Here is a 57,671-nt window from a genome sequence, read left to right as displayed (position 1 = left end):
CTGTGCGCGGTGACGGCGGCGCCGTAGCGCAGCCCGTTGGCGAACGAGGCGCCGAACGACGCGTACCGGCCGGTGGGGTCGACGGTGGTGGACTCGCCGTGGGTGCCGGCCAGGGAGACGGTGCCGGTGTACGTGCCGGCGCCCTGCGAGGTGAAGTGCAGGACGATGACGTCGTCCGGGCGGCTGGCGAAGACCTCCCGCCGGTAGCCCACCCCAGCGATGTCGTACGCGGTGCTGACCAGGCCCTGCGCCAGGTCGAGGGTGCGGCGGTAGGCGTCGACCGCGCCGAGGTCGTGCCCGGGGATGTCGACGGTCAGCGTGGCCAGCATGGTGAGCGAGCCGAAGTCCTCGCGCCCGTAGGGGAACTGGCCATCGCCGTCGAGCGTGTCGTTGCGGCCACCGGTCCAGAGCGTCGCATCGGTGATCGTCAGGAACTCCCGGGACGGGTCGTTGCTGGCGAGCGCCCCGAGTCGGCCGTTGCCCACCGGCAGGCCCTGCTCGATCATCGAGGTGGCGGAGCCGGGTGCCCGCCACCAGAGCTGGTTCTTCGCGGCGACGTTCGGGGCGAGCATCGGCGACGTCGTGGGCCGCCGGGGTGCGGGGGTGGCGGCGAAGGCGGGTAGGCCACCGAGCGCGGTGGCCGCGCCGGCGGCGGCGGCCAGCGTGAGGAAGCCGCGACGGCTGGGGTGGTTGTCGCGCGTGCTGGGCATCTCCATGTCGGGTTCTCCAACCTGGGTGTTCGGCGGATGCGCGCGGCTGCGCGGCCCGGCTGTTCGCGCCGGACCGCGCCGGGCACGTCAGAGGGTCTGCGGTACGGCGATCCGGTCGATGTCGGGGGAGTACCAGGTACCGCTGTCGAAGGTGATGGTGTTGGCGCCCGCCTTCAGCGCCAGCTGGACGCTGACCGTCTCGACGGTGCCCCAGTCACCAGTGGAGGGGAACTTCAGGTAGCTGCCGTTGCCGCTGTTGGAGGAGACCTGCACCGAGCGCGCGTCACCGCTGACGTAGGAGACGGCGACGGTGTAGATGCCGTCCTTGCGCACTGTCACCTCGTTGAACCGCACAGTGCCGCCGACGTAGAGGTTGCCGACCTTCTGACCGCCGGAGCAGGCGTCACAGCCGCCGACGGAGGCGGTGCCGGTCAGGGTGTTGACCGAAGCCTCGGCCTCGTAGCTGGTCGAGGTCAGAGCGGTGCCCGGCCGTACGGTGAACAGCCGTGAGCCGTGCGCGGGCAGCGCCGCGGTGATGGCGTTCCTCTGCGTTCCGAGGTCGCGGCGGTTCCACACGTCCCGGACCGAGGCGTTGCCGGTGAACCCGAACGACGCCCAGTGCGCGGTGACCGACGCGGGCGCGTCACCGAGGTTGAACAGCGCCACGGTGTAGCTGCCGTCCGGGTTCTTCGCACCCCAGACCTGCTGGTCACCGGCGGGGGTGACCGGCCGGGCGGGCGCGCCGCCGTTCTGGTCGATGGCGATGACCTCGCGGTTGGTCAGCAACGACAACCCGTAGTCGTCGAGTCGGGTGAGGTCGTCCCCGGTGTACAGCGGCGACTTCGAGATCGCCCACAGCGTCGCGTACGACTGGCGCTCGGCTCTGGTGAGGCCGTCCATCTCGCCGTTGCCCACATTGAGCGAGTCGAGGTCGTTCCACCCGCCGGGGCCGGCCTTGCGGCTCCAGGCCGGCGCGTCGTCGAACCGGTCGTCGACCGAGTTCTCCCAGCTGACCAGGGTGTTGCAGTAGCACTCGACGTCGGTGTCGATGCGCCAGCCGTTGGAGTACCGCTTCCAGTCGGCGGCGTGGTTGATGTCGAGCGACCAGGACAGTTCGAGGTGGATCGGGCGGCCGGCGGTGGCGATGGCCCGCTGCCAGGCGGCGACGTCGGCCACGTTGTCGTAGTTGTCGCCGGACTTGAACGAGCCCGGGCCGACCCCGTCGAGCTTCAGGAAGTCGTAACCCCAGTCGGCGAAGAGCTGCGCCTGCGAGTCGATGTACTTCTGCGCGCAGGGGTTGTCGAAGTTCAGCTTGTACGCGCTGTCCCAGCCGTTGGTGGTGCGCAGGTCCGGGTAGACGATGTTCGCTGTGGTGCAGCCGGGGGCGTTGAAGATCGGCGCGGTGCCGTTGGCGTACGCCTCCTTCTCCAGCCCGACGGGCAGGTAGATGCCGGCCTTCAGCCCCTTGCCGTGGATGTGCTCGGCGACGGCCTGCATGCCGCGCGGGAACCGCACCGGGTCGGGGGTCTGCCGGGCGTACTGGTCGAAGCGCGGCACCCAGGCGTTGTCCCGCCACCAGCCCGCGTCGATGTTGACGTACTCGTAGCCGTACGGCTTCAGCTTGGTGGCGAGGGCGTCGGCCTGCTTCAGGACGTTGGCCTCGGTGAGGTAGCTGTAGTCGCCGTCGGGGTTCAGGCCCGGGTACTTCGAGGACTGCATGGTCCAACTGGTCCACCCCATGAAGGGGCGCTGCGCGATGTCCGCCGCGGCCTGCGTCGGCGCGGCCTGGGCCACTGTCGTCGGGGCGGCCTGGGCCGGGGCGGCGCCCGCGGCGAGGAGCACGCCCAGCGCCGCCGCGACGAGCGGCACCCGGGTGCCGGGCTGTCTGCGCGGGGTTGTCGGTGACGGCATGGTCAACCTCCTGGTGCGGTGGGTCGAGTCGAGCGCTATGGACGGCGGGTGGCCGAGGTGACGCCGGGGTCAGGGGACGACGAGCGACTGGATGCTCACGGCCGCCGCCGCGCGGGCCCACTCCTCGAAGGGCAACGGGCGGATGAAGAGGGGGCACCGTGCGGCGGCGCCGAAGGCCTGCCGTTCGAAGCTGGCGCGGATGTGGCTGTCGAACAGGTCGTACGCGGCCAGCCCTTCACCGGACACGACGATGCGGGTGGGACCGACCAGGTTCGCGACGGCCGCGATGCCGCAACCGATCGCGCCGCCGGCCAGGGCGAAGACGGCCCGCACCTGCTCGTGGCCGTCGCGGGCCAGGGCCACCGCCTCGTCGATGGTGAGGTCGGGGCGGCCGGTGCGGTCGCGGGCCTGGGCCACGATGGCGTCGGTGCCGGCGATCGACTCGATGCAGCCGCGACCACCGCAGTGGCAGTCCGGGCCGGTGGCGTCGACGGTGAGGTGGCCGATCTCGCCGGCCACGCCGTACGACCCGGAGACCAGGCGGCCGTTGACGACGAGGCCACAGCCGATGCCGGTGCCCACGGTGACCAGGGCGAACGACTCGGCCCCCACTCCCTCGCCGAACCAGTGCTCGGCGGCGGTGAGCGCCTTGACGTCGTTCTCCACGCTGACGGTGAGACCGGTGCGCTGGGCGGCGAGTCGACCCAGCGGCACGTCCCGCCAGTGCAGGAACGGTGAGTAGCGCACCAGGCCGATGCCGCGGTCGATGTCGCCGGAGAGGGCCAGCCCGAGCCGGCGGACCCGGGCCCGGTCGCCGGGGAACGCGTCGAACAGGTCGTCGGCGAGCCGGTCGACCTCGGTGAGGACCGCGTCGACGTCGGGGTCGTCCAACGGACGGCGGGCGCTGGCATGGACCTGCGCGCGCAGGTCGCAGACCACGCCGATCACCTCGTCGGCGGTGATCTTCACGCCGAGGAAGAACTCGCGTTCGGCGCGCACCGCGAGAGGGCTGGCGGGGCGTCCGGCGCCCGGCCCGGACCGCTCGGTGGCGGCCAGTTCGTGCAGGTAACCCAGGTCGATGAGCGGCCGGGCGGCCTTGGTGACGGCGGCGGAGGAGAGCCCGAGCCGGCGGGCGAGCGCGACCCGACTCACCGGCCCCTCGGTCAGCACCGTCGTGAAGATCGCCGTCGCCGCCGGTGGCCCGGCGAACGCGCCGGCGTCGATCCCAGGAAACATGGACGAAATCTAAGGCGAATATTTAACTTCTTCAAGTATTGATTTGCCTCAGTGCTCCGTCCTAGAGTCGGCGACGCGCCCGCCACGGCAACCTCAGGTCGCCGCCGCACGTACGCCGAGGCCGACCAGGATCACGCCGGTCAACCGATCGAGCATTCGTCGCACCGATGCGGTGCGGAGCAACCGGGCCGCGGCACCGGAGACGACGGTCCAGCCGGCGAGCCAACAGGTGGCCAGCGCGGCGTGCGCCGTGGCGAGCAGCACCATCGGCACCAGCACCGGTCGGCCCGGTTCGAGGAACTGCGGTGCCAACGTGAGGTAGATGGCGGCGGCCTTGGGGTTCAGCACATTGCCGAGCAACCCTTGCAGGTACGGGTGGTCCACGCGCCAGGGCAGCCTTCGGGCGGAAACCCTCGGTCGCCGTCCCGCCTCCGTGCGACGGCGCGACGCGGACCAGAGCATCCAGAGCCCGAGCCCGACCAGATAACCGGCCCCGACCAGCTTGACCACCCAGAACGCCTGCGACGAGCGGAGCACCAGCGCGGCCAGGCCGACAGCGGCCAGCGTGGCGTGCACGTAGAGCCCGGTCACCGTACCCAGGATCACCCACCAGCCCTGCCGCCGCCCGCCGCTGGCGACCCGCGAGACGACCAGGGTCAGGCTCGCGCCCGGCGTGGCGGTGATCGGCGCGACGGCGAGCAGGAAACCGAGCACCGTGACCCCGTGCATGCTCAGACCACCACCCGGTAATGGGTGGTGAGCAGCCCGGCGTCGTCGTACACGTGGAACGCGACGCCGGGCGGTTGGGTCTGGGTGGCCAACGGGCCCTCGCCCTCCCAGGGCATCCGCAGGGTGGACACCACACCCGGTGCGATCCGCAGTGGACGGCCCGCAAAGGTGCTCGCGGCGGCAGTGTGGAAATGCCCGGTCAACACGGCGACGACCTGCGGGTGGGCGGCGACGAGTTCGGCCAGGGGGTCGGCCGGCAGAAGCCGCATCGGGTCGATGACCGGGTGGTGCAGCACCACCGGCGGGTGATGCAGGGCGATGAACGTCGGCGTCCCGGCCGGCACCGAACCCAGCTCGTCGGCGAGCCAGGCCATCGTCTCCTCGTCCAGGTGACCGTCGTCCGCGCCGGGCACCGAGGAGTCGGCGAGGAGGAAGACCGCCCCGGCCACGTCGTGGCGGGCGTTGATCGGGCCGGTGCCGCCGCCGTCGTCACCGAGCAGACCCTTGCGGTACGCGTCGCGCACATCGTGGTTACCGGGGCAGACCATCACCGGCAGCGAGGAGTCGAAGAGCTTCGCGGCGGTCTCGTACTCGGCCACCTCGCCGTGATCGGCGATGTCCCCGGTGATCAGGATCGCGTCGACAGGTCGTGGCAGACCGTGCAGGTAGTCCATGACCCGGGCGGTCCGCTCGGCCGAACGGGGATGGCTGTCGAGGTGGGTGTCACTGAGATGCGCGATGACCAGCACGAAGTCGCTCCTAACGGCTATTGGTGTCGAAGCCGTTAGGGACGCTACTCCGGGCCAGGTCGGCCGCCGCAGCGCGTTAGCCGCCGTGGTCAGCTCCGCGAGCGCGGCAGGCAGTCCTTCTTGTACTTGAGGCCCGAACCACACCAGCACGCGTCGTTGCGCTCCGGCGGCCAGGCGATCCGGGCGCTGGGCCGCGCCGACACCTCGGCCGCGTAGCCGGCGCGGACCGCCGCGTCGGCCGGATCGCCGCCCCGTCGACCGGCGAAGGCGGTCAACCCGGCCACCGTCGCGCCGAACACGCCCAACCCGGCCTGACCGGCACCCCGCAGCCGAACCAACTCCGTCTCCAGCCGGCCCCGGTGCGCGTCCCAGTCCGGCCCGTACACATCCGTGAGGGCAGGGTGCTCGGCGAGCAGGCGATCGAACTCGGCCCGCGGCCAGAAGAGCAGATCCGACTCGGCGTCCCGGCGCTCCCCGGCCCGGCGCACGAGCTGGGTCTCCAACCGGTCCGCCAGGTCGTCCTGCCGGTCGTGCGGCAGGTTCAGATTGCGGCGTACCCGATGCCGTTGCTGCAACAGGAAGAAGGCGACACCGGGCGCGTCCGGCGGACCGAGATCGACCACCGGGTCGATCGCGGTGCTGGCCGGCCCGGACGCGGCGGTCGCACGTTCGTTGAGCACTGTGTCGACAGCCTCGCTCAGCCACGTCTCGGCGGTCGCCGAACGCCCACCGGCGTCCAGCGCGGCACTGACGTAGGCGGGGGCGTCGGGCTGCACGAGCAGCAACGGGCGCAACGCGGTCAACTCCGCCATCGCCTCGTCGTCGCGCCCACCGGCCCGGAACAGCGCGCGGGCCCGCAGCGCGCGGGCGAACCCGGCCCGAGGGTCGTCCCCGGACGGGTACGCCGCCAGGGCCTGCTCCGCGTACCGCAGCGCTGCCTCGGGCCTCGCTCGGATCTCCGCGATCTCGGCGGCCAGAGTCAGCGCGTCCCCGGCATCGTCCGGGTCCTCCAGCCGGCCCTGCTCGGCGGCCTCCGCGAGGTCGGCGGCGACACCGAGCGGATTCGCCGTCCCGAGCGCGGAGCGGCGCAGTTCGGCGAGGTCAGCCTTGGTGAGTGTCTCTCTCGTTGGCACGATCTCACGGTACGTCGGGGTACTCACGGTATGCGGGCAGATCACCTGTTACGCCGCTCTCACGCCGCGTCTCATGCCGCCCGCCGGGCGGACTACGACCAGGCGCCGGCCGCCGCGGCCCGGGCGGCGTAGGTGTCGAAGTCGAGCGGGTCCCGCCCGAGAACCCGCCGTACCCCGTCGGTCGGTTCGGCGAGGTGGCCCGCCCGCATCCCGGCGAACAGGGCGTTCAGCGCCGTGGCCGCCTCCGCCGGATAACCCTCGGCGAGCAGTTCGGCGTGGTACTCCTCCGGGGTGAGCTCCACGTAGCGGATCGAACGACCGGTCACCCGGGCGATCGTCGCCACCGCCGCGTCGAAGGTGAGCGCACGAGGACCGGACAGGTCGTACACCTGTTCGTGGTGACCGGGCGATGTCAACAGCGTCGCGGCCACGTCGGCGACGTCCTGGGCGTCGACGAACGGCTCCGGGGTGGCGCCCATCGGCAGGGCCAGCCGACCGTCGAGCAGCGGTTGGCGAAACAGGTCCTCGCTGAAGTTCTGACAGAAGTTGTTCGGCCGGATGATCGTCCACTCGATGCCGGACTTCCGCACCGCCTCCTCGGCCGCGACCATCCCGGGGGAGAAGTCACCGACCCGGTCGATCCCCCGTCCGGAGAGCGCCACGATCCGGCCGACACCCGAGTCGACAGCCAGCGTCACGAAGTCGGTGGCCAGCGTCGGGTCCTCCGGGGCGAGCAGATAGACCGCCGAGGCGCCCGCCAGGGCCGGCCGCCACGTGTCCCGCCGCGACCAGTCGAACCGCACCTCACCGGAGCGAGAGGCGGCCCGGACGTGCCGACCCGCCGCCCGCAGTGTCTGGACCAGCCGGCGACCGGTCTTGCCGGTGCCGGCCATCACGAGTGTCGAAGGTGCATCAGTTGTCATGACCACGAGTCAACTCGCCCAGCCGCAGGCGGGACATGTCCTGTCGTACGCCAGGCATGTCCGATCGTCCGCGGTCCATCCTCCGCGATCTATGGTCGGTGCATGGACCCGTTCGACAATCTGCTGCGCGGCGTGCACGCCGACGGCGCGGCCTTCGGCCGGTCGGTGCTGACGCCGCCGTGGGCGCTGCGGTTCACCGACGGCGCCCCGCTGACGCTTTGTGTCCCGATGCGGGGCGAGGGCTGGATCTCCCACCCGGAGAGCGACAAGCCTCGCCTGGTCCGGGTCGGCGAGACGGCCACCGTGCGCGGGCCGGCGCCGTTCGTCTTCTCCGCCGAGCCCCGGTCGAGCTTCGAGCCCGGCGAACTGCGGGACGTCCGGCGCGGCCGGACCGGGGTGCTCGACCCGGTGGGCACGGACCACACCGACAGCCTCGTGCTGCTGGTCGGGGTGTACCACGTCCGGGGTCGGGTGCCGCAGCGGCTGCTGGGTGCGCTGCCGCCGGTGCTCGTCGTGCCGGAAGACCAGGACTGCGCCGCGCTGCGCGACTACCTGGACGCCCAACTCGACGCGGGTCGGCCCGGACGGCAGGTCGTGCTCGACCGCCTGCTGGACTGGTTGTTGGTGTGCACGGTGCGGGACTGGTTCGACCAGCCGGAGGCCGAGGCCCCCGGCTGGTACCGCGCGTTGAGCGACGACACGGTCGGGCCGGTGCTGCGCGCCATGCACGACGCGCCGGGCCGGCCGTGGACGCTGGCCAGCCTGGCCGCGCAGGCCGGGGTCTCCCGGTCCACACTGGCCAAACGGTTCACCGCGTTGGTGGGCGAACCACCGCTCACCTACCTGACCGACTGGCGCATGACACTGGCCGCCGACCTGCTGGCCGAATCGACAGCGACGGTCGCCGCCGTGGCGCGTCACCTCGGGTACGCCGACGCGTTCGGCTTCAGCGCGGCCTTCAAACGCGTGCACGGCATGAGCCCCAGCGGGCATCGACGGCTCACCCGGGTCGACGCCACGGCGGCCTGAGCGGCTGCTCTTCAGGCCCAGAGCCGGTCGACGAGTGGTCGCAAAACCAACGAACTACGGTCATCTGCCGTCAACCCGTCGTCGGTAGCGTCCGGTCGCCAGTTTCCCGACCAGGTCGCACAAAGGCGGAGTTATGGGCACCGTGGATCGCCGTACGTTCCTCAAGGCGATGGGAGTTCCCGCGATCGGCGCGGCGCTCCCGTTGGACCTCAGCAAGGCGCTCGCCATCCCGGCGAACAACCGGACCGGCTCGATCAAGGACGTCGAGCACGTCATCATCCTGATGCAGGAGAACCGCTCCTTCGACCACTACTTCGGCACCATGCGCGGCGTACGTGGCTTCGGTGACCCCCATCCGGCGACACTGCCGTCGGGCAAGGACGTGTGGCACCAGCCCAACGGGGCCGACGAGCTGCTGCCCTTCCGCCCCGAGGTGAAGGACCTGGGCCAGACCTTCCTGCCGGACCCGCCGCACGGCTGGAACGACGGGCACGCCGCCTGGAACGACGGCCGGTTCGACAAGTGGGTGCCGAACAAGGGCGTCACGGCGATGACGTACCACACCCGCCAGGACCTGCCGTACCACTACGCGCTCGCCGACGCGTTCACCGTCTGCGACAGCTACCACTGCTCGCTGATGGGGCCGACCGACCCGAACCGCTACCACATGTGGAGCGGCTGGGTCGGCAACGATGGCGAGGGCGGCGGCCCGGTCATCACCAACGCCGAGGCCGGCTACGACTGGTCCACGTACCCAGAGCGGCTGGAACGCAACGGCATCTCCTGGAAGATCTACCAGGACGTCGGCACCGGCCTCAACGCCGCCGGGTCCTGGGGCTGGACGAACGACCCGTACATCGGCAACTACGGCGACAACTCGCTGCTCTACTTCCACCAGTACCAGAACGCGCAGCCCGGCAGCCCGCTCGCCGACAGGGCCAAGACCGGCACCGAGGTCAGGACCCAGGGCCGCGACCCGGAGGCGCTGCTGGCCGACTTCCGGGCCGACGTCGAGGCGGGACGTCTGCCGGAGGTCTCCTGGATCACCGCGCCCGAGGCGTACACGGAGCACCCGAACTGGGAGCCGGCGTACGGCTCCTGGTACATCTCCCAGGTCATCGACATCCTCGCGTCAAACCCCGAGGTGTGGAGCAAGATGGCGCTCTTCATCACCTACGACGAGGAGGGCGGCTTCTTCGACCACGTGGTCCCGCCGACGCCCCCGCAGACCCGCGAGCACGGGCAGTCGACAGTGCCGACCACCAACGAGATCTTCCCCGGCGACGCCGACCACCCGGCCGGGCCGTACGGCCTCGGCATCCGGGTGCCGATGGTCATCGTCTCGCCATGGACGCGCGGCGGCTACGTGAACTCGCAGGTCTTCGACCACACCTCACTGATCAAGTTCCTGGAGGCGCGGTTCGGGCACGGCCGGCCGGACCTGATCGAGCAGAACATCACCCCGTGGCGGCGGGCCGTCGTCGGCGACCTGACCACGGCCTTCGACTTCCGGCACCCGAACCGCTCGCGCGAGGTCAGGCTGCCCGACACCGACGACTTCAAGCCCGAGGAACTGGTCCGGCACCCCGACGAGGTGCCGGTTCCGCCGGCAGACCAGCGGCTGCCGAAGCAGGAGCACGGCGTACGCCCGGCACGGCCGATCCCGTACACCCTGCACGCCGACGGGTACCGCGGCGACGACTCGTTCCGGATCGACTTCCGCAACTCCGGCGGGGTCGCCGCGGTCTTCCAGGTCCGCCAGGCTGGCAGCGCCGACGCCCCGCGCAGCTACACCGTCGAGCCGGGCAGGCACCTGACCGACACCTGGCCGGCCACCTCCGGGTACGACCTGTCGGTGCACGGGCCGAACGGCTTCGTCCGCCGGTTCACCGACGGTCGGTCCCACCTCGACGTCACCCCCGCCTACGACGAGCGCGACTACAAGCTGGCCCTCACCCTCAAGAACCGCCTGTCGAAGCGGGTCGAGGTGACGGTCCGCGACGGGTACAACGCCCGACCGGTCAAGCTGTCGCTGCGCCCCGGCGAGACCGAGCGCGTCACGTGGGCGCTCGCCCGCACCCACGGCTGGTACGACCTGACGGTTTCCGTCGCCGGTGACGCCGACTTCTCGTACCGCTGCGCGGGTCATGTCGAGAACGGCAAGGACAGCATCAGCGACCCTGCCCTCGGCGGGCTCGTCTAAGCGGCACCGCGTCACCCGGGCCGCTGCCGACCCGGGTGACGCGATGTCGCCCCGCTGTCGTCCCGCCGCCTCGCCGCGCGGCCCGGTCGACCGCTGGCTGGAGGCGGATGTCTCGTTGAGCGTTATGACTCACAGGTATAAATATTCCTCTGAGTCATAACGCTCGTCATGGAACCCTCTCGTCCCGAGGTCACGCTTCGTAGCGACCACGCCATGCCACTGGTGCGCGGCCCTCACCCGCGACAACAGGTAAAGCGACGGTCAGAACTCCTCGTACACCGCTGGGTCCTGGTCCGAGAGACGCCCGTCCGGGCGGCCCAGCGCGGTGATGGCCTCGACCTGGGCGTCGGTGAGCTTGATGCCGAAGACGTCCAGGTTCTCGACCTGCCGCTGCGGGGAGGCGGCCTTGGGCAGCGGGATCACCTGACGGGCCACGTGCCAGGCGAGGATCGCCTGCGCCGGGCTGACGCCGAGCGCGGTCGCGATCTCCACGACGACGGGATGCTGCTGCAGGTCGTTGCCATGGCTGAGCGGGCTCCAACCCTGCACCAGGATGCCGTTCTCCCGGTGGTAGTCGATCGCCTCCTGCTGCGGAAAGTACGGGTGCACCTCGATCTGGTTGACCACCGGGGCGACCCCGGTCTCGGCCACCAGCCGCTCGATGTGCTCGGGCAGGAAGTTGGAGAGCCCGATGTGCCGCACCAGCCCGCGCTCACGGGCCTCGATCAGCGCCCGCCACGCCTGCACGTACAGGTCGACCTTCGGGTTCGGCCAGTGGATCAGGTACAGGTCGACGCGGTCGAGGCCGGTGCGGAACACACTCTCTTCAATGGTGGTGAGCGCCTCGTCGTAGCGGTGGTGCCGCCCCGGCAGCTTCGAGGTGACGATCAGTTCGTCCCGCACGTCACCGGCCGACCGGGCGGCCCGGCCGACCGCGCCCTCGTTCTCGTAGTTCACCGCCGAGTCGATCAACCGATAGCCCGCCCGGATCGCCTGACCGATCGCGTCGACACCCGCCGAGCCGTTGAGCCGGTACGTGCCGAGCCCGATCGCCGGCAGAGTGGTGCCGTCGGCTGCCGCAAGATGGGGAATCGTCATGATTGGGACCCTACCCGTACGAGCTGCGCGCCGACGGAGGCTCGTTGCTGAACGCCTTGCGGTTACCGGGTGAGCGCCCGCGTCGTCGAGGACTCGCCGCTCAGCAGCGGGTCGGTACGCCGCTCGGACTCGGGTAGATCCATCGCTGCGGCCAGGAGGTTGGCGAGCCGGCGGGTGTCGTCCAACCCCTGCCCCTTGCCGGCCCAGTCGTCGAAAGTGAGCTTGATGTTCTCGTCCGTGGTGATGATGTCCAGAACCGGGCCCCGCTTGTCGCGTTCGCGGAACCGCACGTAGCGCACGTCCGCGAGAGGGAACTCGCGCTCGATCACGCCTTGTTTGCGAACCGAGCTCTGTGGCGAGATGAAGAGACGTGCGGGTGTGACGCCGAGGTACGCGTCCTCGCCGACGAGGCGGTCGAGATTGACGTCGGCGATGGCCAGCAAGGGTTCCTCGCCAGGTACGACCCACCGGAGGATGCGCAGCACGTCATCTGGCACAGCCTCGGCGAATACGGTGAGAGGCGGATCCAGCGGGCCGGGTTGCGTGTGAACGCGGTTGCGAAGGGTCGCCACCCGCTCGGCCAAGGCCCCGGCCATGGCAACGGTGTCCCGGGTGTTCTGGCGCTTCGTGGTGAACGGCAGGCTCCACTCGACCGGGAGTTCGGCGATCAGACGGCACTGACGTTCAAGGTCGGTGAGGAGATCCGCCACCTCGTCCATGGCTCGTGTGTGCTCGCACTGAGTGTCGGCGACCAGCTCGGCCAGGAGCCGTTCGTTCTCGACGGCGTTCGCCTCGTCGCGGCTGATGTGGCCCGCACGCAACACTTGAGCGCGATACCAGGACCATTCCGCCATGAGCATGCCGTGCGCGTCGGCGAGAATCTGCTCGATGTTCTTCTGGATATGGGCACGGCGGCTCTGTCCTTCAGTGTCGAGCGCCTTGATGTGCCCGCGGACGAACGACCTGAAGAGCAGCCGTTGCTTGCGCAGGTCCGGTTCCCTGGTCGCGATGGCGGCGTAGATGTGGTCGTTGACGGCGCCGGCCGCCTGGGCCTCGCGCACGGCGCGCATTGTCGTCTCGTGCAGGCCAAGCAGCGTCGTCCACTGATCCTCGTGCAGCGCCTGGAGGACGTCACGGGTGAGTTGGATGTTCTCGTCGATACGACGTGAGATCGACGCCAGCTGTACCTGCAGCGCCAGAAGGGCGGCGGCCGGCCCGAGAGCGCTGAGTATGGATGCGGCCTGCGCCCCCGTCACAGGTGCCCAGCGTACGGAGGCGGCGATCTTTCCCTTGCTCGTGACGAGCGAACCCAGGTTCCAGCCGCCCGACGTCATCGGCTGCGCCGTCTTGAGCGCCTGCAACGTCTCGGGCGCCAGACGCACCAGCCCCTGCGCGGTGGCCGCGCCCTGTGCGCCCTGCGCCGCGAGATTGCCGATGCCCGAGGCCATCGCGAGCTTGTCGGTCAGGCCCTGGCTTGCGTGAGGGCTCATCATTTCGAAGGGGATCAGGTCGAGGCCGACGGGCGGCTGGTCCGCGAAGAGCACGGCCAGCCCCGGCTCGATCTCGACGAGGCTGACCATCGGTCCATCGAGCGCCATCCCACATCCTTCATGATCGACAACGGGAGCATCACAGTACGTGTCAAGCAGGTCACCCCGGCTCAACCGGAGCGGCACCTCATCCCGCGTACTGTCCACACGAGAGTGGCTGAACAGGTCGAACGCGTGGCGCGAGCGCGTCGGGTCGCCGCAGCGACGCGCAGCCGCCGATGTGCTCACGGGGTTGGCGTCGGCGTTGGAGTAGCCGCCCCGATCACACCGCCGAAGAAGACCAGGACCGTGAGCGCGATCATCGGGCCGACGAAGACGTAACCGAGGATCAGGCCTGTCACGGCCATTCCCCGTCCGGACTTCGTGCCATTGCGGGTCTCGTGGAGCCCGACGTGGCCGAGGATCACCGCGAGGACGCACGGTATCCCGAACAGGCACCAGCCACCGAGAACGCCGAGGATGCCGAGGACCATCGACGCGGTAGCGGTGCTGGACGAGGGCGGGGCCTGCACCACCACCTGGGGCAGCAGCTGGTGGTAGTAAGGCGGCGGGTAGGGGCTGGCGGGAACGGCCGAGATCGGCGGCTGCGGACGGGTCGGGTCGTATCCAGGCTGGTAGGACAAGGCGATATCCCTCTTGGTCGAGTCAGATGTCGGGGGTCAGCTCGTGCTGCTGGCGGGCGCCTGGAGTCGGGTGAGCAGGGCACTCACCTCGGTGTGCAGGCGACGCAGCTCCGCTGCCGTAGGCGCCAGCTCGTAGCAGTGGTGGTGCGTGGCCGTGGAGAGCGTCGCCCAGGCGAAGGCCACTCGACGAGCGGTTTCGCGGCCCGGCCCGAGCCGGCCGCGCAGCATCAACTGCTTCGCGCGGCCCTGCCGGCACGCCGCCACGGCCGGCTTCACCCGCCGCCAGTAGGCGTCGACGCCGCCTTCGAGGGCGAGCCGGATCAGACAGGCGCAGGCCCGTTGCCACCAGCCCGCGGTCACCGCAGTGGCGCCGAGCAACCCGGCCCCGCGCAGCAGCTGATCGGCCGCCGCCAGGCAGCGCTGTGGCGTCGGCGCGGTCACGACAGCGCCGCCACGAGGAGGCGGGCGTCCGCGACCAGGCCGGGCAGGTCCGCCAGGTACGCGCCGTGCACACCCTCTCGACATGCCTGGTACGCGTTCACCGCACGTCGTCCGTGCCGGCGGCCCAGCCAGCCGAGCACGTCACCACCCTTCTCGGCGTCGTCGAACACCGCCAACGCGACGGTGGTGGCGACCCGCCGGGACGCGTCCTCGATCGCCTCCTCGATGTCGGCGTGCCGGACACCCCGCGCCACCCGGTTCCGCCAGACCGAGCGATGGCAGGCCGCCTCCACCGCAGAGCGGCACAGCTCCGCGACCACCGGCCCGCGCACCTCGGCGGGGATCTCGTCGTTGCGCGCCAACGCGTTCGCGTCGTCCAGGTAGCGGGTAACCGGGTCGGAGCCGGGCCGCAGCGTCACCACCGACTTCTCCGCGCGGGTCACCTCGATGATCCGCGCCTTGCCGAGATCGAGTCGGCGGACGGCGTCCGGCAGCCGGGTGTCGTGGGTGAAGACGACCACCTGCCGCTGCTCGGCCAGCTCGGCGAGCACCCGGGCAAGACCGTCCACTTTCGAAGGGTCCATGCTCTGCACCGGGTCGTCGACCACGATGAACCGGAACGGGCTCTCCGGGGCGCAGCTGCGGGGCAGGAACGTCGCCAGCCCGAGCGCCTGCATCTCACCCTGACTCATCACACCCAGCGCCGTGCCGTTGTCGGCGCCGTCCACGCTGACCGGGAAGACCACCCGCCGTCGGGTGTTCGCGCCCTCCAACGTCATCGACCCCAGCTCGACGTTGCTCTCCTGCCGCAGCTGCGCCCAGATTTGCTGCGAGTGCCCGGCGAACGGCGCGACCCGCTCGTTGCGGATCTCCCCACCGGCGTCCTTCAGCCAGGCGCGCGCTGCCTTCAACCGGGCCAGGGCCGCCTCCCGCGCCGGCAGTCCGCCGACGGTGGCCACCCACTCGCGCACCTCAGCCGCCGCCGCCCGCCAGCCGGTGTCGCGCTGCCGCAGAAACCCCTCGGCGTACGCGCGGGCCGCGTCGGCCGCCGCCACCACCGCCGGGTACCGCGCGGCCAGGTGGTCGGCCAGCTCGGCCGGCTCCCCGGGTACGCGCCGCAGCGCGACAACGGCGTCGCGCAGCACCCCGGCCGCCGGCTCCGACCCGGGTCCCTCGGGCACAACGAGGTCGTCGATCAGGTGGTGCGTCTGCCGCAGCAGAGCCGTCAGCCGGGTCGTCGCCGTCTGGGCGGCGACGCTGCGCTGCCGAAGCTCGCTGAGCGACTCCGCGGCGGCGGCACGCCAGCCACCGTCGAGGGTGCCGGTGGCGCAGACCGGGCACGACCCGTCGCCCTCGTCCTCGTGATGTTCGAGGGCGAGGCGGAGCAGCTCGGCGCTACGCAGCGCGGCCCGGGACCGACCACCGTCATACCGCCGGGCCTCCGCCGCCGCGTCCCGCAGCTGACCGGCGAGCCTTGTCACCTCGTCGGCCGGCGGCGGGGCGAGGGCGGCAAGCTCCCGACAGAGCAGCACCTCCCGGTCGGTGGTCGCCTCGTCCGGCTCGTCGAGGATCGCCGTCACCGCGCCGACGTCGACCGCGCCCCGGCCACGCAGCAGCACGGCGGCCCGCCGGGCATGCTCGTCGGCGATCCCGTCAAGCGTGGCGACCAGGGTGGCGCGCTGTGCGCGTACCTCCTTGATGGTGTTGTCGTGCGGCCGGGTGGCGCGCAGCAGACGCTGGTCGGCGTCGGTGAGCGCGTCCAGCCCGAGGATCGCGAAGAGCGCGTCGAAGAGCTGACTCTGCGTTCCGGCGGCGAGCTTGCCCAGCTCGGCCGCGGTGAGGAACGGCCGGTACAGCTCCAGGGGGCGGGCCAGACCCAGCTCGGAGAGGTCCGCTTGCCTGCCCTGGGCGCTGGTCACGGTCACCTCGGCGTCGGCCAGTTCCGCCCCGACCGGCCAGGCCCGGTGCACCCGCGTCGGCGTGGCCACCCCGTCGACGCGCAGCTCCACATCCACCCAGCACGGGTCCGGGTTGTGCAGGTTGCGCCACCCCGTACGCCAGACGCTGGTCTTGTCGGCCCACCGGGCGCTGTCACCGGTGAGGGCGAGTTCGGCGGCCTCGGCGAAGCTGGACTTGCCGGAGCCGTTGCGGCCGACGACCAGTGTGAAACCCGGCCCGGGGCCGATCTGGATGGTCCGTTCCGGGCCGACGCCGCGGAACCCGGCGACGGTCACCGACTTCAACCAGATCCGTTCCGCCGGACCGTCGTCGGCGGGGGAGCGGGGGTCCAGCCGGGTGGGAGTGCCGGCGAGGGCGGCGGTCAGGTCCTCCTCGCCGGTGAGGGCGGCGAGGACCAGCTCGGCGGTCTCGGTCGGGACGTCGTCAGCGGCAGCCAGTCGGTCGAAGATCAGCTCGATCAGGGGCGCGGTGGGCTGTGCGGGCTGGGTCATGATCGTCTCCAGGCGTGTGGTGTCCGCGGGCCGACGGCTCGTCGGCCCGCCCGGGGGAGCGGTGGAAGTGCGGGTTACCGCGGTCGCGGTCAGACCGTGGCGTTCGCGTGCCAGTCGCGCAGGAACGCGTCGACCAGGGCGTGCGCCCGAGGACGCAGGTCGAAGGACTCCTCCCGCCGGCGGCGGGCCATGTGCGACAGGCCGTCGGCGGCCTCGTTGAGGGCGTGGCCGCTGTGCCCCTTGACGTGCGCGAACGTCAGGTCGGGACGGTGGGCCACCTGCTCGGCGAGCCGGACCAGGGTCGGCTTGTCTGACCAGCGGCGCTGCCGCAGGCTGTAGCCGGCGGGCATCGGGTCGGTCTCGCCGGCCTGCCAGCGGTGCAGGTACCGCACGGCCGTCAGGCTGTCCAGCAGCACTGTCATGCCCGCTGGCACCTCGGCATACCCGGTGAGCAGATAGTCGACCGCGCGCAGTTCGTCGACGAGCACCCGGGACCTGCCGGTCGGGTCGAGCCGACCGGTGCCCCGCCCGAGCAGGCCGTAGTGGCCGTCGCTGACCACGTACCCGATGCCGCCGGCGCGGCCCTTCCAGCTGGCGTCGGTCGCGGCCACCAGCGGACCGGCCGCCTTCGCCCAGCGCACTACCCGGCCGCGCCCACGGTCCTGGTCGGGAAGCGGCAGGCAGTCGGCCTTGCGCCCCGAGTGCTCGGTGTGCGCGGCGGCGAGGCGCTCGGCGGTGTCGAGCAGCTCGGCGGCGGAGGTCAGCTCGTCGTAGTGGGCGGCGGTGAGGGCGAGGTGGACCGCATCACCGATGCCCTGGCAGTCGTCGCAACGGGTGGCGCGGGTGTAGGGGCGAAGGATGAGGACGCGGTCGTGCAGCGGCGGGGGGAGCTGGGTCAGGGCGCGGAGGAACTCATCGGGGCGCACGACGCCTCCTGACGTCTTGTGAAGGGGACAAGCTCATTGCGTTCTCACAGCTCCGACACGTCGGTCACGACGGCGGTCAGCTTGTCGCCGGAGCGCTTCGTGCTGGCCCTCTCCTCCTGCTGGACGGAGGCGGAGTCCCCGGTCACCTCGAAGGTGTTGATGACCGGGTCCTCGGCACCCTTGACCTCGTACGTCACCTCGTAGGTGCTGGACGGGTCGAGGCCATCGCCGGTGTAGGTGACGTCAATCCGGTAGGTGATGTTGCAGCCGGCGCTGCCGAAGCACTGCTTCCGCAGGGTCTTGACCTTGAGCTTGAAGTCGCCCTTCGTCGGGGTGTCGTAGACGGGTGCGGGCGGCGGCGTCGTCGCGGGCGCGGTGGTCGGCGCCGAAGCACTGGTCGGGGCGGACGTGCTGGGGCGCGACTGGGATGCGGCGGTGGGGGCGGGCTTGCCCTGGTCGGGCGACTCCTCACCGTTCGTCGTCGCCAGCAGCACGCCGCAGCCGCCGAAGCAGAGCAGCAGCACCAGAACGGCAGCGCCGACGATGACCCACCGGACCTGGGACCTCTTGCGAATGACGGGCTGCGGGCTCGTTGCGCCCACGGTCTCGGGCTGGGCCGGGGGCTCAGCCGAAGGGTCCGGCTGGTGGTGGGGCTCGGTCATGGTTCTCTCCTCTGTTGAGCGGGAAGCTGTGGAGCTGATGTCGTGAACGGATCAGGCGGACGGGATGCCGACGACCTCGACCTCGACGCCCTCGTTGCGCAGCGACTTCATCGCCCGGTAAAGCGCGACCTGGGCGAAGGTGAAGAGCGACTTCACGGTGAGCGGCTTGCCGGAGCCGAGGGCGATCGCGTAGATGACTTTGCGGGGCCGGAAGCCGGGGTCGATGACGCGCGCCGACGGCTGCTGACGGACCATCTCGGCCAGCGCGGTGCGGGCGTCGGCCTCGTACCGCAGGGCGTCGACCGACACCTCGCCCTGTGCGAAGAGGTGGCTCAACGCCGAGCTGCCCTTGGCCCGCTTGACATGGATCAGCTCGTCGTCGGGTCCGAGCAGGTCGCAGGCCTCGATACCGCGGTTGTGCTGGCTCGTCCGCAGCAGCCGCCGGTCCAGGAGGGTCAGACCGCAGACCCGCGCAGCGTGGACGTTGTACTGCTCCTCGTCCGCGAGGTCGGTGGTCCAGGCCGGGAGTGCGATGCTGGCCGGCCTGGCCAGGATCTGCTTGATCTCGTCGCGGAGGAACGCGCGGTGCTGGTCGCCGATCTCGTACCAGCCGCCCTCGTGCAGCAGGAGCTGACTCTCACCGTGCGCGAGCTGCGCGGTGATCCACCGCGAGGCGGCCGTCGAGCCAATCTCCTCCGCGCCGGCTGCATCCGCGTAGAGGGTGACGCGTCCGTTGCAGAGCGACGCCCACCGCTCGCCGTCCGGGACGCCCTCGGTCTGCGCGAGCACGTCCGCCACCGTGAGCTCCGGCAGACGCGCCGGAGCGAGGCCGGACTTCGGCACCCGAAGCTTGTACGACCGGATCCGCTCGATCTCGCTGAAGACCCGGCCCGGTACGGCCAGTCCGACCTCCACAGGATCCGGCAACCTGAGCAGCCGATCCAACTGCTCTTCTACCATCGCCAGCCGGGGATCCCGGGCCGGCACCGGTCGGATCTGGGTGATGAACTCCAGGTCAGCGAAGGGTGCTTCCTGCCTGTAGACCCGGTCGATCTCCCGCAGGTCGGCGAGCAGGCTCGCGGGTTCGACACCGAGGTGGATGCGCAGGGTGTCGCTGCCCTCGACCGGGGTGGCCTTGCCGGTGGACCGGCAGACGGTCAGGTTCGGGTTGAGCGTCGGCCCGCAGACCTGCCCGACGATCTCGCCCCACTTGTCGATGCCGTACATCCGGATGTGCTGGCCGCCCGGGACCATGTTGCGGTCGACCCGGCCGGTGGTGCCGAACACCCGCCGGCGTACCTGCTTGATCTCGTCGGGGGCGAGCGAGCGCACCGCGAAGCCGATCCCGAAGCCCGGGTTGGCCAGGTCCAGGTCGACCATGTGGCGGCCGACGGTGCCGTAGGCGAGTGCGTAGACGTGGTCGTCGACCGCGACGAGCAGCGCGGCACCGCCACTGCTGAAACCCAGGTCGATCGTCTCCCCGGTCAACGAGGCGAGCACATCGCACCAGTCGGCCCGCTCGCGCGGCACCGTCCCGTGCACCAGCAGCGCCGGCGCGCCGGCGACCAGGCGCTCCTCGACCATGAAATCGTGCTGTCGCACGTACCGGTGGTTCACCGCCTCATGCAGACCCTCGACGGTCGGCGTCACCCGTTCCAGCTGGTAGACCGACGTCAGATAGGTGCCCTCCGGCCTCTCGGGCAGGTCGAGGTCGAAGAGGGTAGGCGCTTCGTAGGGCGGACGGGTGACGTCCTTGCGGACGACACGACGGTTGGTCGGTCTGGTCGTGGTCGGCTGGCTCGCACGGCGCACGTCGATCTCCTCGCGTTGAGAATCGGGGTGGCGGTGGTGCGGGGGAGGGGTGCGCCGAGGGCGGGCTTCGCGGGTCCCGCCCTCGGCGCGAGCGGTCAGCTCAGGGCGACGGTGACGCCGCCGGAGAACATCGAGTCGTGCAGCTCGAGCTTGGTGAGCTTGACGTTCTTCGGGATGTCGAAGACCACGACGCCGTTGACCTGGTTGCCGGGGTTGATGTCGTTGAGGAACGTCTCGGCGTTCTTGTTGGCGTAGATGGCGGCTCCGGTGTCGGCGGAGTACTCGGTGCCGTCGGCCGCGTACGCCTTCTGGCTGCTGCCGTCGAACATCTGCGCTTCCTTGCCGATGTTCTTCACGTTGACCGTGACCAGGCAGAACTGGCCCTGCGCCTTCGCGCCGATCACGTCGGTGCCGATCTTGGCCACGCCACACTTGGACGACTTGACCGTGAACTCGAACTTGCCGTCGCGGGCCGGCTCGCCGACCTTGGCAACCTTCGCCGGCTTGTCCTCGCTCTTGGTGCCGCCCGCGTCGTTGCTAGAGCTGCTCGTGTTGTCGGTCGAGCCAGCGCCGCAGCCGAGGGCGACGACAGCGGTGGCGAGCAGAGCGATGGTCGTGGTCTTACGCATGATTTCTCCTGAGCTGGGGGGTGACGGCGTTCAGCGACGCCGCAGGGGGATTGCTTGAGCCGCAGTCAGCGCTGCGAAAGCAGCGAAAGTAAAGCATCGCGTGAAAACACTGTCAACCGTCATGTTGCCATCAACCGTTCGCTGCCCTAAGGTTGCCCTGGCAGGTTGTCAATGAGGAGCAGGCATGTCACAGGTCACCGCTGCGGAGATCTCCCGCATGGCCGGCGTTAGCCGGGCGACTGTCAGTAACTGGCGCCGCCGCCACGCCGACTTCCCCTCACCCTCCGGCGGGACCGAGACGAGCCCGGCGTACGACCTGGAGGCGGTCCGGTCCTGGCTCGACGCGCGAGGCCAGTTGCCGGCCGAAACACCGGCGGAGGACTTGCGAGCGGCCCTGCGAGAGCGCCCGGAGAAGGCGGAGCCGACCCGGCTGCTGCCGCTGGTGCTCGCCGCGCAACGGCTCGACCCTGCGAACGTCGACAGGGTTCTAGACCTGCCCGACAGGGATCTGATCCGGCGTGCCACTGACCTCACGGGCGACGCGGTGACGTACGGTGGCGACGAGGCCCCGGTCCTGCGGGCGCTGCTGCGGTGCGTGCGCGTAGACGGGGCGCTGGTCGCCGCCGATCTTCTCGGCGAGCGGGGCACCGACGATTCGACCACGACCGGCACGTACCGGACGCCGGTGGAGGTGGCGGATCTCATGGCCGATCTGCTGTCCGGTGCCGATGCCCGCTTCCCCTCCGACGTGTACGACCCGGCCTGCGGAGTCGGCGGACTGCTGGCCGCAGCTGCCCGTCGCGGGGCCCGCCGGCTGTACGGGCAGGATCTGCTGCCTGCTCAGGCGGCGCAGGCCGCGACACGGCTCGGTCTGCAACACGGCGACGTCCGCGCCGACATCCGCGGTGGCGACAGCCTGCGCGACGACGCTTTCCCAGACCTGGGGGTCGGCGCAGTGCTGTGTAACCCGCCATACGGCAACCGCGACTGGGGGCAGGAGGTCCTGGCATACGATCCGCGCTGGGTCTACGGCCTGCCACCGAAGGGTGAGCCCGAGCTGGCCTGGGTCCAACACTGTCTCGCCCACCTCGCACCCGGCGGTCGGGCAGTCCTGCTGATGCCTCCCGCTGCCGCCGAGCGCGCCTCCGGTCGCCGCATCCGAGCCGAGCTGGTGAAGAGCGGGGCTCTCCGAGCGGTCATCGCGCTGCCGGCCGGCGCCGCGCCACCCCCGCACATCGGTCTGAACCTGTGGGTCCTGACGCGACCCGATGACGGAGCTCAGACGGCGCCCGACACCGTGCTCTTCGTCGATGCAGCCGGGCCAGGCCGACAGGGCTGGGAGTCCGTCCGCGACGCCGCGCTCAGTGCCTGGTCGGCGTACGACGGCGGGGTGTTCGAAGCTGTGCCCTCGGTGGCGCGGGCGGTGCCGGTCGTCGATCTGCTCGCCGGGCCGACCGACCTCGCTCCGGCCCGGCACGTTCAGTCGGTGACGGTGGCGATCCGGCCCGCGGATCACCTACGCCAGGTGCGGCGGATGCACGTCGAGCTGCGACATGCGGCGGACGCGCTGATTGGCGTGACGGAGCGGAGCGAACGGTGGACCGCCGCCGGCAAACAGCCGCAAACCTGGCGTACGACGGCTGTCGCGGACCTGCTCAGAGGCGGAGCGCTGACGCTGCTGCGCGCGGTACCCGCTGGTCGAGCTGCCACCGTCGACGCAGACGTCGAGATCCGTGCGGGGGATGTCATCCTGCCGGAGTTGTTCGCCCGGCCCTACCGCGCCCGCGTCGCCGCTGCCGCGGACGACGGTCGAACGCTGGGCCGCCAGCATCTCCTGCTGCGCCCCGACCCGCAGCGCCTGGACGCGTGGTTCCTCGCCGGGTTCCTCAGCGCGGAGGAGAACGTCAACGCGGCCGCCACCGGAAGCACCATCGTGCGGGTCGACGTCCGCCGGTTGCAGGTGCCGGTCATGACGCTGCCGGACCAGCAACGGTACGGGCGGGCGTTCCGCCAGGTGCAGGAATTGCGCGACACGGCCGCTATGCAGAGCCGGCTCGCCGACGAGGCGGCAGACGCCCTCGGTATCGGCCTGACCGGCGGAGCGCTACGTCCACCGGACGAGGAGTAAGCGTGACCGATCTTGGGCTGTCACCATTCGCGGTGACGCGACTACGGTGAGACCCCCACGTGACTGAATTCTGCTGGGACCCGGGGCGGTTCCGCCCCCGACGAGTTGTGAAAGTGAGCTGTTGACGTGAGTACCCACCAGAGCCTGGCCGGCTTCATCTGGTCAGTCGCCGACCTGCTGCGCGGTGACTACAAGCAGTCGGAGTACGGCAAGGTGATCCTTCCGCTGACCGTGCTGCGCCGCCTGGACTGTGTCATGGCGCCGACCCGCAAGGCGGTGTGGGACCGCGACGCCTCGCTAAAGCTCACCAACAAGGACCAGCTGCTCCGGCTAGCGGCCGGCCTGCCGTTCTACAACACGTCCAAGCAGAGCTTCGAGACTATCGGCGCGTCCGCCCCGGACGTGGCGAAGAACCTCACCGACTACATCAACGGCTTCTCGCCGAACGCTCGCGAGATCGTCGACAAGTACGAGTTCCACACCCAGATCGCCCGCCTGCAGTCGGCCAAGCTGCTCTATCCCGTGGTGCAGAAGTTCCGCGACATCGACCTCAGCCTGGAGCGGGTCGACAACCACCAGATGGGCTACGTCTTCGAGGAGCTGATCCGGCGCTTCGCGGATGCCTCCAACGAGACCGCCGGTGAGCACTTCACGCCACGCGAGGTCATCAAACTCATGGTGAACCTGCTCATCGGCCCGGACAGCGGGCATCTGACCGGAGCGCCGGTGATCAACGTCCTGGACCCTGCCTGCGGCACCGGCGGCATGCTCTCGGCTGCGGAGGAGGTCATCACCTCGCTCAACCCGAGGGCGACGGTGCGCCTCTTCGGCCAGGAGTTGAACGCCGAGTCGTACGCGATTTGCCGCTCGGACATGATGCTCAAGGGCCAGGACCCGTCGAACATCCACCTGGGCAACTCGTTCAGCGACGACGGCCACGAGGGCCAACGGTTCGACTACCTGTTGGCCAACCCGCCCTTCGGGGTGGAGTGGAAGAAGGTCAAGGACGAGGTTGACGCCGAGGCCACGCTCGGGCACGCGGGCCGGTTCGGTGCTGGCCTGCCGCGCATCAACGACGGCTCGTTCCTCTTCCTCCAGCACATGATCTCCAAGATGGAGCCGCCGGAGAAGGGCGGCTCCCGCATCGCCATCGTCTTCAACGGCTCACCACTGTTCACCGGTGCCGCCGAGTCCGGCGAGTCGAACATCCGCCGCTGGATCCTGGAGAACGACCTGCTTGAGGGCGTCGTTGGCCTGCCCGACCAGCTCTTCTACAACACCGGCATCTCCACATACTTCTGGATCCTCTCCAACCGGAAGGCGGAGAACCTCAAGCGCAAGGTTATCCTGCTCGACGCCCGGGACCAGTGGATCAAGATGCGCAAGAGCCTCGGTGACAAGCGCAAGATGATCTCCGGAGAGCAGGTCGCGAACATCACCCGCCTCTACGGCCAGGCCCTCAGCATCGCCGAGGACGAGGCGCACCCCGACCAGGGCAAGGTCAAGGTCTTCCAGACCACGGACTTCGGCTACCAGCGGATCGCCGTCGAGCGGCCGCTCAAGCTTCGTTTCGAGATCACCGAGGAGACCCTCGCCGCGCTCGCGGAGAGCAAGCCTCTCTTCCGGTACGCGCACCGCGACGAGCTGATCGGCGCCTTCAAGCCGCTGCTCGGTACGGTCTGGCGGACCAAGGCCGAAGCCAAGGACGCGCTGCACGCGGCCGCCGTCGCTGGTGGCGTGCTGTGGCCGACGGGCGCCACCGCCAAGGCCATCATGGACACCATCTCCCTCAGTGACCCGGACGGTGAAGTGCAGAAGGTCAAGGGTGAGGTCGTCCCGGACTCGGACTTGCGCGACTACGAGAACGTGCCGCTCGTGGAAGACGTCCACGAGTATTTCGAGCGCGAGGTGCGCCCGCACGTCCCCGAGGCGTGGATCGACGAGAGTAAAACGAAGATCGGGTACGAGATCCCGTTCACTCGCCACTTCTTCGTCTACAAGCCACCGAGGCCGCTGGCCGAAATCGACGCGGAGCTACGGGAACTCGAATCCCAGATTCAGGCGCTGCTGAGCGAGGTGACTTCGTGACTGACTGGTCGAAGGTGGCGCTTCGTCGTGTTTCCCGTGTAGTTAACGGTGGAACGCCAACGCCAGACGAGTCCAATTGGGGTGGAGACTTTCCGTGGGCAACCCCGGTCGACATTGGTGCGGCCCGAGGAAGAATATCTGCCACTCAAAGAACTTTGACGGCGGCTGGTGTTGCCTCCGGTTCTCGCATCATCCCGGCAAATTCCATACTTGTATCTACCCGCGCTCCGATTGGCTATGTGGCCATCACGTCCGCTCCCATGGCGTTTAACCAGGGGTGCAGGGGCCTTGTCCCTACCGATCAGGTTGATGCCCGATTCCTGTATCATCATCTAACTTCATCCGCGGATGAGTTGAGCCGGCGGGGTCAGGGGACAACTTTTCTCGAACTTTCTGCTGAAGGCCTCGCTGGCGTGGAGGTGCACCTTCCTCCGCTTGAGGAGCAGCAGCGGATCGCCGACTTTCTCGACGCCGAAACCGCCCGCATCGACCGCCTCATTGACTTGAAGATCGGGCAGGTCGGGCTGCTTGAAGCTCGAAAGCGGAGCGCAGTTTCAGAGCTATCCGAACACCTGATATCGCGGTTCGGAGCCATAGAGTTGCGTTACGTGATGTCGGGAATTGAGCAAGGTTGGTCACCTCAATGTGAGGAGCGGCTTGCTGGCCCGAACGAGTGGGGGGTCATCAAGGCTGGGTGTGTCAACGGTGGCAGATTCAATGAAGAGCAACACAAAACGCTCCCCGCCGACGTTATGCCCCGTATCCAGTATCGATTGCGTTCCGGCGACCTTCTCATGTCGAGGGCAAGCGGCTCTGTGGAGCTGATTGGTAGTGTCGCTGTCGTTCCGGATCATGTTGGCAAAATGCTTCTTTGTGACAAGGTCTATCGCCTTCGAGTTGATGCTCGACGGGGCTCAGCCGAGTTCCTGGCATTCATGCTGCGTTCCCATGCTAATCGTGAGCGCATCAAGCTAGGCATATCCGGAGCCGAGGGTATGGCCAACAACCTCCCAACGGCAGTTGTGAAGGGCTGTGTTGTGCCAGCAGCTCCACTCGATGTGCAGGAGCGGTCTGTGGTTGAACTGCAGCACGACTTGTCGGCCATCGAAGAACTGCAGCGGTTGATCACCGGGCAGGTGTCGGTGCTGGCGGAGCGGAAGCAGGCACTAATCACGGCTGCCGTGACTGGGCAGCTCGATGTCACGACCGCGAGGAGGGCGGACCTGTCGTGAGCGCGCACGTCTACAAGGAGCAGGCGTTCGAGGAGACGATCGAGGCTGAACTCCTCGGGAACGGCTGGCACCGAGGGCTGTCCAACGGATACCGCCCCGACCTCGGCCTCGACACCGGTGAGCTGGACACCTTCATCGGGGCGACTCAGAAGAAGGAGTTCGATCGGCTCATCACCGCCTACGGCGACCTGGCCACCGCCCAGCGGGAGTTCGCGAAGCGTGTCGCGGCCGAGATCGACAAGCGGGGCGCGCTCGACGTGCTCCGGAGTGGGGTGAAGGACCGGGGCGTCACCATCCAGCTCTGCTACTTCCGGCCTGGCCACACCCTCGCCGTCGGCGCGCTCGACGAGTACCAGGCGAACCGGCTCACCGTAGTTCGGCAGTTGCGCTACTCGGCGAAGACGGCCGACGAGTTGGACCTGGGCCTGTTCGTCAACGGCATCCCGATCGCCACGGCGGAGTTGAAGAACACGCTGACCGGGCAGGACGTCGAGGACGCGAAGCGCCAGTACCGCAAGGATCGCGATGCCAAGGAGCTGATATTCGCGCGGCGTACTCTCGTGCACTTCGCCGTTGACCCGCACCTGGTGTTCCTGACGACGCGGCTTGCCGGGGAACAGACCCGGTTCTTGCCCTTCAACGTGGGTTCGAACGGACCTGGGGTGTCCGGCGGTGCGGGAAACCCGCCCGCGCCCGCCGACGGCTACCAGACGTCCTACCTGTGGCGGCAGGTGTGGCAGCGGGACAACTTCCTAGAACTGCTGCAACGGTTCGTGCACGTCGAGGTGCCGAGGAAGGGCAAGGCGGCCCCGCACGCCAGCCCGTTGATCTTCCCGCGCTACCACCAGTGGCACGCGGTGCGGCGGATGGTCGAGCACGCCTCCCAGCATGGGGCGGGTCACAACTACCTGGTCGAGCATTCGGCTGGTTCGGGTAAGTCGAACACCATCGCCTGGCTGGCGCACCGACTGTCCACCCTGCACGACGCGGACAACCAACCGGTCTTCGAGAAGGCCATCGTCATCACCGACCGGGTGGTGCTGGACCGGCAGTTGCAGGACACGATCTACCAGTTCGACCACGTGGCCGGCGTCGTCAAGAAGATCGACGAAGATTCCCAGCAACTCGCCGACGCCCTCACCGGGTCGGCCGCCCGCGTCATCATCACGACCTTGCAGAAGTTCCCGTTCGTGCTGGACAAGGTCGCCAAACTGGGCCAGCGCCGGTACGCGGTCATCATCGACGAGGCGCACTCGTCGCAGTCGGGGGAGTCGGCGAACGCGTTGAAGAAGGCGCTCGGTCGGCTCGGCTCGGACGACATCGACGCCGACGGCGACCTGCTGACCGCCTCCGCCCTGGCCCGGGGTAAACACGCCAACCTGTCCTACTTCGCTTTCACCGCGACGCCGAAGCAGAAGACGCTTGAGCTGTTCGGCACCCGCAACCCCGGGACCGGCCAGATGGAGCCGTTCCACGTCTACTCGATGCGCCAGGCCATCGAGGAGGGCTTCATCCTCGACGTGCTGCGCAACTACATCACGTACGAGGCGCGGTGGCGGCTGGCCAGCGCGGCGGTCGAGGCCGTGGAAGCCGCCGACCCCGAGGTCGACCCGAAAAAGGCAAAGGCCAAGCTGGTACGGGCCGCCGAGCTGCACCCCGAGTCGCAGGACCAACGAGCGCAGATCATCATCGATCACTTCCGCACCGAGGTCAGCGAGCGCATCGGCGAGCGGGCCAAGGCGATGGTGGTGACCCGCTCCCGTGAGCACGCGCTGCGGCTCTACCAGGCGATGCGCAAGTACCTCGACAAGCGTGGTGTCACCGACTGCACGCCGATCGTGGCGTTCTCCGGCACGCTCACCCTCGACGGCATCGACTACTCCGAGTCGAAGCTCAACGGGTTCTCGGAGGCGGCCCTGCCGGACGCGTTCGCGTACACGAAGGTCGGCGATCCTCAGGCCATAGCCCGCAACCAGACCGAATATCGCATCCTGGTCGTCGCCGAGAAATACCAGACGGGCTTCGACCAGCCGCTGCTCGCGGCGATGTACGTCGACAAGCCGCTCGCCAGCGTGGCAGCCGTCCAGACCCTCTCCCGCCTGAACCGCACCCACCCGGACAAGACGCAGGACGACGTCTTCGTGCTCGACTTCGCCAACAAGGCCGAAGACATCCAGAAGTGGTTCAAGCCGTACTTCGAGACCACCATCACCGAGCCGACCGACCCGAACCTGCTCTACGACAAGCAGCGCGAGGTGATGGACTTTCAACTGCTGGTCGAGTCGGAGATGGACGCCTTCACCGAAGCCTTGCTCGCCGCCGAGCAGTCCTCAACGACCGACGGGCAACTGGAGAAGGCGCACGCCGCGCTCTACCGGTTCCTTGAGCCGGCGGTCGACCGGTTCACCCAACTCGCCAAGGACGACCGGGACCGCGCAGAGGAGTTCCGCTCGTCGGTGAGCGACTACGTCCGGGCGTACGGCTTCCTGGCCCAGGTCGTCGGGTACGCCGACGAGGATCTGGAACGGCTCTACCTCTACAGCCGTTTCCTGCTCCGACGGCTACCCTCCGAGCCGGGTGCGGGCGTCGACATCGGTGCGGCCACGCTGAGCCACCTGCGCATCCGCAAGCGCGCTGAGGAGGACCTGTCACTGCAACCGTCCGGCGCGCACCTCATCCCCGGCTTCTCGCCCGACGGCGGCGCCGCCCGCCAGGTCGAGGAGAAGCCGCTCAGCGAGGTGATCGAGGAGCTCAACGAGCGCTTCGGCTACGACCTCAGCTCGTCCGACCAGATCCTGCTCGTGCAGCAGATCATCTCACTGGCTGAGGACGAGAAGATGCAACAGGTTGCGCTCAACAACGACATCGAACGGTTCGGTCAGGTGGCCGACCCAGAGCTGGACAACATCGTGGCCCGCAACCATGATCGCAACACCACCTTCGTCGGCCGGTACTTCGACAACCCGGAGTTTCAGGCCGCCGTCAAGGCGGAGGCCCGGCGTCGGGCGTACGGGCTGATCCTGAGCCCGTCTCGCGCCGAAGCCCTGCGCAAGCTTCGCAGTCAGGTCTCCGGGGCGAACGAGAAGCGTGCGACAGCGACCAGCGGCGAGTGACGAAGCGGGGGAACGCGCGCGGTGAGCGACGTGATACCGGCTGAGGAGTGGGTCTTCGCGGACCGGTACCGCGTCGACGCGCCGATCGGCACCGGCGGCATGGGTGCCGTCTGGAGCGGCTACGACCGGCACCTGGACCGCCGCGTGGCGATCAAGCTGATGCGGAACACGCCCGGCCCTGCGGCGACCTTCGGCAGCGCGGAGCGCGCGGCGTTCAATGAGGCGGCGGAGGCCGACCGGGAGCGGTTCCTACGGGAGATCCGCACGACGGCCCGCCTCGAACTCCCCGGCATCCCCGCCGTGTACGACTTCGGCGTTGAGGATTCGACCGGCCGCATCTACCTGGTCATGCAGCTGGTGTATGGGCAGACTCTCGAGGATCTAATCGCCTCCCGGAACTATGGCGCCGACCCGTGGCCGATCACCTGGGCCGCCGCAATCACAGCCCAGGTGGCGGCCACCCTCGTCGACGTCCACCGAGTTGACGTCGTCCACCGCGACATCAAGCCCTCGAACCTCATGGTCACTGACGGGGGAGTGGTCAAGGTTCTCGACTTCGGGGTGGCCATCCTGCGCGGCGCCAGTGCCCTGCCGCGGCTCACCCAGGTCGGCCTGACCGTCGGCAGCCCGCCGTACATGCCGCCGGAACAGGCTCTGGGCAACCCGGTTGGGCCGGCGAGCGACGTCTACGCGTTGGGTTGCGTGCTGTACGAGGCACTCACCGGACGGGTGCCATTCGTGGAGACGACTAGTCGCTCCTATCAAGATCACCACGTCAACACCCCGGCACCGTGGGCGCGGGCGTGGCGCGCTGACGTGCCTTCCGACCTTGAAAACCTGATTGCGCGAATGCTGGCGAAGCGGCCCGCGGACCGTCCCACAGCAGAGGACGTCTACGAAACGCTGCTACCGATCGCCGCCCAGCCCGGTCACGCTGGACCCGGCGGCAACCGTGACCCGCGCCGTCCCTTCCTCCGCCCACTCGCACCCGCGCCACGGCAGCGTGGAGCCGCCCCCGCCCCGAAGCCGACGTCGGCGACCTCGGCGCCGCTGAGCATTGACGAGGCGATCGAGATCCAGCAACGGGTCGGCGACCTGGTCCAGGATTCGCAGTTCCAACAGGCGATCGATCTACTGGACGAGGCGGTGGGGCGGGCGTCCGCTGAACCGGCGTTGAAGCTGGAGATGCAGGTGGCTCTGGCCTCGACGCTGTGGTTCGCCGACGAGTTCAGCCGGGTGGCGGCCGTCCTCGACGAGATCCTCCCGAAGGTCGACGGTGGGGACGACCTGACCGTTCTCTACTACTACTCGGGCGTCAGTCACGCCGAGATCGGCAACATCGACGAGGCCGTCAAGCAGCTCACCGAGTTCCTCGTCCTCGCCGAGCCGTACGACCCCCTGCACCGGGACGCCACCTACCGCCTCGGCATGATGCTGCCCGCCGTCGGCCGCACGAGCGAGGGTCTTCAGCACCTCGAGGCGCTCCGGCCAGTCCTCGTCGCCGAGTATGGGCCGGACTCCGTCCACGTCAGCACGCTGGACAGGCGGATTGCTCAGATCAGGCGTGGACCCGATCTGTTACGAAACAGCGGCAATGGAAAGGCGGCGAGCGATGATGTTGATCGCAGGCGAGACTGAGGTGGCCACGGTCATGGCTGAGCTGATCGGCCGGCGCGCTGTCTTTCATTCGGAGGCCGACTTCCAGCATGCCTTCGCCTGGACGCTGCACAGCATGCAGCCGTCGACAGAGGTCCGGTTGGAAGTCCGGCAAGCCGGGGGAGAGCGCGTCGACCTGCTGTGCTGCGGACCGCAGGGTCGCACGGCCATCGAGTTCAAATACTTCACCTCACGGTGGGACGGCACAGACCCGGTGATCGGGGAGCAGTTCCGTCTGCGGGAACACGCGGCCGACGATCTGGCCCGACGCAACTTCATCTTCGATGTCGCGCGGCTTGAAGGACTCTGTGCCGCCGACCCCACCCTGACCAACGGCTTCGCGATTATATTGACCAACCACCAGCCATTGTGGGCCCCGCCCAGCCGTCCTCGGCTCACACGCGATCAGCACTTCCGAATCCACGAAGGGCGCACCCTGACGGGCACTCTGCGATGGGGAACCGAGGGCAGTTACTACATGGACAACGAGCGGAATCTCATCGGCCGGTACACGCTTGCCTGGAATGACTACACCCGGCTCGAAGGCGTGAACGGGCAGTTCCGCTGGCTGGGTGTCGGGATCCGGGTGCCACGATAGGCTGGACACGACCCAGCTTGGCGCGTGGCCGTGCGCGCGGTCCTTTGACTTCGAGTCCGGCGGGCCGGCCCGCTTGCTCGTCAGCGGAAGCTGGCACCCAAAGACGAGCCGGTTCAGGTAGGTCATCGTCAATGACGATGAACATCGCAGGCACCGTTCGGCAGCAGGCAGCGCGACGGGAGCGCGGTGTTGCCCTCAGGTACCGGGGCGAGCAGCAGACTTGACAGCGGCTGTGAATAGTAGCCAGGCGCATCGATCGAAGCGGAGTGCCGCTCCCCCGATGTTCTTGGAGTCGCGTACGGCGACGATGCCGGGGATGTTGGTGGCGACCTCGACGCAGTTGCCGCCGTTGTCACCGCTGCGGGTGCTCTTGCGCCAGATGGCGCCGGTCAGGTCAGTCATGCCGCATCTCCCCGATGATCTGCTTGATCATGTCTCTTGAGTCTGCCTGATCGAGTGCGAGTGAATCCAGACCCTTCCAGACGTCTTCATAGGCCCGCAGCTCGTCCGGCTTGTCGAGGTAGAGCGCCCCGGTCAGCGACTCGCTGTAGACGACCGACGGTTCCGGGACGGCCCGGCCGCCCTTCGTGGCCGGGAAGTCCAGGAGAACAAAGGAGCCTGCGACTGCACCGGGATGTGGCCCTGCCGCGAGTGGCGCGATGCGAACCGAGACGTTCGGCAGCTCCGATGCTTCGAGCAGGCGAGCAAGCTGCCCAGTCATCACCGTAGGGCCGCCCACAACACGGCGCAGCACCGCTTCGGAGAGGATGGCGTCCAGGTGCGGCGGCTGTGGAAGCCGACGAGTGAGCAGACTCTGACGCTTCAGCCGCACCTCGACAGCCCGCTCGCGCTCCTCGATGCTCAGCCGGCTTGTGGGTCGGAACAAACCCAATGCGTAGGCGCGGGTCTGTAGCAGCCCGGGGATGAGGTTCTCGCCGTACTCGCGCAAGTGGGCGGCGGCGGATTCCAGCCCCACGTACAGCTCGAACCAGTTCGGCACCGCATCCCCGTACGCGTGCCACCAGCCTTTCGACTTCGTCTCGGCGGCCAGCCCGCGCATCGCCTCGGTCATCTCCGGCGACACCCCGTACAGCTCGCACATCGCCTTGACGTCGAGCACCCGGACCGAGCCCTGGCCGCATTCGAGGCGCCAGATCTTCTGCCGGCTGTATTCGAGGGCTTCGGCGGCGGCGTCGAGCGTCACCCCGGCCTCGTTGCGGAACTGCCGTAGCAGCCGGCCGAGTTGCCGGCGAGGCACTGTCGATCCGATGTCGTCGGGCATCCGCACACTCCCTGGTTCCATAGCGCAACGCTGCGTGACCTGCTCCTGCAACTCCTACGGGTTTCAGCAAAGAAAGTCAATGCACAACGGCGAAATTGCGGTTTAGAACGTTGCGTTTCCACTGCGGACTGTCGCAGGCTGATCACAGCACGGCGGCCGTCCGGTCCCCCCGACCGGCCGCCGTGCATCCCGAACCCCCTCGCCCCTCCGCATCAGGAAGGCAGGCAGACATGAACGCCAAGAACCAGCGACCAGGGATGGCGAGTGGCGGTGCGACCTACCGCTCCGCCGCGTACACCAGTCTGCTGCCGTGGCAGGTGCGTGAGCGCCGCTTTCCGCCGGTCGGGTTCGGACGTCGCGGCCTGAACCCCGACGACGTGTACGCCTTCCTCGATCGGGTCGCCGTTGACATGGCCGCCGTCTACGCCGCTCTCGCCGAGAGCCGCCTCGAGACGGCCCGGATCAAGGCCGGCCTGCGTCGCTGGCAGACCGATCAGGCCCGCGCCCGCAACGAGCGGGACCAGGCCCGATGAGTCAGCGGTACGTCATCCACCTGCCCGTCGTCGCTACCGACCTGGCCGCCGCGCAACGCCTGGCCCGGGTCATCGGTCGCTGGATGCTGGTGCTGCCGATGGCGGACCCGGGGGAGACCACCGTCTCCGAGGAGGACCATCAGCTCGTGCGCCACCGGGTCTTCTGCGACCTGCGGCTACCCGGCGGCCGGCGCTGCCTCCTGCGCGACGGCCACGACGGCGGCTGCTCCCGTCGCCTGCGCCGTTGACACAACCAGACGATCCGGCATCTCAACTGCCTGTTGCGCCGAGTGCGGTGATGATCATCAGGCGGCTAGCGTGCGCAGCACGGGAGGTGGCGGGGATGGTCGTTCGGCGTTGGGACGCCAGGTTCGAGGAGGAGCACCTTGTCCTCCGGCGTTGGCGATTGCTGCCGTGGCCGAAGGCCCACGTCAGGCGGATACCGCTGGCCGCGATCCTCGATATCGGGTCGTTCACCGCATTCGACCAGGCGAAGCGGTACGCGCAACTCTCCGTTCAGGACACGTCGGCACCGGACCTGACCGAGGCCATTCCGGTCAGTTTCACGCGGGAGCAGTGGACGTTCGCCAGCTGGTTCATGGAGGAACGGCGAGCCGCCCTGATGAGGCCGCCGCAGCTCCGTGGGGAAGCATCGTCGGGTCAGGTGGCCCTGTCGCGCCCGGCGGCCGACGTTGCGGCCCTGTCGCGGCGGCGGGCGCAGATGGCGGCTGCCCTACGAGCCCACCTTTCGGCCAGGCCGGCTTCCACCACGCCGAGCACCCCGTCGACAACCCCGGTGATGCGGGCCGGTGATGGCAGGAGGCCGGTCTGGCTGTGGCTTGAGAATGGGGAGATCCATGGGTCACTCGTGTCGGCCGGCAACGCCTCGCCACGCAATCTGACCCCAGCCGACGTCGCCCATCTCCTGCTCGCTGACCCGTGCCGGGCGATGCCGGCGATTCGTGCGTTGACGGGCGCCGCAGACAGCCAGCAAGCTCAGGCTCTGCTGCGGAGCTGGCGGCGGCGAGACCGGGTCATCGTTAACCTGAGCGCCTCCGACCTCGCCGGGAGGCGAGTGGCAGAGGCCCTACAGAAGCCGGGCCGGAGTAACCCGGACGGCAGTGTGCGAACCGTGTCCGGTGGCCTTCCGAGTCTGAACAAGCGCCGCCGGTAGAAACGAGCCAGGGGATGCGGTTCGTGCCCGGCGCGGCGATCTCTGCCGATGCTCGGGCGTGAGGACGGCTCAGCTGGCCGGCGAGCCCAGGCTGGAGCCGTCACGGAGTACGAAACCGACCTCGAGGGAGACCGAGGGGGCGGGGCGCTGAGCTGTGCGGGAAGGTCCGCGCCGGTGACGGCGTTATCGCGGTGCCTCGATGGTCCACTCCAACTGGCCAGCTTTCACGGCCGGACGGTATCGCTGCATGTAGGCATTGCCGGTCTCCAACGACCGCGCTGCGCCCTCCAAGAGCTCTGCGATCGACGCCGGCCAACGGTCGAAGCCGGTGCCATCCTCTGGATAGAACTCGCCCACCCTGCCGTGTCCACCCGGACGCTGGTCGACCAGCAGACAACCACCATCGCTCGCCGTGGCAAACGGCACGAAGGCCCGGTGCCACCAGTCATCGTCCTGCGGTCCGCCCGCCAAGACGGAACAGTTGACCTCCCAGTCGGCCACGATCTGGTCTAGTGGCAGCGGTCGATAGAACGGTGGCAGATCAAAGCTGTCCACCGCCGCGACCCCGTCATGCCGCCGCAGCGACGCCACCAGATCAGGCGGGAACGGGACAGACATCCGCGCCTGTAGTGCGGCGATCCGCTCCGGTGGCGCGGCCGGCCGCAGCGAGGCGCGCGTGCGGGGCGCGTGCGCCGCTAACCATTTTTCGATGCGTTTCCAGGCAGCGTTGACCCGGGCGGTGGTCGCAGCGTCGGGCTCGGCGGCGACCAGGGTTCCGGCGTGCTGCGGGCAGACCGCGGCGGCAGACGGTCGGGACGGCGCCTTCGCATGGCCCGTGTCGGGGACAGTGCGGTAGGACGGAACTGGTTGGCGTACGGACGGCACCGGTCCCGAGTCGACGGACACCCCCGCGTCGTTGACGCTTGCGCGATCCGATCCGAAGGTGGTGACGGCGCAGAGCAGCAACACCAACAGCAGGAAGACCGCGAGCAGGACGATCAGCAGCCGCTTCCCGATGACCGTCGAGGGTGGCGCGTCCTGGTCACGCCGCGCCGCCGGCACTGCGTCATTGGACCCCGGCATGGCGGCGGCAGGTCCGGAGGGCGAATCGTCGCCAGCCACCGCCCTACCCCCGGTCGCCTTCAGTACCGGGTCTAGCCAGTTAGCCGCCTCCGTTCGAAACAGCTCAGGCTGGTCAACCGCGCCGGCGGGAATTCGACCCGCCAGCCCGACCGGCAACTCGGTGAGGTCACCGCCGTCGCCGATGGCGACCACGGAGGCGGAGAGGCCACGGCTGGTGAGAGCGTCGAGGGCAAGCGTGGTGTGATTGGTCGAGTCTGGTCCGGAGTCGGTCACCACGACGACGGGCGCCCGCAGCGCCCAGGCCAGATCCGCGAGGGTCCAGCCGCCGCGGCCCAGCGGAACGAGGAGCCCGTGGGCTGCGCCCACCAGGATCAGGCCATGGGTCCGTGCCAGGGCTTGGGTGATTCCGACGAGGTCGTCGGAGCGCGGCGCGTCGACACCACCGGCATGCACCTCGACGTACGTGGCGAGGTTGTCGCTCAGCAGCCGACGAGGGGCGCTGTCGTCATGCCTGCGTTCGGCGATATGAAGTACCGCCACTCGCACCGTCGACGCCGCGGAAATGGCTGCCGCAGCCACTTCCCAGCTCACGCTCGTCGAGGTAGCGGCAACTACCCACGGTCCACCATCCGGCCAGGACAACCGTCCCTCCCCATGATCACGCCCACCCTAGCGAACCGGCCTCCCGCATTTGACCCCGTCCATAGACGGCTGGACACCGCGTACACCCCGCTGTTGCCGTGGCAGGTGTGCGAGCGCCGCTTCAAGCTGGTCGGGCTCGGACGCCGCGGCCCGGTGGGTCAGGCCGCAAACACCGTGAGATCCTGCACTTCCGAAGCTGCCGCCGGCCCACTCACCCTCGACCTTTGGATCGGGCTGCCCGAACCGGGTGTGCGGCGGTCAGTGCGGCGGCCTGGTACGGCGTCAGCGGTGAGCTGTCGGCGACGACCTCCAGTTGCCACTTCTCCCGCAGGGAGGTCCACAGCTTGGAGGTCAGGCCCGAGTGCATCTTGAGTTCGTCCGTGCCGTCGGCCACCCGCAGTACGTACACCCACGTCGCCCCGTCGGGTGCGCCGTCGAAGGGGTCCCGCCAGGCGCGATGCAGGCTGTGACCCCGTCGACGCGGGGCTTCGGTGGACAGGAGAGTGTCCGCCCGGGTCGGGTCGGGGGCGTTCGCGGGGCCGGTCGGGCTGAACCGGTACGGCGGTGAAGGCACCTCGGCGATGACCGGCACGTTGAGCAGGTCGGGGTTGTCGGTGTCACCGAGGAAGGAACGGATCAGGTCCCGCTCCTCGGGGCTGATGGCGACGACCTCGTACGCCAGGCTGAGCAGGAGTGTCGCGTCGGCCAAGTCCCACTCACCCGCCGCGTACTGATCGCGCAGGGCACCCAGGGTGTCGTCGGACAGCCGGCCCGCGAGTCGGGCGCACATTTCGGTGATCGCCGCGTAGGTCTTCTCGTCCATGGCGCTCATCTCTTTTTGTCGTCGCCGAGCACTGTTGTCGCGACGTTCCCCTGAGCCCCCACCGGACTGGCCGCGAAACTGGTAAATCGTAGGCGAGCAGCGGCGCGAGAGCCCGACCACTCCGGTGGGAATCGTGGCGGCGCACGTGGCATGCTGCTGGCCATGCGTCAGCCCGGGAGCGTGGTCTCCGTCATCAACTACAAGGGCGGCGTGGGCAAGACGACGTTGACGGCGAACATCGGGGCGGAACTGGCGACGCGCGGCCTCACCGTACTCTTGATCGACCTGGACCCGCAGGCGAGCCTCACGTTCTCCTTCTACCAGCCGCACCAGTGGGAGCAGGAACTCGCCGACGAGCGCACCATCCTCCAGTGGTTCGGCGACGTGCTCGGCCACGGTGGCTCCCAGCCGCTCGACCCGTACGTGGTGACCCCGCCCGCCGTGAACGACGTGATCGCCCGCAGCGGCTCGGGCCGGCTCGACCTGGTCCCGTCGCACCTCATGCTGGTCGACGCCGACCTGGATTTCGCCTACCAATTGGGCGGCTCCCGGTTTCAGCACGGAAGTCCGCGCTATCTGCCGCTGCACCGAGCGCTGGCCGACGCGCTCGACGGAGAGGCCTTCCAGGCGTACGACGCTATCCTGATCGATTGCCCGCCCAACTTCACGATGGTCACCCGCACCGGGATCGTCGCCAGCGATCACATCCTGATCCCGGCCAAGGCGGATTACCTCTCCACGCTCGGCATCGACTATCTCCGCAAGAAGCTCTCCGAACTGGTGCGGGACTACAACCGGGTCGCGGGCGCCGTTCCGCAGATCAATCCCACCATTCTCGGTGTGGTTCTTACGATGATCCAGTACGCCGGGACCGGGCCGATCATCGCCCAGCGCAACTTCATCGAACAGCCCAGCAGCGTCGAGCTGCCGGTGTTCCGGCAGATGATCCGGGACAACAAGACACTTTTCGCGCCCGCAGGCGAGCACGGAATACCCGCCGTCCTCCTGCCGAACGCGAACCCCACCGTCCAGTACGAGCTGCAGCAGCTCGCCAGCGAGTTTCTCGCCCGGATCCGGAACTAGGAGCACCCGTGACCAGCCCAGCCGACCTGAGCCACGCCGTACTTGTGCGGGTGGCGGAGTTCCTCCGTACGCTTCCGGCGGACCAACTGGCCGCGCTGACCGACGGGTCCGCCCGGCTGCAGCTCGCGGCGACCGGCGCGACGTCCGACCGGCCGGCGCGGCCGTCGGCGGCGCCCAAGAGCAGGGGTACGGCGAAGGCCGCGCCGGCGCCCACGGTGGAACCGGAGAAGGTCCGCGCTGACCTGGCCGCGATCGACGACCGGGCGGCCGCCGGGCGCTACCTCGACGACCTGCGGCTGACCGTGCCGCAGCTCAAGGCGCTCGCCAAGAACCTCGGCATCGCCGTGCCGAGCCGGGCGACCAAGGCCGACGTGCGGCGCGACATCGTGCAGTGGACGGTCGGGCGCCGGCTCGACTCCTCGGCGATCAGCAGGCCGGCGCCGGCCCGCGGCTGATCGCAGAGCCGGGTCAGTCCGTCGCGTCCAGCGCTCGGCGTACCTCGTCAAGGACCGCATCCCACGACGTGCGCGGCGCCGCGCCACGCAGCTGGCCGGCGAGATGGTCGGCGAGCCGGCGGACCGCTCGGTCGGTGAACAGTGCAGCACCCTCGTCCGCGGCCGGTGGCCTCCGCTGCGGTGGCACGGTCAGCGGCAGCGGATCGGCGACACAGACGATGTCCAGATATGCCGTGGTACGGGTCAACGCCACGTAGAGCAGCCGGTGCCCGCGATCGTCCTCGGCCACGATCTGTTCCGGCTCGACCACGACCACCGCGTCGAACTCCAGCCCTTTCGCCTCCTGTGGACTCACCAGGTTGACCGAGCCGCCGAGCTCACCGCGCTGCGCGCTGCTCCAGCCGACGCCGTTGTCAGCCAGCGCCGCCTCCACCTCGCGGCGACACCGTGCCGGGCAGACGATCCCGACGAAGGCGCCCTTCTCGGCGTGAGCGGCGGCCAGGGCGACCACCCGTCCGGCCCGCTCGGTCAGCGAAACCCGGTGGATTCCGGGCTCGGCCGGACCCGTCCGCACCACCTCCGGAGGCGTCACGCCGGCGGCGGCCACCGGCAGCAGCCGGGCGGCGAACCGGTACGCCTGCGCGGGTACCCGGTAGCCGTACCGCAGCGGGGCGATCACCACGGGATGGACCGCAGGCAGGTGATCGGTCACCTCGGCCCAGTCATCACGGGCCCACGAGCCGGTTGACTGAGCCAGATCCCCCACCAGGGTGAGCGAGCCGCCCGCGCAGCGACGGCCGATGGCCCGCAGCTGCATCGGCGACAGGTCCTGTGCCTCGTCGATCACCACGTGCGCGTACTGGCGTCCCGGACCGTCGATGAGCCGCTCCAGCTCGTCGAGGAGCGGCAGGTCCGCCGCGGCCCAGACCTCCTCGGAGAGCCGGTCCGCGCCCTGGCGGTGCAACTGGCGGACCTCCTCAGCGGTGAACTCCGTGCCGGCCGCGGCGCTCAGCCGCGCCCGCGAGCCGAACAGGTCGCGCAGGAACGCCGCCGCCGACTGCTGCGGCCACAGCCGCTCGACGAGATTCGTCACCGCCGGCGCCCCGGCCGCGTCGACGCCGGCGCGTTCACTGACCAGGTGGTTCACCCGGTCCCAGAACAGGCGGCGCTGCTGGGAGTACGGCAGTTCCGCCGCGCTCGCCACCGCCATCGCCTCGGCCAGTTCCGTTCCGGGCACGGTGACGAACCGTGCGCCCAGCAGGAGCCGTTCGGCAGGCTCGGGCACCCCAACCCGGTTGCGCAGTGCGCGGGAGAGCAGGCCGGCCAACCGTGCCTCGCCCTTGAGCCGGCTCACCTCGGCCGGCTCGGTCCGGCCGCGGCGTACGTCGGGCGCCAGCCGGGCGACGTCACGCATCAACACCTCGGCGTCGCCCAGATCGGGCAGCACCCGGCCGATGTAGCGCATGAAGGTCGGGTTCGGTCCGACCACCAGCACGTCCTCCGGTGCGAGGTCGGGGTTGTTGAAGAGCAACCAGGAGACGCGGTGCAGGGCGACTGCCGTCTTGCCGGTGCCCGGCCCGCCCTCGATCACCAGCACCTGCTCCATCGGCGCCCGGATCAGCTCGAACTGGGCCGCCTGGATCGTTGCCACGATGTCGCGCATCTCGCCGGTACGCGCCCTGGCCAGTTCGTCGAGCAGACGCTGGTCGGGCCCGTCGATGGCGGCCGCGAGCTGGGCGAAGAACACGTCGGTGAAGTCGTGGATCGTGTTGCCGTCGCACTGGTAGCTGCGCTTGCGTACCAGGCCCCGAGGGTCGACATGGCTCGCCTCGAAGTAGGGCGCGGCCGCCGGCGCCTGCCAGTTCGCGATCAGCACCTCGCTGCGCTCGTCGAGCACGACGTGCCGGCCGATGTAGAGCACATCGTCCGACTCGTCGTCGATCCGGCCGAACGCCACCGCCTCGTCGTTGTCGCCGAGGGCTTCGGCGGCCTTCCCGGCGTACCGCTTCAGGTGCACGGCGGCGCCGGGATGCGCCGCCGCCGCGGTCACCTCGGCCAGCCCGTCCCGCCGGCGGGCCCGATGTCGGGCCGCCGCGTCGAAGAAGGTCTGCTCGCTGGCGATCTCCGGCGACTTGCTGCCCACGTGTGCTCCTGACTCCGGCGGAACCGCCACACCCTATCCCTGTGAAGTGCCGTTGCTCAGGCGGTCACCGAGCCGAGGCCGAGGCCGTCGAGCAGGTTGATGAGGTCGTCGTCGCGGGTCACCTCGTAGCCACGCTCGCGTAGCTCCGCGACCAGTTCAGCCTCGCCGTCGAGCGGGATCTCGAGGTACTCACCGTCGTGAACCGTGAGCACGACTTTGCCGTACCGGTCCTGCAGATCCTCCGGCAGCACGTCGAGCGCCCGCGCCGCGACCATCTTGGGCCAGCTCATGTTCACGACCGCACCCACCTCGGCGATGCGGAAGGGCTCGTCGTCGGGGTAGTCGTCCTCGTCGTAGGACTCGGGGTCGGCGGGGTTCCACAGGCGGGTCATCTGCACCTGCCGGGCCTCGCCCCACGTACGGGCGGCGGCGAGCGCCCTGATCTCGGCGGCCTCCCCGGCGGCGGTGTCGGCCTCGACGAAGGCGAGGCAGTCGTGGTTCGCGGCGTGGCCGTAGACCAGGCGCAGGCTGTTCAGGTGGTGCGTCGTCATGGCGCACATCCTGCCCCAGACGTACGACTTCCAAGATCGTCGGACGGCCGGGGCGCTCTCCACCGGTCGGTTGACCGCTAGGCTGGCCGTCCACGGTCTCCCCACCTGGAGAAACGCCCATGTCCGACAGCGTCTTCGCGCAGTTCACCGCCGACGACGACCAGCTCGAAGTTGGGCTGATCGTGCAGCCGGCGATCAACGCCGCCCTGGTGCACAACCGGGTGCCGTTGGTACGTCACCTCACGCTCGTCAACCGAGGTGCGGTGCCGCTGACCGATGTCACGTTGACGCTGGAACTGCGGGGCCCGGACGGCGCGCTGACCGAGCCGTGGACGCGTACCCTCGCTGCGCCGTTGCGGCCCGGGGCGAGCACGAGCTGGGACGACTTCCGCGACTTCACGCCCGACCGCGTGCTGCTGTATCGCACCGACGAGGCGTTCCCGGTCGACTACACCCTCCGGGTGGAGGCGCAGGCGCAGACACTGCGGCTGGTCGCTCCGTCACGAGTGTTGGCGCACAACGAGTGGTTCAACAGCCCTGCCCTGTACGACAGCCTGGCGGCCTTCGTGCAGCCGAACACCCGGGCGGTGGAGGCGGTTCTGCGGGCAGCCGCCCAGCTCCTGCTGGCGCGGACCGGCTCCGGCTCGCTGCAGGGTTATCAGGAGGGTTCGGAGCGGGCGGCTCTGATCGCCGGCGCGGTGTACGAGGCGTTGCGCCAGATGGAGATCACCTACCAGACCCTGCCGGCGTCCTTCGAGAACACCGGCCAGAAGGTGCGCACGACGGCGGCGGTGCTCGACGGGCGGCTCGGCAACTGCCTCGACCTGTCCGTCACGTACGCCGCGTGTCTGGAGGCGGCGGGGCTGCACCCCCTCATCTTCGTCAGCGCGGGGCACGCTTTCGGTGGCTTCCTGCTGGAGGAGGAGCGGCTGGGCTCTGCCGCGGTGACCGAGACCAACCTGCTGATCTCAATGGTCGACTCGGGCCGGGCCGTGCCGGTCGAGTTGACCCGCATCGGGCCGGGCGCGCAGTCGGCGACCTTCACCGAGGCGGTACGCGTCGGGCTCGGCCACTTCCGCGGTGACGGCGAACGCATGCAGGGCGTCGTCGACGTGCACCTGGCCCATCGCTCGGGGATCCGCCCGCTGCCGTCGCCCGACGAACTGATCGCGCCCGCCGCGGTCGACCCCGAGGCAACGGCGAAGATAACAGCGTCCCTCGACCTTCCGCCCGGCGTGGCCGCCGCGAAGCTGCGGCAGTTCGCCGACGAGGGCGAGGAGGTGCCGGCGCAGTCCGACGGGTCGCCGGCGCGCGTCCAGCAGTGGAAGAAGTCGCTGCTCGACCTGAGCCTGCGTAACCCGCTGCTCAACCTGCCCAAGCGTGGCCGTGGCCTGGACCTGCACGTGCCGGCGGGTGCGCTGGCCCTGCTCGACGACCTCATCCACGACGGCCGCCAGGTGCAGGTCATCCCGCAGGACGACATCAGCCACGTCCACGAGCTGGCCGGGGCACGTCGGGCGCAGGACCTCGACGCCGAGATCCTGACCCGGGAGCTGCGTACCGACCGGCGGGTCTATGGCGCGGTCACCGACGCCCGCTACAAGACGGCGATGCGCGCGTTGCAGCGTGAGGCGCGCACGATGGAGCAGGAGACCGGCAGCAACTACCTCTACCTGACCATCGGCACCCTGGTGCACACGAAGACGACCGGGGGAGAGGCGTACGCGCCGCTGTTCCTCCTGCCGGTGCGCATCGAGGGCGGCAGCGGCCGTCGCCCGTACGCGATGGTCATCGACGGCACGGAGGTCGCCAGCCCGAACTACTGCCTGATCGAGTGGTTGCGGGTCAAGCACAGTGTGCGGATCCCGGAGCTGGAGCGACCGGTCCTCGACGAGCGAGGCATCGACATCGCCAAGACCCTGGCCGCAATCAACACCGGGCTGCTCGACAACCGGCTCAACTACCGCATCGACGAGACCGCCAGCCTTCGACTGTTGCAGTTCTCCACCTTCCAGATGTGGCGGGACCTCACCGACCACTGGCCCCGGTTCATGGAGAACCCGGTCGTCCGGCACCTGGTCGAGTCCTCCGGCGCCACGTTCGACGATCCCGCCCGCCCGGAGCACGACGTCGAGATCGCTGTCGACGAGGCGGACCTGCACCTGCCCATCCCCGCCGACGGGTCGCAGATGCAGGCCATCGTGCGCGCCGAGCGCGGCCACTCCTTCGTCCTGGAGGGCCCGCCGGGCACCGGCAAGTCCCAGACCATCACCAACATGATCGCCCGGGCGGTCAGCGCGGGCCGATCGGTGCTGTTCGTCGCCGAGAAACAGGCCGCCCTGGAGGTGGTCAAGCGCCGCCTCAAGCAGATCGGCCTCGGGCCGTTCGCCCTCGACCTGCACGGGCGCAAGCAGTCCCTCAACGCGATCCGCCAGCAGCTGCGCGACGCGCTCGACCAGTACGACCAGGGCGGCGACGGCACGTGGACAGCCGTCGAGACGGCCTACCGGACGCGGCTCGCCCCACTGGCCGAGTACCCGGCCCAGGTGCACACCACCAACCCCGTCGGGATGTCGCTCTGGTCGGCCTACGAGCAGACCCTGGCGTACGGGGACGGCCCGGTCGCGCCAATTCCGGTGGCGTACCTGCACGCACCCGCCCCGGCACGCGCGCAGGTCGAGGCGACAGTGCGGGAGTTCCCGGCGGCCGCACGATCGGCCCGACTTCGGGCCGCGCACCCGTGGGCGCTCAGCGGCTGCCGCACCCTCGACGGGTTGCACGGCGCCGCAGTCACCGAGATCGCCGGTGAGCTCGAACGCCTCCGTGCCGACCTCGCCGCCCACCCGCACCTGGTCGAGTTGCTGCGGACGCTGCCCGCCCCGGAGACCGTGAGCGAGCTGCAGGCGGGCGCCTGGCTCGCCGTACGCGGACTGCTGCCGGACCGGCAGACCACCCTGCACGCCAGCGACCGGCGGTGGGACGAGGCGGTGGCTCGGCTCCAGGCGGACCTGGCGGCCTTCCGGCAGGGCTTCGCCGGTGAGCTGGCCACCTTCCGGCCGGACGTGTTTGCTCGACCGGAGCTGACCGCCTGGCACGGTGAGGCCCAGGAGGCGGCGAAGAAGCTGATCGGTAAGCGCAAGCGTCGGCAGGCCATTGTGGATCGGCTGGCGGTGCACCTGGTTGCCGGTGCGACGCTCGACGTCGAGCGGGTGGAGGTTGCCACCGGTCGGCTGGTGGCCGCCCAGGCGCAGGCAGCGGCCCTCCACCAGCATTTTGCGGCGGTGGGCGGGCTGCGGCTGTCGCAGTGGCGGCCCACGGACCCCAACGCTCAGGAGCGGTTGACCGAAGCGATCGAGGCGACCCGGGTCGGCCGGACGCTTCTGGCCCGGTATCCGCAGGCCTGGGAGCTGTTTCACGGCGGGTTTACCGATGTCGGCGCGGTGCTCCTCGACCGGTTCGCCTCGCGGTGGCGGGCCTGGCACGGGGTGTTGCGCTCCGGTGAGGCCGAGCTGACCCTGTGGGCCGCCGGTTCGCACTGGACCGACGCCTGGCAGCGCGACGGCGCGGCCTGGCTGCACGAGTTGCAGGCCGAGGAGTTGTTCCCACTGCGCCGATGGGCGACCGTCCTGGCCCACGCCGACGTGCTCGCCTCGGCCAACCTCACCGACTATCGGGACCAACTGCTGCGCGCCGAGGTGCCCGCGCATCTCGCCGAGGAGGTCTACCGGCGGGGAGTCGCGAGGGCGTCCCTCGCCGAGCGGGTACGGGCCGGCGGCCTGCAGTACTTCGACCCGGAACTGCACGACGACCAGATCAGCCAATTCGAGGCGGCGGCCGGTGAGCTGCGCTCCGCGCTGCCGACGCAGTTGCCGTCGGTGCTGGTCCGGCGCCGCCCCTTCAGCCCGGCCGACCGGCGGGGCCGCTTCGCTGACTTCGCGGCGGAGCTCCGCCGTAAGCGGGGCGGGCGGTCCTTCCGGGAACTGTTCGAGCAGTACGCGGACGCGGTGCTCGCACTGACCCCGTGCGTGCTGGTCAGCCCCGCGTCCGCAGCGAACTTCCTGGCGCCAGGCAGCCAACGTTTCGACCTCGTCATCTTCGACGAGGCCTCGCAGATCCGCGTGGCGGAGGCGATCGGCGCGATGGGTCGGGGCAGCGCCGTGGTGGTGGTCGGCGACTCCCGGCAGATGCCGCCGAGCAGCATCATGCAGGCCAGCCACAGCGTGGACGAGGTCGACGAGGGCAACGGCCCGGTGCCGGAGGATCTGGAGAGCATTCTCAGCGAGGCCGTCGAGTCGGGACTGCCGCAACGGTGGCTCTCCTGGCACTACCGCAGTCACGACGAGTCACTCATCGCCTTCTCCAACCGCTACTACTACGACAACAAGCTCTCCAGCCTCCCGTCGCCCGGTGCCGCCAGTTCGGCGGGCGTCAGCTGGCGGCGCGTCGAGGGCCAGTACGACCGGGGCGGATCCCGCACCAACGAGGTCGAGGCACGGGCGATCCTCGCGGACATCACCCGGCGGTTGCACGACCCGGCGACCGCCACCCAGTCCGTCGGCGTGGTCACCTTCAACATCCAGCAGCGGGATCTGATCCTCAACCTGCTGGAGGAGAGCACCGACCCGATCATCCGTGAGCAGCTCTCCGGTGCGGTCGCGGAGCCGATCTTCGTGAAGAACCTGGAGAACGTGCAGGGCGACGAGCGGGACGTCGTCCTGTTCTCCCTGGCCTTCTCCACCAACCTGGAGACTGGCCAGCTCCCGCTGAACTTCGGTCCGCTCAGCCAGGCCGGCGGCGAGCGGCGGCTCAACGTGGCCATCACCCGCGCCCGCCGCCAGGTCATCCTCTATTCGTCGTTCGACCCGTCCGACATCGACCTGTCCCGTACGTCAGCGCTGGGAACGCAGCACCTGCGGGCGTACTGCGAGATGGCCGCCGCCGGCGCGGAGCGCCTGGGCGACCTCGCCACCGACCGCACGGAGCGGCGCAGTCGGATCCGCGACGAGGTGGCCGCGGCGCTGCGCGATCGCGGCCACGAGGTCCGTACCTCGCACGGCCTCTCCGACTTCACTGTGGACATCGCCGTACGCAAACCAGGCTCACCGCGGTGGCAGGTGGCGGTCATGCTCGACGGACCGGACTGGAGCGCCCGCCCGACGGTGGCCGACCGGGACTCCGCACCGACGCTTCTCCGCTCGATCATGGGCTGGCCGGAGGTCGTGCGGTTCTGGCTGCCGGCGTGGATCCACGACCGGACGGCGCTGCTCGACCGGGTCGACGAAGCGGTCATCCGAGTCGAGGCCCCCACGACCGCCGAACCCGCATCCGAGTCGTCGGCAGTCCCAGAGAGCATCGAGCTGCCGCAGCCGCGCCCCGCAGCGGACGTGGAGCGGCCACGCTCGGCGCCGACCGCCGAGTTGCCGCAGCCACGTCTCGCGGTGGAAGAAGAGCCCATCCGAGGCGCATCGGCGTCACCCGTCACCGCACTCGCCGCGGCTACCACCGCCGTGCCGGTCACGGCCGCGTCGGCCGCCGACACCATCACGGCAAGCCCCTTCGTTCCGTACGTCCCAACCTCGCTCGGAGACCAGGCCGACCTCGACCTCCTGGCCACCGACCAGCGGATACGCGACCTGATGCGGAACGCGCTCCGCGAAATCATCGCCTCTGAGGGGCCCATCGAGCAGCACCGGCTCGCACGCCTCGCCCTCGCGCGGTTCGGCTTCCTCCGGACCCGGGAGGACCGGCGCACCGCCGTGCTGTCGCTCGTCGACACCCGCCGCCTGTACACGCACCCGACCGTGAGCCGGTACGCCTGGCCCGATGGCGTTGACCCGCAGACCTACCGCAGGTACCGGGTCACCCAGGCGAGCAACGACCGGGCGTTCGAGGAGGTGCCACCCGAGGAGGTGGCTAACGCCCTCGTGCACGCGCTGCAGGACGTACCGAGCATGGACGAGGAGCGGCTGCTGCGCGCTGGCCTGGAACGGCTCGGCTACCGCCGACGCACCGAAAAGATCGACAAGCTGCTCCGGTACGGGTTGCACGTCGCCGTGACCAGCGGTCGCCTCCGCTTCGACCAGGAAGGTCGCCTCAACCTGGCATGACATACGCACCGTCGTTACGGCAGACGGCTCATCCCAGCATTGCTCTGACGATCGCGCGGGCTGTCCCGTTCGCTGCGGAAGTCGCGCCGTACGGTGGCGATGGCGCCCAGCAACTTTTCTGACGTCGGCGAAATCATCAAACGGTTTCGAGTGTGGAGTACGGCAACTGCGGCGGGTTGTGCGGGCACGGGAGGCCGAGGGTCCGCCCCCTGATCCGGTCACGGCCTGCGCCGCCTAGGTCGGCGCAAGCCGTGACGTGAATTGGAATCTCACGGGTTTCGCCGTGACAGGACGTATCCGCGATAGAACCACAGCCAGCAGCCAACCACTACGCCTCTGGTTGTGTGAAGGTCAACTGATCCCGAGAGCCCTCTGCGTGTTGACCTGGCGTACCTGGCTCGGCAACGTGAACAGATCGATCAGCGTGCCCAGGCCGAGGACGCCGAAGGTGAACAGATAGAGCAGGCCCCTCCCTACCTTGCCAAGGTAGAACTGGTGACCACCGAAGAATCCGAAGAAGAGCCAGAAGAGGTAGGCGAGGCCGGTTTCCTTCTGGCTCACCGGAAGTGCGGTGTGCAGGTGCGGCGAAGGGGTGGGGCTAAGACACTGATTGCTCCTCATATGCTACTGATGGTGATTGGCGCGGCTGGGACGACGTCGCTCTCGGGTGTTCCGCCATTTTCCGTCAACGCTGTTTCGTGCAGGTGAGCACAATCAGTGTGTCGGAGGGCACCTTGCTCGCAGCCTTGGCCGACTGCTTGGTGACGGTCCAGTTCGAAGCGAGCAGCACAACGGTGTCGTTCTCGTCTTGAGACCCGTACTGCACTTCGGTGAATCCGAGCTTACGGAGTTGGTCTGCGGCCACGGCCGCGTTTTTCCCTACCACGTTGGGCATCGTGATAGTCGCCGGCACGGTACTAGTTGGTGAGGTGGTCGGCGTGCTGGTGATGGCTGGGGTCGTCGTCGCGGCGGTCGGTGCGCTCGGGGCGGTGTCCGTCCGAGGAATGCCGGCGGGAATCGATGCGATTGCCGCAGGCTCAGGATCGGATTCGCCCATGCTTCGGCCGATAGCCACACCACCGCAGCAGCCGACGATTAGAGCGACAGCGCCTGCGGCGAGGCCAACAATGAACGGGTTGGTTGCCTTCTTCGGCATGGCGGGCATGCCGGGAGGCGGAGACGGTTGTTGTGGAAAGTTCACTAGCCGATTCTCATGATCACCCGCGCTTCTGGCTAGCCGCTGATCAGGTGTCAGGCCCGCCCGTTCGGCGGCGAATGTGCGCTAGGTGGACCAAACAAAAGGATCAAATAGAGTTGTTGCGGCAGAGCGGAATGGCGGTAGCTGGTCACGCCTACTGAGGGGTGATTGCGGTGATTATGCCCCTTATCTGCCGGAGCTTTCGAGATATGTTCACTCTGCGAGCGAGTGGTGCCCGCTGAAATTCGACTACCCCCGCGTATGACCGTCCCGATGAGATCGGTCCATCTCCCAACGGTGAAGGTGAGCCACGGTCCTGCGGCGTGCTTTGAACGCGGACGGCGACGATACCGGGAAGGTTGATGGCGGCCCCGACGCACTCGCGACCGCTGTCGCCGCTGCGAGTGCCCTTGCCCCAGGCGTGATTGGCAGCTCAGTCCAGCCATCGAATTGATCACGTCGTTTGATTCGACCTTGCCGAAGGCCCTGTCAACGATTCGTTGTAGATGTCCGGGTCGGTGCTCTCGGTGGCGCCGGGTTCGAGCGCCGCCTAGCGTCGGTCGGACTCCGGCGGCCCGGGGAATCACCGTCTCCAGGGAGGGCCATCACATACTCCGGCTGGGGGTCTTCTGCGATCTGCGGCTGCCCGGCGGCCGGCGCTGCCTGCTCCGCGAGGGCCACGCCGGTGCGTTCTCCCGCCGCCTCCGCCGGTGTGACCCGGTTCTACGTCACGAGGCGGTAGTCGGGGATGCCACGGTTGCGTTTCTCGGTCGGTTCGTCCGTCGATCGAGCGGTGACCCCGACTGGAATAGGGGCCCGGGACACGTAGATCCCCTCAAGGCAGGTGTCGCACCAGAACGAGACGTAGCCATGCTCGGCTGCGGGCCGTGCCGTGAAGACGATCCGCAGGGTCGGGTGCCCGCAGTTCGGGCAGGCAAGCTCTGATGTTGCCGGCAGAGCGCGGTAGACAACGTCGTACGCCGTCAACCACTCATCGAACGTGGCCATCACTGCGCTCCTTCGGGCCTGACCGAATGGTCGGTCCACCACTGTTCCTCATGCGCATAAGCCCGGTCCTCGAATGCGTCGATCTCATGACGGGTGGCAGGGTACGGGCGGCCTTGCCGGAGTTCGGCGGCATGGAACCGCTCATGCTCGAGCGTACGGGCAAGGTCCTCCTCACTGCGGAAGGCTTCTCGACAGAGCATGACCGACCCGTCGGGCTTCGTCAGTCCGCACACTCCAGACACCCGGTTGTTGACCGTGAGCCGAATGTCGGAGATGTCGATTCCGTACTTCGCAGCAATGGTCGTCACCGCCTCCATGTTCATCGGCATTCGGGGACCAGCGCCTCGACCGCGAACCCGACTGAGGTCACCCGGGTCTGCCCCGGCACGCGGGAGTCGCCCCAGCGCCTGCTTGAGTTTCTCAATGAGGTCGCCGAGCCGGCGCATCTCCGGAATCAGCCGCCGCAGGCTGGCCAGCAATCCGCGCAACAACCGCGCGATCCGCGCCCCCCACGACGCCACCAGCGTCGTGACCTGCTCCACGACCAGCGGCGCGGCCAGTCCGCCGGTGATGAGGAGTTCACCCGCGTACACGATGATGCGGGACACGCAGGTGGCGATGGCGTCGCGGACCAGGAGCCGGACGGCGGCCACCAGGCCGGCGGCTCCTTCGGTGAGCGCGGCCATGGTGTCGGCACCCTGGGCGAGCCCGGTGATGGCCTGTCGCTGTTCGTTGGCCCAGGCGCGGTAGGCGGGGCCGGCACTGCCGCCCCAGCCGGCGACGTCGGTGCGGACGGCGCGAGCGAGTTCGGCGGCGTCGTCGCGTAGCGATCCGGCGACGTTGCGCCAGGTCTGGGCGTGTGCGGTGATCTGTGCCGGGTCGCCGGCGAGCCAGTCCAGCGCCTCGCTGAGCGGTTTGACGTGTTCGATGAGCCAGGCGATCCCGTACTGGAGCAGGGCGCCGACCGGGTCGGAGACGAAGGCGAGAGCGTCCAGGCCGGCGCTCACGACGCCGAGGCTGCCGTCGATCCAACTGCCGTTGCGGACGCCCTGGGCGATGAGTTCGATGTCCTCGCAGATCCACACGCCCGCCCAGGCGCTGGGCGGGGTGTCCGCAGCGGCGGCGACGAGGGGGTTCGACGTCACCGGCGCTGCCGCGCCTCATCGAGCTGGCGCTGCCGCACGCCATCGAGTAGCTGTTTGGCATGGGCGTCGGAGCTTCGGTAGCGGTCCGCTCCGCCCCGCAGCTTGCCGGCGGTGTCCCGCACCGACGCGGCGGCGGCGCCGATGCCGTCGACCAGGGTTCGCTGCAGGCCGTCGAGCAGCACCGGCATCATCGCGCAGAGCTGTCCGTAGGCGTCGGTGCCCAACCGGACGTGCTGGCCTGCCTGCTGGGCGGTGTCGAGGCTGCTGGCACAGCGGTCGAGGCGTGCGGCGTGGGCGGTCAGGTCGTCCGGGTCGACCTGGATGCCGTCACCGGAGGGCATCGTCTGAACCCTGGTCGGCGAGAAGCCGGCTGCGGTACGAGTCGATGATGGCCTGGGCGCTCGCGTCGTCGCCCAATGACTGCGTGGTTGCGTTGCTGACCTTCCGGAGCAGGTCGGCCCGCGCGGCAGTGGTGGTCTCCAGGATCTGTCGAGCGGTGTGCGCGGCGGGTTGTTGCCGGATGTGTTCGTCGAGCCGCAGGTCGATCAGCAGGCCAGTCGAGTCGACTGTGACGTCGACAGTCCGATCGGCGTTGTGGGCGGTGCCGGTCAGACCCCGCATCGTCGCCGACAGAGTCTTGGCTCGTTCAGCCCGCTCGGCGAGCGACGATTCCCACTCGTCGAGCCGGCGCTCCGCCGCGTCGAGCGCAGCGTCGTCCGCCCACACGTCGACCCTCCCCAGGGGACCACTGCCGGCGGCAACCGCCGACATCACCGGCACGCTACCAACCAGTGGCGCTGCGTGCATGCCCCCCTCAGGATGGTCGACAAGACCGGACCCCCTCTGCGTGATCTTGCACTTACTGTCGCGACAAATGACGCAGAGTCCCGCATCTCGACGACCGAAAGTGCAAGATCGGCGCAGCAGGGGGCGGCGTCCGTATCATCTCGGCATGACGCGGTTCAGTCGGCGGGCGGTGTTGCTGGCTGGCAGCGGGCTGCTTGTTGGCTGTTCACGGCGGCCTGAGGTGGACGAGGTCCAGCTGCGACTGGCGACCGGGCCGGCGGGGGCGGTCTACCGGCGGATCGGCGGGGCGCTGGCCGAGCACATCTCCGAGCAGGTGCCGGGTGTCACGGTGACCACCGTGCCGAGCGGGGCGTCCACCGACAACATCCGGATGCTGCGGGCCGGCGAGGTGCACCTGGGGCTGACCAGCCTGGATGCGCTGATCATCAGCGACGGCAGCGCGCCCGGAGGGCTGTCGGCGATCTGCCGGCTCTACGACAGTCATCTGCATCTTGTGGTCATGGCCGATTCGGCGATCGGCGAGTTTCGAGACATTGAGGGCAAGCGGGTGTCCCTCGGTGCCCACGACTCGGGCACGGAGTTCACGTCGTTGCGGGTCCTGAAGCTCGGCCCGCTAAAAGCCGACGGCTGGAACCTCAGCCAGGCCGGGTCGGCGGGGGCGCTGCGCGACGGCACTATCGACGCGATGTTCTCACTGACCGGCGTCCCGACGCCCGCCATCACCGAGCTGGCGCAGCGGCATCCGATCCGGTTGATTCCGTTGGACGCGCAGGCGGACGGGCTCTTCACGGCGTACCCAGGGCCCTACGCCCCGGCGATGATCCACGCGGCCGCCTACGCCGGCGTCCCGGCCACCCGCACCGTCGCCGTACCGAACGTGCTGCTCGCGCGCGACGACCTGCCTGACGACCTGGTCTACGCCATCACCGACACGGTCTTCCGGCACACCGGGGCGATCACCTCCGCTGGTCGCGACGGCGCCGAGGACCTTCCGGAGGCGTGGCAGATCAACGTGCGTACCGGGATCTCCACCGCGTCGGTCCCGCTCCACCCGGGCGCGGCGGCCTGGTTCCGCGACCGCAAACGCTGACCCGGGCGGTCGTCAGACCGGCGCGGACGCGGGAGCCACCGGCAACACCACCACCGCGGCGAGCCCGTGCCCGGAGCCGTCCGGACGCGGCAGCCCTTCCTCCAGCCGCAGCTCACCGCCGGCCGACCCGATGAGGTTTGCGCAGATCGCCAGGCCCAGGCCGGTCCCGGACACGTTCTGGTGCCGAGGTGAGCGCCAGAACCGTTGCAACGCCTGGGCCCGCTCGGACACGTCGATGCCCTGACCGTCGTCGCGGACGGCGACAGTGACCACGGCTCCGTCGCCGGCGCCAGCGGTCACCTCGACGGCCTGCGCGTCGGACAGCCGCAACGCGTTGCTGATCAGCTCGTCCAGGATGCTTCCCAGGCCGCCCGGTGGCTCCAACAACCGCAACCCCGGGGGTACGTCGACAGTCAGGGTCTGCCCGGCCGTGGCCGTCAGGGCATGCCACCGGTCCACCCGGGTCGCCAGCACCTCGTCGAGGTCCACCGGTGACGCCGTGCGGAGGCTCTCCATCCGCGCGCTGGCCTGCAGCGAGTTCAGCATCCGCTGCATCGCCTTCAGCTCGTCGACGGCGACGTCGTACACCTGCTGCCCGTCGCCGTCGGCCCGCAGGTGTGGTGCGAGGCTCTCCACGGCGAGCCTCAGGCTGGTCAACGGGTTGCGTAGCTGGTGTGACGCGTCGGAGACGAAGGCGCGCTGGCGCTGGGCGGCGTTCTCGACGGCGTCCATCATGGTGTTGAACGACCGTGCCAGCCGTCGCAGCTCGATCGGGCCGGCCTCGGCGTCGGCGCGGATGGTCAGGTCGCCCTCGGAGATCCGCGAGGTCGCCGCGTCGAGTTTGCGCACCGGCCGCAGCACCCACGCCGACACCGGCCAGGCGACGGCCGTCAGCGCGAGCAACGGCAGCAGCCCGAGCCCGGCCAGCCGGGCCCAGCGTATGAGGATGAGCTCGCGCGTGCGGGACAGGTCGGAGATGGTCACGACGGCGCCGACGACCTCACTGTCCCGGCCGACCGGTTCCGCCACGACGAGTGCGGAGTCGTCCCACGGCGCCCACTCCCAGGACGGTTCGGAGCGCGCGCCGGCAAGCGCTGCGGTCACGATCCGGGGCAACGCCGCCTCGGTGCGCGCCGCCTTCTGGTACGCGTCGGCCGGCCCGAGCAGCACCGCGCCCGACGTGTCGATCAGCGCGACCGGGATGCCGTAGAGCTCGTGGTACCGCGTCAGCTCCTGCTGCAACGCCTCGGTGCGGCCGGTCGACAGCGCGGTCTCGGCCAGTGAGGCGAACCGGCCGACGTCGTTGAGACGGTTGACGTAGGTCTCCTGCATCTCGCGTTCGGCCACGGTGATGCTGAGCGGCACTCCGAGCGCCGCGACGAGCAGCACGGCGAGGGGGACCAGGACGACGAGCAGCCGGCGGTGCACGCGGTCAGCCGATCAGCTCCGGCTGGTCGGCCAGCAGCCGATAGCCGACGCCGTGGACGGTCCGGATGACCACGTCCGGCCCCAGCTTGTGCCGTAGCGCCGCGATGTGGGTGTCCAGGGTGCGGCTCGACGACTCCCAGGACGCGCCCCAGATCTGGTCGAGGATGACGTCACGGCTGACCACGTTGGGTGCCCGCCGGGCCAGGAGCAGGAGCAGTTCGAACTCCTTGCGGGTCAACGACACGAGCGCGCCGTCGACGGTGACCTCTCGGGTGCCGACGCCGATCCGCATCGGGCCGAGGACGAGTGGCTCGTCGGCCTGGCCGAGGGCGCGAGCGGCCCGGGTGCGCCGCAGGACGGCGTCGATCCGGGCGAGTAACTCGGGGATGCCGAACGGTTTGACGATGTAGTCGTCGGCGCCGGCGCGCAGGCCACGGACCCGCTCGTGCTCCTCGGATCGCGCGGTCACCGCGATGACGGCGGTCTGCGGGTGGTCACGCAGCTTGCGGATCACGTCGAGCCCGTCGCCGTCGGGCAGACCCAGGTCGACGAGGACCACGTCGGACGGCGCGGCGCGCTCGGCTTCCGCGGCGGTGGCGACGCGGTGAACCTCGAAGCCCGCCTGGGTCAGGACGGTCACCAGACCCCGCGCCACGCGGTCGTCATCCTCGATGACGGTTATCCGCATACCGGCGAAGTGTACGGCCCGGATCGGTGCTCGTGCCGGCCCGGTTCTTGGGATTTTTCTGACACCATCCGGGCCCCGACCAGCCGAGACTGGGGGCCACTAACGCGCCGAGGGATGTCCATGCGTTGATGGGGAGGTCGCCGTATGCGAACGACCAGCAGGTACCGGGCCACTGCGCGGATGATCGCCGCGATCGGTGTCGTCGCGCTCACCGCCGCCTGTTCGGGTAACGGGGGTGCCGCCGGCGGAGGGGACGCCGCGAACTACCCGGACGCGAACGTCACGATCGTCGTGCCGTTCAGCGCGGGTGGCCCGACGGACACTGTCACCCGGATGATCGCCGGGCCGATGGCCGCGAAGCTCGGCGGCAAGATCGTCGTCCAGAACGTCGAGGGTGCTGGCGGGACGGTCGGCGCCGGCGATGTCGCGCGGGCCAAGCCCGACGGCTACACAGTGCTCATGCACCACATCGGCATGTCGACGGCGCCCGCCCTCTACAAGAGCCTGGGCTACAAGCCCCTGGAGGACTTCGAGACGGTCGGGCTCGTCACCGAGGTGCCGATGACGATCGTCGCCCGCAAGGACTTCGCGCCAGCGACACTCCAGGACCTGGTGACCCACGTGAAGGCGAACGCCAACAAGGTCACGCTGGCCAACGCCGGTATCGGCGCCGCGTCGCACCTGTGCGGTCTGCTGTTCCAGAGCACCACCGGTGTGAAGCTCCAGGAGGTCCCGTACCAGGGCACCGGTCCTGCGCTGACCGACCTCGTCGGCGGGCAGGTCGACTTCATGTGCGACCAGACGACGAACACCAGCGGCCAGATCGCCGCGGGAAAGGTGAAGGCGTACGCGGTCACCACGCCCGAGCGGGTGAAGAGCCTTCCCGACCTGCCCACCACCACCGAGGCCGGGTTGCCGCAGCTGAAGGTCAGCGTGTGGCACGGTCTCTACGTTCCGGCCGACACGCCGCCGGAGATCGTCCAGAAGCTCTCCGAGGCGTTGAAGGTGGCGCTGGCCGACCAGGGGGTCATCGACCAGATGGCCAAGCTGGGCACCGCGCCGGTCCCGGCCCAAGACGCGACCCCGGAGGCGCACCGGGCGAAGCTCGACGAGCAGCTCGGCACCTGGGCGAAGATCATTGCCGACTCCGGGGTCAAGGTCTCCTGAGGTGGAGCGCCGTCGGTCGTTCCCGGACGTCCTCGCCGGGGGGATCTTCGTCCTGATCGGTGGCGCATTCGTGGTGGGGGCGCTCGGCTACGAGCTGGGCACCCCGACACGGATGGGCCCGGGCGCCTTCCCGCTGCTGGTCGGTGTGGCCGTGGTCGCCCTGGGCCTGGCGATCGCCGGCAAGGGCCTCATCGCCGGTGAGGTGATCTCGTTCGGGCCGATCCCATGGCGGGCGGTCGCCGTCATCGTGCTCGCGGTCCTGTTCTTCGGGTTCACCATCCGGCGACTCGGGTTCGTACCGACGACGGCGGTGACCGCACTGCTCACCACCCTGGCCAGCGCACGCGTACGGCTGCTCACGGCGGTGGCAGTGGCCGCCGGGCTGACAGTGGCCAGCACGCTCATCTTCGTCGTCGGACTTCAGCTGCGGATCCCGCTGTGGGGCCCCTGGCTGGGCCTCTGACGCGGCAACCGGATTGAGGCATGGAACTCCTCGACAACCTCGCGCTGGGCTTCTCGACGGCCCTGCTGGTCCAGAACGTCCTCTACTGCTTCGTGGGAGTGCTGCTCGGGACCGCGGTCGGCGTGCTGCCCGGCATCGGGCCCACGGCCACGGTGGCGATGCTGCTGCCGATCACGTTCAGCTTCGAGCCGGTCACCGCGCTGATCATGCTGGCCGGCATCTACTACGGGGCACAGTACGGCGGCTCGACGACCGCCATCCTGATCAACCTGCCCGGTGAGTCGTCCGCGGCGGTCACCGCGCTGGACGGGCACGAGATGGCCCGCCAGGGCCGGGCCGGCCCCGCCCTGGCGGCCGCGGCGATCGGGTCCTTCGTCGCGGGTACGGTCGCCACCGTGGCGCTGGCCGCCGCGGCCCCACCCCTGGCCAGTGTCGCGTTGAAGTTCGGCCCGGCCGACTACTTCTCACTCGTGCTGTTCGGCCTGCTCGTGTCGATCGCGCTGGCGCGGGGCACGGCGCTCAAGGCACTGGCGATGATCGCGCTCGGCGTGCTGCTCGGCACTGTCGGCCAGGACATCTACACCGGTACGCCCCGCTTCGTGTTCGAGCAGCGCGAGCTGTACGGCGGCATCGACTTCGTGTCGGTCGCCGTGGGCCTGTTCGGGGTGGCCGAGATCCTGCGCAACCTGGAGAACGAGCAGACCCGTACGGCGATCGTCAGCAAGGTGACCAACCTCTGGCCGACCCGGGAGGACCGGCGTCGGATCGTCGCCCCGATCCTGCGGGGCACCGGTCTCGGCGCCGCGCTCGGTGTGCTGCCCGGCGGCGGCCACGTGCTCGCCTCGTTCACCTCGTACGCGGTCGAGAAGCGCATCTCGAAGCGGCCGCAGGAGTTCGGGCGGGGCGCGATCGAGGGCGTCGCCGGCCCCGAGTCGGCGAACAACGCCGCCGCGCAGACGTCGTTCATTCCGCTGCTCACCCTGGGCCTGCCCGCCCACCCGGTGATGGCGCTGATGATCGGCGCGTTCATCGTTCACGGCATCACCCCGGGCCCGAACGTCATCAACGACGAGCCGGCGCTGTTCTGGGGCCTGATCGCGTCGATGTGGATCGGCAACGTGCTCCTGCTGCTGCTGAACCTGCCGCTGATCGGCCTCTGGGTGCGCATGCTG

Annotated in this window: 48 protein-coding genes (2 of these 48 only partly in view); 18 read left to right on the top strand and 30 right to left on the bottom strand. The window is 69.5% G+C overall.

Annotated elements, in window-relative coordinates:
• The 7 genes from GA0070561_RS11540 to GA0070561_RS11510 form a co-directional block, all read right to left on the bottom strand.
• Positions 1–716, bottom strand: the start of a protein-coding gene (locus tag GA0070561_RS11540; RefSeq protein WP_208603738.1) for a glycosyl hydrolase family 95 catalytic domain-containing protein. It extends 1,693 nt beyond the left edge of the window; the window shows 716 of its 2,409 coding nt (coding positions 1–716); its start codon is at positions 714–716; its stop codon lies beyond the left edge, outside the window.
• An 81-nt stretch (positions 717–797) separates the two neighbouring features.
• Positions 798–2,621 carry an alpha-galactosidase D gene (locus GA0070561_RS11535; protein WP_091399476.1) on the bottom strand — a complete coding sequence of 608 codons (1,824 nt, stop codon included), beginning with the start codon at positions 2,619–2,621 and terminating at the stop codon, positions 798–800.
• Positions 2,622–2,690: 69 nt separating this feature from the next.
• Complete coding sequence (locus GA0070561_RS11530) at positions 2,691–3,857, bottom strand: ROK family transcriptional regulator (RefSeq protein WP_091399474.1); 1,167 nt, start codon at positions 3,855–3,857, stop codon at positions 2,691–2,693.
• 93 nt (positions 3,858–3,950) lie between these two features.
• Entirely contained in the window at positions 3,951–4,586 is a 636-nt protein-coding gene (locus tag GA0070561_RS11525) for a LysE family translocator (protein WP_091399472.1), read from the bottom strand.
• A gap of 2 nt (positions 4,587–4,588) precedes the next feature.
• Positions 4,589–5,335, bottom strand: coding sequence for a metallophosphoesterase (locus GA0070561_RS11520; RefSeq protein WP_091399469.1), 747 nt, complete (start codon positions 5,333–5,335; stop codon positions 4,589–4,591).
• A gap of 89 nt (positions 5,336–5,424) precedes the next feature.
• Positions 5,425–6,468, bottom strand: a complete 1,044-nt coding sequence (locus GA0070561_RS11515) for an SEC-C domain-containing protein (protein ID WP_091400194.1) — start codon at positions 6,466–6,468, stop codon at positions 5,425–5,427.
• A 92-nt stretch (positions 6,469–6,560) separates the two neighbouring features.
• Positions 6,561–7,391: an NAD(P)H-binding protein gene (locus tag GA0070561_RS11510; protein ID WP_091400192.1), complete on the bottom strand. Its 831-nt coding sequence runs from the start codon at positions 7,389–7,391 to the stop codon at positions 6,561–6,563.
• 102 nt (positions 7,392–7,493) lie between these two features.
• Here GA0070561_RS11510 and GA0070561_RS11505 point away from each other — a divergent pair, with 102 nt between their 5' ends.
• Both GA0070561_RS11505 and GA0070561_RS11500 read left to right on the top strand, forming a co-directional pair.
• A complete protein-coding gene (locus GA0070561_RS11505; RefSeq protein ID WP_091399466.1) occupies positions 7,494–8,420 on the top strand; it encodes an AraC family transcriptional regulator in 927 nt (308 codons plus the stop codon).
• 133 nt (positions 8,421–8,553) lie between these two features.
• Positions 8,554–10,623 (top strand): phosphocholine-specific phospholipase C, encoded by a 2,070-nt coding sequence (locus tag GA0070561_RS11500; RefSeq protein ID WP_091399463.1) that lies wholly within the window; start codon positions 8,554–8,556, stop codon positions 10,621–10,623.
• A gap of 261 nt (positions 10,624–10,884) precedes the next feature.
• On the opposite strand, the gene GA0070561_RS11495 is transcribed toward GA0070561_RS11500, so the two are convergent.
• From GA0070561_RS11495 to GA0070561_RS11455, 9 genes are all read right to left on the bottom strand, one after another.
• Complete coding sequence (locus tag GA0070561_RS11495) at positions 10,885–11,721, bottom strand: aldo/keto reductase (protein WP_091399459.1); 837 nt, start codon at positions 11,719–11,721, stop codon at positions 10,885–10,887.
• A 62-nt stretch (positions 11,722–11,783) separates the two neighbouring features.
• Positions 11,784–13,319, bottom strand: coding sequence for a hypothetical protein (locus tag GA0070561_RS11490; RefSeq protein WP_091399456.1), 1,536 nt, complete (start codon positions 13,317–13,319; stop codon positions 11,784–11,786).
• A 176-nt stretch (positions 13,320–13,495) separates the two neighbouring features.
• Positions 13,496–13,894, bottom strand: a complete 399-nt coding sequence (locus tag GA0070561_RS11485) for a DUF4190 domain-containing protein (protein WP_091399451.1) — start codon at positions 13,892–13,894, stop codon at positions 13,496–13,498.
• Positions 13,895–13,930: 36 nt separating this feature from the next.
• Positions 13,931–14,335: a hypothetical protein gene (locus tag GA0070561_RS11480; RefSeq protein ID WP_091399448.1), complete on the bottom strand. Its 405-nt coding sequence runs from the start codon at positions 14,333–14,335 to the stop codon at positions 13,931–13,933.
• Entirely contained in the window at positions 14,332–16,785 is a 2,454-nt protein-coding gene (locus GA0070561_RS11475; RefSeq protein ID WP_091399445.1) for an AAA family ATPase, read from the bottom strand. The genes GA0070561_RS11480 and GA0070561_RS11475 overlap by 4 nt, the downstream gene beginning before the upstream one ends.
• An 89-nt stretch (positions 16,786–16,874) precedes the next feature.
• On the bottom strand, positions 16,875–17,711 hold the full coding sequence (locus GA0070561_RS11470; protein ID WP_091399442.1) for a ribonuclease HI: 837 nt from the start codon (positions 17,709–17,711) through the stop codon (positions 16,875–16,877).
• Positions 17,712–17,755: 44 nt separating this feature from the next.
• Positions 17,756–18,373, bottom strand: a complete 618-nt coding sequence (locus GA0070561_RS11465; RefSeq protein ID WP_244166160.1) for a hypothetical protein — start codon at positions 18,371–18,373, stop codon at positions 17,756–17,758.
• A gap of 51 nt (positions 18,374–18,424) precedes the next feature.
• Complete coding sequence (locus tag GA0070561_RS11460) at positions 18,425–20,185, bottom strand: DUF6119 family protein (protein ID WP_091399439.1); 1,761 nt, start codon at positions 20,183–20,185, stop codon at positions 18,425–18,427.
• 95 nt (positions 20,186–20,280) lie between these two features.
• Complete coding sequence (locus tag GA0070561_RS11455) at positions 20,281–20,814, bottom strand: DUF4352 domain-containing protein (protein ID WP_091399436.1); 534 nt, start codon at positions 20,812–20,814, stop codon at positions 20,281–20,283.
• A gap of 184 nt (positions 20,815–20,998) precedes the next feature.
• Here GA0070561_RS11455 and GA0070561_RS11450 point away from each other — a divergent pair, with 184 nt between their 5' ends.
• From GA0070561_RS11450 to GA0070561_RS11425, 6 genes are all read left to right on the top strand, one after another.
• Complete coding sequence (locus GA0070561_RS11450; protein WP_091399433.1) at positions 20,999–22,942, top strand: N-6 DNA methylase; 1,944 nt, start codon at positions 20,999–21,001, stop codon at positions 22,940–22,942.
• 126 nt (positions 22,943–23,068) lie between these two features.
• Positions 23,069–25,030: a type I restriction-modification system subunit M gene (locus GA0070561_RS11445; protein WP_091399428.1), complete on the top strand. Its 1,962-nt coding sequence runs from the start codon at positions 23,069–23,071 to the stop codon at positions 25,028–25,030.
• Entirely contained in the window at positions 25,027–26,262 is a 1,236-nt protein-coding gene (locus GA0070561_RS11440; protein ID WP_167362373.1) for a restriction endonuclease subunit S, read from the top strand. Before GA0070561_RS11445 ends, GA0070561_RS11440 begins: the two co-directional genes overlap by 4 nt.
• Positions 26,259–29,375, top strand: coding sequence for a type I restriction endonuclease subunit R (locus GA0070561_RS11435; protein WP_091399421.1), 3,117 nt, complete (start codon positions 26,259–26,261; stop codon positions 29,373–29,375). Before GA0070561_RS11440 ends, GA0070561_RS11435 begins: the two co-directional genes overlap by 4 nt.
• A gap of 21 nt (positions 29,376–29,396) precedes the next feature.
• Positions 29,397–31,013, top strand: coding sequence for a serine/threonine-protein kinase (locus GA0070561_RS11430; protein ID WP_091399418.1), 1,617 nt, complete (start codon positions 29,397–29,399; stop codon positions 31,011–31,013).
• A gap of 13 nt (positions 31,014–31,026) precedes the next feature.
• Positions 31,027–31,629 carry a hypothetical protein gene (locus tag GA0070561_RS11425; protein WP_208603737.1) on the top strand — a complete coding sequence of 201 codons (603 nt, stop codon included), beginning with the start codon at positions 31,027–31,029 and terminating at the stop codon, positions 31,627–31,629.
• A gap of 195 nt (positions 31,630–31,824) precedes the next feature.
• Here the strand turns inward: GA0070561_RS11425 and GA0070561_RS11420 are convergent, their stop codons facing one another.
• Together GA0070561_RS11420 and GA0070561_RS11415 are read right to left on the bottom strand one after the other, a co-directional pair.
• A complete protein-coding gene (locus tag GA0070561_RS11420; protein WP_091399416.1) occupies positions 31,825–32,031 on the bottom strand; it encodes a DUF397 domain-containing protein in 207 nt (68 codons plus the stop codon).
• The gene (locus tag GA0070561_RS11415; protein WP_091399413.1) at positions 32,024–32,911 is read right to left on the bottom strand and encodes a helix-turn-helix domain-containing protein; all 888 of its coding nucleotides are present in this window, start codon (positions 32,909–32,911) and stop codon (positions 32,024–32,026) included. The genes GA0070561_RS11420 and GA0070561_RS11415 overlap by 8 nt, the downstream gene beginning before the upstream one ends.
• Before the next feature lie 230 nt (positions 32,912–33,141).
• Here GA0070561_RS11415 and GA0070561_RS11410 point away from each other — a divergent pair, with 230 nt between their 5' ends.
• From GA0070561_RS11410 to GA0070561_RS34185, 3 genes are all read left to right on the top strand, one after another.
• Positions 33,142–33,444: a DivIVA domain-containing protein gene (locus GA0070561_RS11410; protein WP_091399410.1), complete on the top strand. Its 303-nt coding sequence runs from the start codon at positions 33,142–33,144 to the stop codon at positions 33,442–33,444.
• Entirely contained in the window at positions 33,441–33,692 is a 252-nt protein-coding gene (locus tag GA0070561_RS11405; protein ID WP_091399408.1) for a hypothetical protein, read from the top strand. The genes GA0070561_RS11410 and GA0070561_RS11405 overlap by 4 nt, the downstream gene beginning before the upstream one ends.
• A gap of 95 nt (positions 33,693–33,787) precedes the next feature.
• Complete coding sequence (locus GA0070561_RS34185) at positions 33,788–34,618, top strand: hypothetical protein (RefSeq protein ID WP_244166159.1); 831 nt, start codon at positions 33,788–33,790, stop codon at positions 34,616–34,618.
• Between the two features lie 183 nt (positions 34,619–34,801).
• Here the strand turns inward: GA0070561_RS34185 and GA0070561_RS11395 are convergent, their stop codons facing one another.
• On the bottom strand, positions 34,802–36,292 hold the full coding sequence (locus tag GA0070561_RS11395; protein WP_141710359.1) for an SMI1/KNR4 family protein: 1,491 nt from the start codon (positions 36,290–36,292) through the stop codon (positions 34,802–34,804).
• A gap of 262 nt (positions 36,293–36,554) precedes the next feature.
• Complete coding sequence (locus GA0070561_RS11390; protein WP_091400184.1) at positions 36,555–37,166, bottom strand: hypothetical protein; 612 nt, start codon at positions 37,164–37,166, stop codon at positions 36,555–36,557.
• 150 nt (positions 37,167–37,316) lie between these two features.
• On the opposite strand from GA0070561_RS11390, the gene GA0070561_RS11385 reads away from it, so the two are divergent.
• Together GA0070561_RS11385 and GA0070561_RS11380 are read left to right on the top strand one after the other, a co-directional pair.
• The gene (locus tag GA0070561_RS11385) at positions 37,317–38,249 is read left to right on the top strand and encodes a ParA family protein (RefSeq protein WP_208603736.1); all 933 of its coding nucleotides are present in this window, start codon (positions 37,317–37,319) and stop codon (positions 38,247–38,249) included.
• 8 nt (positions 38,250–38,257) lie between these two features.
• Complete coding sequence (locus tag GA0070561_RS11380) at positions 38,258–38,704, top strand: hypothetical protein (protein WP_091399402.1); 447 nt, start codon at positions 38,258–38,260, stop codon at positions 38,702–38,704.
• Positions 38,705–38,717: 13 nt separating this feature from the next.
• On the opposite strand, the gene GA0070561_RS11375 is transcribed toward GA0070561_RS11380, so the two are convergent.
• Positions 38,718–40,847 (bottom strand): HelD family protein, encoded by a 2,130-nt coding sequence (locus GA0070561_RS11375; protein WP_091399400.1) that lies wholly within the window; start codon positions 40,845–40,847, stop codon positions 38,718–38,720.
• A gap of 56 nt (positions 40,848–40,903) precedes the next feature.
• The gene (locus GA0070561_RS11370; protein ID WP_091399398.1) at positions 40,904–41,398 is read right to left on the bottom strand and encodes a hypothetical protein; all 495 of its coding nucleotides are present in this window, start codon (positions 41,396–41,398) and stop codon (positions 40,904–40,906) included.
• 119 nt (positions 41,399–41,517) lie between these two features.
• Between GA0070561_RS11370 and GA0070561_RS11365 the strand changes: the two genes are divergently transcribed.
• Positions 41,518–47,505, top strand: a complete 5,988-nt coding sequence (locus GA0070561_RS11365) for a DUF4011 domain-containing protein (RefSeq protein ID WP_091399396.1) — start codon at positions 41,518–41,520, stop codon at positions 47,503–47,505.
• Between the two features lie 351 nt (positions 47,506–47,856).
• Here the strand turns inward: GA0070561_RS11365 and GA0070561_RS11360 are convergent, their stop codons facing one another.
• The 6 genes from GA0070561_RS11360 to GA0070561_RS11335 all read right to left on the bottom strand — a co-directional run bounded on the left by GA0070561_RS11360 (position 47,857) and on the right by GA0070561_RS11335 (position 51,627).
• Positions 47,857–48,066, bottom strand: coding sequence for an NINE protein (locus GA0070561_RS11360; protein ID WP_244166158.1), 210 nt, complete (start codon positions 48,064–48,066; stop codon positions 47,857–47,859).
• Between the two features lie 124 nt (positions 48,067–48,190).
• On the bottom strand, positions 48,191–48,670 hold the full coding sequence (locus tag GA0070561_RS11355) for a PASTA domain-containing protein (protein WP_091399389.1): 480 nt from the start codon (positions 48,668–48,670) through the stop codon (positions 48,191–48,193).
• 756 nt (positions 48,671–49,426) lie between these two features.
• Positions 49,427–49,711 carry a hypothetical protein gene (locus GA0070561_RS11350; protein WP_091400180.1) on the bottom strand — a complete coding sequence of 95 codons (285 nt, stop codon included), beginning with the start codon at positions 49,709–49,711 and terminating at the stop codon, positions 49,427–49,429.
• Positions 49,711–50,856: a WXG100 family type VII secretion target gene (locus tag GA0070561_RS11345; protein ID WP_244166157.1), complete on the bottom strand. Its 1,146-nt coding sequence runs from the start codon at positions 50,854–50,856 to the stop codon at positions 49,711–49,713. The genes GA0070561_RS11350 and GA0070561_RS11345 overlap by 1 nt, the downstream gene beginning before the upstream one ends.
• Positions 50,853–51,197, bottom strand: a complete 345-nt coding sequence (locus GA0070561_RS11340; protein WP_091399387.1) for a type VII secretion target — start codon at positions 51,195–51,197, stop codon at positions 50,853–50,855. Before GA0070561_RS11340 ends, GA0070561_RS11345 begins: the two co-directional genes overlap by 4 nt.
• On the bottom strand, positions 51,184–51,627 hold the full coding sequence (locus tag GA0070561_RS11335) for a YbaB/EbfC family DNA-binding protein (RefSeq protein WP_244166156.1): 444 nt from the start codon (positions 51,625–51,627) through the stop codon (positions 51,184–51,186). The genes GA0070561_RS11340 and GA0070561_RS11335 overlap by 14 nt, the downstream gene beginning before the upstream one ends.
• 181 nt (positions 51,628–51,808) lie before the next feature.
• Here GA0070561_RS11335 and GA0070561_RS11330 point away from each other — a divergent pair, with 181 nt between their 5' ends.
• Entirely contained in the window at positions 51,809–52,753 is a 945-nt protein-coding gene (locus tag GA0070561_RS11330) for a TAXI family TRAP transporter solute-binding subunit (RefSeq protein WP_091399382.1), read from the top strand.
• A gap of 12 nt (positions 52,754–52,765) precedes the next feature.
• Here GA0070561_RS11330 and GA0070561_RS11325 read toward each other — a convergent pair whose 3' ends face one another.
• Together GA0070561_RS11325 and GA0070561_RS11320 are read right to left on the bottom strand one after the other, a co-directional pair.
• Entirely contained in the window at positions 52,766–54,181 is a 1,416-nt protein-coding gene (locus GA0070561_RS11325; RefSeq protein WP_091399379.1) for a sensor histidine kinase, read from the bottom strand.
• Positions 54,182–54,185: 4 nt separating this feature from the next.
• Positions 54,186–54,869 (bottom strand): response regulator transcription factor, encoded by a 684-nt coding sequence (locus GA0070561_RS11320; protein ID WP_091399376.1) that lies wholly within the window; start codon positions 54,867–54,869, stop codon positions 54,186–54,188.
• 144 nt (positions 54,870–55,013) lie between these two features.
• Between GA0070561_RS11320 and GA0070561_RS11315 the strand changes: the two genes are divergently transcribed.
• The 3 genes in view from GA0070561_RS11315 to GA0070561_RS11305 are tightly spaced (at most 20 nt apart) and all read left to right on the top strand, a layout consistent with a single transcriptional unit that may run on beyond the window.
• The gene (locus tag GA0070561_RS11315) at positions 55,014–56,036 is read left to right on the top strand and encodes a tripartite tricarboxylate transporter substrate-binding protein (protein ID WP_208603735.1); all 1,023 of its coding nucleotides are present in this window, start codon (positions 55,014–55,016) and stop codon (positions 56,034–56,036) included.
• A gap of 1 nt (position 56,037) precedes the next feature.
• Positions 56,038–56,499: a tripartite tricarboxylate transporter TctB family protein gene (locus tag GA0070561_RS11310; protein WP_091399371.1), complete on the top strand. Its 462-nt coding sequence runs from the start codon at positions 56,038–56,040 to the stop codon at positions 56,497–56,499.
• 20 nt (positions 56,500–56,519) lie between these two features.
• On the top strand, positions 56,520–57,671 hold the 5' portion of the coding sequence (locus tag GA0070561_RS11305) for a tripartite tricarboxylate transporter permease (RefSeq protein ID WP_091399368.1). Its footprint extends 351 nt past the window's final position; only the first 1,152 of its 1,503 coding nucleotides appear in the window; its start codon is at positions 56,520–56,522; its stop codon lies beyond the right edge, outside the window.

The organism is Micromonospora saelicesensis, assembly GCF_900091575.1.
Taxonomy (GTDB): Bacteria; Actinomycetota; Actinomycetes; order Mycobacteriales; family Micromonosporaceae; genus Micromonospora; species Micromonospora saelicesensis.
Note: the sequence above shows the minus strand (reverse complement) of the source record. Positions and strands in the feature narration are given on the sequence as shown.

Excerpts from the sequence above, each read along its gene's own strand:
- GA0070561_RS11535 (WP_091399476.1), bottom strand. The coding sequence starts at position 2,621 with ATGCCGTCACCGACAACCCCGCGCAGACAGCCCGGCACCCGGGTGCCG.
- GA0070561_RS11530 (WP_091399474.1), bottom strand. The coding sequence starts at position 3,857 with ATGTTTCCTGGGATCGACGCCGGCGCGTTCGCCGGGCCACCGGCGGCG.
- GA0070561_RS11525 (WP_091399472.1), bottom strand. The coding sequence starts at position 4,586 with ATGCACGGGGTCACGGTGCTCGGTTTCCTGCTCGCCGTCGCGCCGATC.
- GA0070561_RS11510 (WP_091400192.1), bottom strand. The coding sequence starts at position 7,391 with ATGACAACTGATGCACCTTCGACACTCGTGATGGCCGGCACCGGCAAG.
- GA0070561_RS11505 (WP_091399466.1), top strand. The coding sequence starts at position 7,494 with ATGGACCCGTTCGACAATCTGCTGCGCGGCGTGCACGCCGACGGCGCG.
- GA0070561_RS11500 (WP_091399463.1), top strand. The coding sequence starts at position 8,554 with ATGGGCACCGTGGATCGCCGTACGTTCCTCAAGGCGATGGGAGTTCCC.
- GA0070561_RS11495 (WP_091399459.1), bottom strand. The coding sequence starts at position 11,721 with ATGACGATTCCCCATCTTGCGGCAGCCGACGGCACCACTCTGCCGGCG.
- GA0070561_RS11490 (WP_091399456.1), bottom strand. The coding sequence starts at position 13,319 with ATGGCGCTCGATGGACCGATGGTCAGCCTCGTCGAGATCGAGCCGGGG.
- GA0070561_RS11475 (WP_091399445.1), bottom strand. The coding sequence starts at position 16,785 with ATGACCCAGCCCGCACAGCCCACCGCGCCCCTGATCGAGCTGATCTTC.
- GA0070561_RS11465 (WP_244166160.1), bottom strand. The coding sequence starts at position 18,373 with ATGACCGAGCCCCACCACCAGCCGGACCCTTCGGCTGAGCCCCCGGCC.
- GA0070561_RS11455 (WP_091399436.1), bottom strand. The coding sequence starts at position 20,814 with ATGCGTAAGACCACGACCATCGCTCTGCTCGCCACCGCTGTCGTCGCC.
- GA0070561_RS11450 (WP_091399433.1), top strand. The coding sequence starts at position 20,999 with ATGTCACAGGTCACCGCTGCGGAGATCTCCCGCATGGCCGGCGTTAGC.
- GA0070561_RS11425 (WP_208603737.1), top strand. The coding sequence starts at position 31,027 with ATGGCTGAGCTGATCGGCCGGCGCGCTGTCTTTCATTCGGAGGCCGAC.
- GA0070561_RS11420 (WP_091399416.1), bottom strand. The coding sequence starts at position 32,031 with ATGACTGACCTGACCGGCGCCATCTGGCGCAAGAGCACCCGCAGCGGT.
- GA0070561_RS11415 (WP_091399413.1), bottom strand. The coding sequence starts at position 32,911 with ATGCCCGACGACATCGGATCGACAGTGCCTCGCCGGCAACTCGGCCGG.
- GA0070561_RS11410 (WP_091399410.1), top strand. The coding sequence starts at position 33,142 with ATGAACGCCAAGAACCAGCGACCAGGGATGGCGAGTGGCGGTGCGACC.
- GA0070561_RS11405 (WP_091399408.1), top strand. The coding sequence starts at position 33,441 with ATGAGTCAGCGGTACGTCATCCACCTGCCCGTCGTCGCTACCGACCTG.
- GA0070561_RS34185 (WP_244166159.1), top strand. The coding sequence starts at position 33,788 with ATGGTCGTTCGGCGTTGGGACGCCAGGTTCGAGGAGGAGCACCTTGTC.
- GA0070561_RS11390 (WP_091400184.1), bottom strand. The coding sequence starts at position 37,166 with ATGGACGAGAAGACCTACGCGGCGATCACCGAAATGTGCGCCCGACTC.
- GA0070561_RS11385 (WP_208603736.1), top strand. The coding sequence starts at position 37,317 with ATGCTGCTGGCCATGCGTCAGCCCGGGAGCGTGGTCTCCGTCATCAAC.
- GA0070561_RS11370 (WP_091399398.1), bottom strand. The coding sequence starts at position 41,398 with ATGACGACGCACCACCTGAACAGCCTGCGCCTGGTCTACGGCCACGCC.
- GA0070561_RS11365 (WP_091399396.1), top strand. The coding sequence starts at position 41,518 with ATGTCCGACAGCGTCTTCGCGCAGTTCACCGCCGACGACGACCAGCTC.
- GA0070561_RS11355 (WP_091399389.1), bottom strand. The coding sequence starts at position 48,670 with ATGCCCGCCATGCCGAAGAAGGCAACCAACCCGTTCATTGTTGGCCTC.
- GA0070561_RS11350 (WP_091400180.1), bottom strand. The coding sequence starts at position 49,711 with ATGGCCACGTTCGATGAGTGGTTGACGGCGTACGACGTTGTCTACCGC.
- GA0070561_RS11340 (WP_091399387.1), bottom strand. The coding sequence starts at position 51,197 with ATGCCCTCCGGTGACGGCATCCAGGTCGACCCGGACGACCTGACCGCC.
- GA0070561_RS11335 (WP_244166156.1), bottom strand. The coding sequence starts at position 51,627 with ATGTCGGCGGTTGCCGCCGGCAGTGGTCCCCTGGGGAGGGTCGACGTG.
- GA0070561_RS11330 (WP_091399382.1), top strand. The coding sequence starts at position 51,809 with ATGACGCGGTTCAGTCGGCGGGCGGTGTTGCTGGCTGGCAGCGGGCTG.
- GA0070561_RS11320 (WP_091399376.1), bottom strand. The coding sequence starts at position 54,869 with ATGCGGATAACCGTCATCGAGGATGACGACCGCGTGGCGCGGGGTCTG.
- GA0070561_RS11315 (WP_208603735.1), top strand. The coding sequence starts at position 55,014 with ATGCGAACGACCAGCAGGTACCGGGCCACTGCGCGGATGATCGCCGCG.